At 46.7% G+C, this 56,909-nt stretch carries 60 protein-coding genes (2 of these 60 running past the window's edge); 49 read left to right on the plus strand and 11 right to left on the minus strand.

The window, feature by feature from the left end; genetic code table 11:
* The 5 genes from SIC45_RS00945 to SIC45_RS00965 all read left to right on the plus strand — a co-directional run.
* Positions 1 to 749, plus strand: partial view of a DctP family TRAP transporter solute-binding subunit gene (locus tag SIC45_RS00945; protein ID WP_319630726.1) — the 3' portion only. 271 nt of this gene lie to the left of the window's left edge; only the last 749 of its 1,020 coding nucleotides appear in the window; the start codon falls outside the window, past its left edge; the stop codon is at positions 747 to 749.
* A gap of 20 nt (positions 750 to 769) precedes the next feature.
* Positions 770 to 1,372 carry a TRAP transporter small permease gene (locus SIC45_RS00950; RefSeq protein WP_319630727.1) on the plus strand — a complete coding sequence of 201 codons (603 nt, stop codon included), beginning with the start codon at positions 770 to 772 and terminating at the stop codon, positions 1,370 to 1,372.
* A complete protein-coding gene (locus tag SIC45_RS00955; protein WP_319630728.1) occupies positions 1,369 to 2,643 on the plus strand; it encodes a TRAP transporter large permease in 1,275 nt (424 codons plus the stop codon). Before SIC45_RS00950 ends, SIC45_RS00955 begins: the two co-directional genes overlap by 4 nt.
* A gap of 12 nt (positions 2,644 to 2,655) precedes the next feature.
* Entirely contained in the window at positions 2,656 to 2,901 is a 246-nt protein-coding gene (locus SIC45_RS00960) for an HPr family phosphocarrier protein (protein ID WP_319630729.1), read from the plus strand.
* A 114-nt stretch (positions 2,902 to 3,015) separates the two neighbouring features.
* Positions 3,016 to 4,047 carry a LacI family DNA-binding transcriptional regulator gene (locus SIC45_RS00965; RefSeq protein ID WP_413645492.1) on the plus strand — a complete coding sequence of 344 codons (1,032 nt, stop codon included), beginning with the start codon at positions 3,016 to 3,018 and terminating at the stop codon, positions 4,045 to 4,047.
* Positions 4,048 to 4,074: 27 nt separating this feature from the next.
* On the opposite strand, the gene SIC45_RS00970 is transcribed toward SIC45_RS00965, so the two are convergent.
* Positions 4,075 to 4,617 (minus strand): shikimate kinase, encoded by a 543-nt coding sequence (locus tag SIC45_RS00970; RefSeq protein WP_319630731.1) that lies wholly within the window; start codon positions 4,615 to 4,617, stop codon positions 4,075 to 4,077.
* An 85-nt stretch (positions 4,618 to 4,702) separates the two neighbouring features.
* Entirely contained in the window at positions 4,703 to 6,052 is a 1,350-nt protein-coding gene (locus SIC45_RS00975) for a hypothetical protein (protein ID WP_319630732.1), read from the minus strand.
* Between the two features lie 166 nt (positions 6,053 to 6,218).
* Here SIC45_RS00975 and SIC45_RS00980 point away from each other — a divergent pair, with 166 nt between their 5' ends.
* From SIC45_RS00980 to SIC45_RS01035, 12 genes are all read left to right on the plus strand, one after another.
* Positions 6,219 to 7,658 (plus strand): aldehyde dehydrogenase family protein, encoded by a 1,440-nt coding sequence (locus SIC45_RS00980; protein ID WP_319630733.1) that lies wholly within the window; start codon positions 6,219 to 6,221, stop codon positions 7,656 to 7,658.
* Positions 7,659 to 7,684: 26 nt separating this feature from the next.
* Entirely contained in the window at positions 7,685 to 8,677 is a 993-nt protein-coding gene (locus SIC45_RS00985) for a zinc-dependent alcohol dehydrogenase (RefSeq protein WP_319630734.1), read from the plus strand.
* A gap of 1 nt (position 8,678) precedes the next feature.
* The gene (locus SIC45_RS00990; protein WP_319630735.1) at positions 8,679 to 10,436 is read left to right on the plus strand and encodes a thiamine pyrophosphate-binding protein; all 1,758 of its coding nucleotides are present in this window, start codon (positions 8,679 to 8,681) and stop codon (positions 10,434 to 10,436) included.
* A 42-nt stretch (positions 10,437 to 10,478) separates the two neighbouring features.
* The gene (locus SIC45_RS00995) at positions 10,479 to 11,306 is read left to right on the plus strand and encodes a sugar phosphate isomerase/epimerase family protein (RefSeq protein WP_319630736.1); all 828 of its coding nucleotides are present in this window, start codon (positions 10,479 to 10,481) and stop codon (positions 11,304 to 11,306) included.
* A gap of 153 nt (positions 11,307 to 11,459) precedes the next feature.
* Positions 11,460 to 12,221, plus strand: a complete 762-nt coding sequence (gene aroD / locus SIC45_RS01000) for a type I 3-dehydroquinate dehydratase (RefSeq protein WP_319630737.1) — start codon at positions 11,460 to 11,462, stop codon at positions 12,219 to 12,221.
* Positions 12,222 to 12,359: 138 nt separating this feature from the next.
* Positions 12,360 to 12,986 (plus strand): FadR/GntR family transcriptional regulator, encoded by a 627-nt coding sequence (locus SIC45_RS01005; protein ID WP_319630738.1) that lies wholly within the window; start codon positions 12,360 to 12,362, stop codon positions 12,984 to 12,986.
* Between the two features lie 48 nt (positions 12,987 to 13,034).
* Positions 13,035 to 14,234 (plus strand): CoA transferase, encoded by a 1,200-nt coding sequence (locus SIC45_RS01010; protein WP_319630739.1) that lies wholly within the window; start codon positions 13,035 to 13,037, stop codon positions 14,232 to 14,234.
* On the plus strand, positions 14,235 to 15,182 hold the full coding sequence (locus SIC45_RS01015) for a hydroxymethylglutaryl-CoA lyase (protein WP_319630740.1): 948 nt from the start codon (positions 14,235 to 14,237) through the stop codon (positions 15,180 to 15,182). It abuts the gene before it with no gap.
* Between the two features lie 109 nt (positions 15,183 to 15,291).
* Positions 15,292 to 15,636, plus strand: a complete 345-nt coding sequence (locus SIC45_RS01020; RefSeq protein WP_319630741.1) for a DUF4440 domain-containing protein — start codon at positions 15,292 to 15,294, stop codon at positions 15,634 to 15,636.
* A gap of 70 nt (positions 15,637 to 15,706) precedes the next feature.
* The gene (locus SIC45_RS01025; protein ID WP_319630742.1) at positions 15,707 to 16,312 is read left to right on the plus strand and encodes a hypothetical protein; all 606 of its coding nucleotides are present in this window, start codon (positions 15,707 to 15,709) and stop codon (positions 16,310 to 16,312) included.
* Between the two features lie 111 nt (positions 16,313 to 16,423).
* The gene (locus SIC45_RS01030) at positions 16,424 to 16,786 is read left to right on the plus strand and encodes a hypothetical protein (protein ID WP_319630743.1); all 363 of its coding nucleotides are present in this window, start codon (positions 16,424 to 16,426) and stop codon (positions 16,784 to 16,786) included.
* 13 nt (positions 16,787 to 16,799) lie between these two features.
* Positions 16,800 to 17,240 carry a PH domain-containing protein gene (locus tag SIC45_RS01035; protein WP_319630744.1) on the plus strand — a complete coding sequence of 147 codons (441 nt, stop codon included), beginning with the start codon at positions 16,800 to 16,802 and terminating at the stop codon, positions 17,238 to 17,240.
* 267 nt (positions 17,241 to 17,507) lie between these two features.
* Here SIC45_RS01035 and SIC45_RS01040 read toward each other — a convergent pair whose 3' ends face one another.
* A complete protein-coding gene (locus tag SIC45_RS01040; RefSeq protein WP_091613972.1) occupies positions 17,508 to 17,777 on the minus strand; it encodes a glutaredoxin family protein in 270 nt (89 codons plus the stop codon).
* 219 nt (positions 17,778 to 17,996) lie between these two features.
* Here SIC45_RS01040 and dinB point away from each other — a divergent pair, with 219 nt between their 5' ends.
* Positions 17,997 to 19,115 (plus strand): DNA polymerase IV, encoded by a 1,119-nt coding sequence (dinB, locus tag SIC45_RS01045; protein ID WP_319630745.1) that lies wholly within the window; start codon positions 17,997 to 17,999, stop codon positions 19,113 to 19,115.
* A gap of 21 nt (positions 19,116 to 19,136) precedes the next feature.
* Here the strand turns inward: dinB and SIC45_RS01050 are convergent, their stop codons facing one another.
* Positions 19,137 to 19,763, minus strand: coding sequence for a YIP1 family protein (locus tag SIC45_RS01050; protein WP_319630746.1), 627 nt, complete (start codon positions 19,761 to 19,763; stop codon positions 19,137 to 19,139).
* Positions 19,764 to 20,000: 237 nt separating this feature from the next.
* On the opposite strand from SIC45_RS01050, the gene SIC45_RS01055 reads away from it, so the two are divergent.
* From SIC45_RS01055 to SIC45_RS01065, 3 genes are all read left to right on the plus strand, one after another.
* Positions 20,001 to 20,777 (plus strand): alpha/beta fold hydrolase, encoded by a 777-nt coding sequence (locus tag SIC45_RS01055; protein ID WP_319630747.1) that lies wholly within the window; start codon positions 20,001 to 20,003, stop codon positions 20,775 to 20,777.
* 272 nt (positions 20,778 to 21,049) lie between these two features.
* Entirely contained in the window at positions 21,050 to 22,513 is a 1,464-nt protein-coding gene (locus tag SIC45_RS01060) for a catalase (protein ID WP_298784789.1), read from the plus strand.
* Positions 22,514 to 22,711: 198 nt separating this feature from the next.
* Positions 22,712 to 23,656: an IS30 family transposase gene (locus SIC45_RS01065; RefSeq protein ID WP_319630748.1), complete on the plus strand. Its 945-nt coding sequence runs from the start codon at positions 22,712 to 22,714 to the stop codon at positions 23,654 to 23,656.
* Between the two features lie 154 nt (positions 23,657 to 23,810).
* On the opposite strand, the gene SIC45_RS01070 is transcribed toward SIC45_RS01065, so the two are convergent.
* The gene (locus SIC45_RS01070) at positions 23,811 to 24,671 is read right to left on the minus strand and encodes a Cof-type HAD-IIB family hydrolase (protein WP_319630749.1); all 861 of its coding nucleotides are present in this window, start codon (positions 24,669 to 24,671) and stop codon (positions 23,811 to 23,813) included.
* Between the two features lie 265 nt (positions 24,672 to 24,936).
* Between SIC45_RS01070 and SIC45_RS01075 the strand changes: the two genes are divergently transcribed.
* From SIC45_RS01075 to SIC45_RS01100, 6 genes are all read left to right on the plus strand, one after another.
* Complete coding sequence (locus SIC45_RS01075; RefSeq protein ID WP_319630750.1) at positions 24,937 to 25,398, plus strand: GNAT family N-acetyltransferase; 462 nt, start codon at positions 24,937 to 24,939, stop codon at positions 25,396 to 25,398.
* 19 nt (positions 25,399 to 25,417) lie between these two features.
* On the plus strand, positions 25,418 to 27,118 hold the full coding sequence (locus SIC45_RS01080; protein ID WP_319630751.1) for an FAD-dependent oxidoreductase: 1,701 nt from the start codon (positions 25,418 to 25,420) through the stop codon (positions 27,116 to 27,118).
* A gap of 165 nt (positions 27,119 to 27,283) precedes the next feature.
* Positions 27,284 to 28,210, plus strand: coding sequence for an ABC transporter ATP-binding protein (locus SIC45_RS01085; RefSeq protein ID WP_319630752.1), 927 nt, complete (start codon positions 27,284 to 27,286; stop codon positions 28,208 to 28,210).
* Positions 28,207 to 29,169 carry an ABC transporter permease gene (locus SIC45_RS01090; RefSeq protein ID WP_319630753.1) on the plus strand — a complete coding sequence of 321 codons (963 nt, stop codon included), beginning with the start codon at positions 28,207 to 28,209 and terminating at the stop codon, positions 29,167 to 29,169. Before SIC45_RS01085 ends, SIC45_RS01090 begins: the two co-directional genes overlap by 4 nt.
* Positions 29,170 to 29,241: 72 nt before the next feature.
* Positions 29,242 to 29,685, plus strand: a complete 444-nt coding sequence (locus SIC45_RS01095) for a DUF4064 domain-containing protein (RefSeq protein WP_319630754.1) — start codon at positions 29,242 to 29,244, stop codon at positions 29,683 to 29,685.
* Positions 29,686 to 29,738: 53 nt separating this feature from the next.
* Positions 29,739 to 30,239, plus strand: coding sequence for a metallophosphoesterase family protein (locus SIC45_RS01100; protein ID WP_319630755.1), 501 nt, complete (start codon positions 29,739 to 29,741; stop codon positions 30,237 to 30,239).
* Here SIC45_RS01100 and SIC45_RS01105 read toward each other — a convergent pair.
* The gene (locus tag SIC45_RS01105; RefSeq protein ID WP_319630756.1) at positions 30,236 to 31,564 is read right to left on the minus strand and encodes an NAD(P)/FAD-dependent oxidoreductase; all 1,329 of its coding nucleotides are present in this window, start codon (positions 31,562 to 31,564) and stop codon (positions 30,236 to 30,238) included. The two genes, SIC45_RS01100 and SIC45_RS01105, sit on opposite strands and share 4 nt — an antisense overlap.
* A 101-nt stretch (positions 31,565 to 31,665) precedes the next feature.
* Here SIC45_RS01105 and SIC45_RS01110 point away from each other — a divergent pair, with 101 nt between their 5' ends.
* The 5 genes from SIC45_RS01110 to SIC45_RS01130 all read left to right on the plus strand — a co-directional run bounded on the left by SIC45_RS01110 (position 31,666) and on the right by SIC45_RS01130 (position 36,219).
* On the plus strand, positions 31,666 to 32,844 hold the full coding sequence (locus SIC45_RS01110; RefSeq protein WP_319630757.1) for an MFS transporter: 1,179 nt from the start codon (positions 31,666 to 31,668) through the stop codon (positions 32,842 to 32,844).
* A gap of 256 nt (positions 32,845 to 33,100) precedes the next feature.
* Complete coding sequence (locus SIC45_RS01115; protein ID WP_319630758.1) at positions 33,101 to 33,943, plus strand: arylamine N-acetyltransferase; 843 nt, start codon at positions 33,101 to 33,103, stop codon at positions 33,941 to 33,943.
* Between the two features lie 107 nt (positions 33,944 to 34,050).
* Positions 34,051 to 34,599, plus strand: a complete 549-nt coding sequence (locus SIC45_RS01120) for a GNAT family protein (protein WP_319630759.1) — start codon at positions 34,051 to 34,053, stop codon at positions 34,597 to 34,599.
* Positions 34,600 to 34,732: 133 nt separating this feature from the next.
* On the plus strand, positions 34,733 to 35,389 hold the full coding sequence (locus SIC45_RS01125; protein WP_319630760.1) for a futalosine hydrolase: 657 nt from the start codon (positions 34,733 to 34,735) through the stop codon (positions 35,387 to 35,389).
* Positions 35,386 to 36,219: a 1,4-dihydroxy-6-naphthoate synthase gene (locus SIC45_RS01130; protein WP_319630761.1), complete on the plus strand. Its 834-nt coding sequence runs from the start codon at positions 35,386 to 35,388 to the stop codon at positions 36,217 to 36,219. Before SIC45_RS01125 ends, SIC45_RS01130 begins: the two co-directional genes overlap by 4 nt.
* Positions 36,220 to 36,254: 35 nt before the next feature.
* On the opposite strand, the gene SIC45_RS01135 is transcribed toward SIC45_RS01130, so the two are convergent.
* Positions 36,255 to 37,199, minus strand: coding sequence for a multidrug resistance efflux transporter family protein (locus SIC45_RS01135; protein ID WP_319630762.1), 945 nt, complete (start codon positions 37,197 to 37,199; stop codon positions 36,255 to 36,257).
* A 133-nt stretch (positions 37,200 to 37,332) separates the two neighbouring features.
* Between SIC45_RS01135 and SIC45_RS01140 the strand changes: the two genes are divergently transcribed.
* Together SIC45_RS01140 and SIC45_RS01145 are read left to right on the plus strand one after the other, a co-directional pair.
* Entirely contained in the window at positions 37,333 to 38,343 is a 1,011-nt protein-coding gene (locus tag SIC45_RS01140; RefSeq protein WP_319630763.1) for an LD-carboxypeptidase, read from the plus strand.
* A gap of 14 nt (positions 38,344 to 38,357) precedes the next feature.
* Positions 38,358 to 38,894 (plus strand): GNAT family N-acetyltransferase, encoded by a 537-nt coding sequence (locus tag SIC45_RS01145; protein WP_319630764.1) that lies wholly within the window; start codon positions 38,358 to 38,360, stop codon positions 38,892 to 38,894.
* Between the two features lie 33 nt (positions 38,895 to 38,927).
* Here SIC45_RS01145 and SIC45_RS01150 read toward each other — a convergent pair whose 3' ends face one another.
* Complete coding sequence (locus SIC45_RS01150) at positions 38,928 to 39,290, minus strand: VOC family protein (protein WP_298784813.1); 363 nt, start codon at positions 39,288 to 39,290, stop codon at positions 38,928 to 38,930.
* Positions 39,291 to 39,433: 143 nt separating this feature from the next.
* Between SIC45_RS01150 and SIC45_RS01155 the strand changes: the two genes are divergently transcribed.
* Positions 39,434 to 40,051, plus strand: a complete 618-nt coding sequence (locus SIC45_RS01155) for a flavin reductase family protein (protein ID WP_319630765.1) — start codon at positions 39,434 to 39,436, stop codon at positions 40,049 to 40,051.
* 47 nt (positions 40,052 to 40,098) lie between these two features.
* Here the strand turns inward: SIC45_RS01155 and SIC45_RS01160 are convergent, their stop codons facing one another.
* Positions 40,099 to 41,130 carry an LLM class flavin-dependent oxidoreductase gene (locus tag SIC45_RS01160; RefSeq protein ID WP_298784817.1) on the minus strand — a complete coding sequence of 344 codons (1,032 nt, stop codon included), beginning with the start codon at positions 41,128 to 41,130 and terminating at the stop codon, positions 40,099 to 40,101.
* Between the two features lie 182 nt (positions 41,131 to 41,312).
* Here SIC45_RS01160 and SIC45_RS01165 point away from each other — a divergent pair, with 182 nt between their 5' ends.
* The 4 genes from SIC45_RS01165 to SIC45_RS01180 all read left to right on the plus strand — a co-directional run bounded on the left by SIC45_RS01165 (position 41,313) and on the right by SIC45_RS01180 (position 45,642).
* On the plus strand, positions 41,313 to 42,332 hold the full coding sequence (locus SIC45_RS01165) for a hypothetical protein (RefSeq protein WP_319630766.1): 1,020 nt from the start codon (positions 41,313 to 41,315) through the stop codon (positions 42,330 to 42,332).
* Between the two features lie 225 nt (positions 42,333 to 42,557).
* Positions 42,558 to 43,625 carry a tartrate dehydrogenase gene (locus SIC45_RS01170; protein WP_319630767.1) on the plus strand — a complete coding sequence of 356 codons (1,068 nt, stop codon included), beginning with the start codon at positions 42,558 to 42,560 and terminating at the stop codon, positions 43,623 to 43,625.
* A 316-nt stretch (positions 43,626 to 43,941) separates the two neighbouring features.
* Positions 43,942 to 45,177 (plus strand): peptidoglycan-binding protein, encoded by a 1,236-nt coding sequence (locus tag SIC45_RS01175; RefSeq protein WP_319630768.1) that lies wholly within the window; start codon positions 43,942 to 43,944, stop codon positions 45,175 to 45,177.
* A 186-nt stretch (positions 45,178 to 45,363) separates the two neighbouring features.
* Positions 45,364 to 45,642, plus strand: a complete 279-nt coding sequence (locus tag SIC45_RS01180; RefSeq protein WP_319630769.1) for a peptidoglycan-binding domain-containing protein — start codon at positions 45,364 to 45,366, stop codon at positions 45,640 to 45,642.
* Between the two features lie 46 nt (positions 45,643 to 45,688).
* On the opposite strand, the gene SIC45_RS01185 is transcribed toward SIC45_RS01180, so the two are convergent.
* Complete coding sequence (locus tag SIC45_RS01185; protein ID WP_319632905.1) at positions 45,689 to 46,624, minus strand: aldo/keto reductase; 936 nt, start codon at positions 46,622 to 46,624, stop codon at positions 45,689 to 45,691.
* A 196-nt stretch (positions 46,625 to 46,820) separates the two neighbouring features.
* Between SIC45_RS01185 and SIC45_RS01190 the strand changes: the two genes are divergently transcribed.
* The 10 genes from SIC45_RS01190 (at position 46,821) to SIC45_RS01235 (ending at position 56,841) form a co-directional block, all read left to right on the plus strand.
* Positions 46,821 to 47,402, plus strand: a complete 582-nt coding sequence (locus SIC45_RS01190) for a hypothetical protein (RefSeq protein ID WP_298784829.1) — start codon at positions 46,821 to 46,823, stop codon at positions 47,400 to 47,402.
* Positions 47,403 to 47,554: 152 nt separating this feature from the next.
* Positions 47,555 to 47,944: a tautomerase family protein gene (locus SIC45_RS01195; RefSeq protein WP_298784831.1), complete on the plus strand. Its 390-nt coding sequence runs from the start codon at positions 47,555 to 47,557 to the stop codon at positions 47,942 to 47,944.
* 120 nt (positions 47,945 to 48,064) lie between these two features.
* Entirely contained in the window at positions 48,065 to 49,468 is a 1,404-nt protein-coding gene (locus SIC45_RS01200; RefSeq protein ID WP_319630770.1) for an FAD-binding oxidoreductase, read from the plus strand.
* Positions 49,461 to 50,768, plus strand: a complete 1,308-nt coding sequence (locus SIC45_RS01205) for a (Fe-S)-binding protein (protein ID WP_319630771.1) — start codon at positions 49,461 to 49,463, stop codon at positions 50,766 to 50,768. Before SIC45_RS01200 ends, SIC45_RS01205 begins: the two co-directional genes overlap by 8 nt.
* A gap of 105 nt (positions 50,769 to 50,873) precedes the next feature.
* Positions 50,874 to 51,434 carry an isoprenylcysteine carboxylmethyltransferase family protein gene (locus SIC45_RS01210; RefSeq protein ID WP_319630772.1) on the plus strand — a complete coding sequence of 187 codons (561 nt, stop codon included), beginning with the start codon at positions 50,874 to 50,876 and terminating at the stop codon, positions 51,432 to 51,434.
* A gap of 18 nt (positions 51,435 to 51,452) precedes the next feature.
* Positions 51,453 to 52,955 (plus strand): phytoene desaturase family protein, encoded by a 1,503-nt coding sequence (locus tag SIC45_RS01215; protein WP_319630773.1) that lies wholly within the window; start codon positions 51,453 to 51,455, stop codon positions 52,953 to 52,955.
* Positions 52,956 to 53,128: 173 nt separating this feature from the next.
* A complete protein-coding gene (locus SIC45_RS01220; protein ID WP_319630774.1) occupies positions 53,129 to 54,115 on the plus strand; it encodes a ketoacyl-ACP synthase III in 987 nt (328 codons plus the stop codon).
* Positions 54,116 to 54,236: 121 nt separating this feature from the next.
* Positions 54,237 to 54,977, plus strand: a complete 741-nt coding sequence (locus SIC45_RS01225; protein WP_319630775.1) for an SDR family oxidoreductase — start codon at positions 54,237 to 54,239, stop codon at positions 54,975 to 54,977.
* A 120-nt stretch (positions 54,978 to 55,097) separates the two neighbouring features.
* On the plus strand, positions 55,098 to 55,997 hold the full coding sequence (locus SIC45_RS01230; RefSeq protein ID WP_319630776.1) for an alpha/beta hydrolase: 900 nt from the start codon (positions 55,098 to 55,100) through the stop codon (positions 55,995 to 55,997).
* The gene (locus SIC45_RS01235) at positions 55,978 to 56,841 is read left to right on the plus strand and encodes an alpha/beta hydrolase (protein WP_319630777.1); all 864 of its coding nucleotides are present in this window, start codon (positions 55,978 to 55,980) and stop codon (positions 56,839 to 56,841) included. The genes SIC45_RS01230 and SIC45_RS01235 overlap by 20 nt, the downstream gene beginning before the upstream one ends.
* Positions 56,842 to 56,850: 9 nt before the next feature.
* On the opposite strand, the gene SIC45_RS01240 is transcribed toward SIC45_RS01235, so the two are convergent.
* Positions 56,851 to 56,909 carry the 3' end of an ABC transporter permease gene (locus tag SIC45_RS01240; RefSeq protein WP_298784848.1) on the minus strand. Its footprint extends 766 nt past the window's final position, so 59 of the gene's 825 nt are visible here — the last part of the coding sequence; its start codon lies off the right edge, out of view — the gene reads right to left on this strand; the stop codon is at positions 56,851 to 56,853.

Here is a 56,909-nt window from a genome sequence, read left to right on the forward strand (position 1 = left end):
TACAGGGGACTACGGTATCTACAGGGCCGGTAGCTCAATTTGCACCGGTTTTTAACCTTTTTGATCTTCCTTATTTATTCGAAGATCGTGAGACGGCCCATGAAACGCTCGATAGTTCTATTGGCGAAGAGCTGTTGGAAGAATTACCGGAGCAAAACCTAGTTGGGCTTAACTACTGGGAAAACGGCTTCAGGCAGTTAACAAACAGCCAACGCGAAATCGATTCTTTGGAAGATGTGCAAGGGCTTGATATTCGGACCTTGGAAAATGATCTGCATTTGCAGCTTTGGAATGAACTGGGAGCGAATCCGACACCAATGAGTTATACAGAGCTTTACGTGGGGCTCGAGCAGGGAACGGTTGACGGACAGGAAAATCCTGTTGGGAATGTAGTGAATGATAACTTTTATGAAGTACAGCCTTATTTAACAGAAACTGATCATGTTTACAATGCCAGCTTATTCGTGCTTAGTAAACCTTTTTGGGACTCATTGTCTGATAACGAAAAAACAATAGTAGAAGACGCGGCGGAAAAAGCTAAAGAATATCAAAGAGGTTTGAATGAAGAAGAAAGTGAAGAAGGAATTGAGTTTCTAAAAGAACAGGGAGTTACGGTGACAGAGCTCTCGGAAAGTGAAAAAGAAGAGTTTGAAGAAGCAGCTCAGCCTGTATATGACACCTTTACAGAAGAACATGGGAGTGAAGAACTGGACCGTATTAGAAGCCGGGCTGAAGAAGCAGGAAATTAAATGAGAAGGAGGTGGACTTCATGGTAATCGCCAGATGGATGGACCGTCATATTGAAGAGGTATTGTTAATAGTTTTAAGTACAGTAATGCTTGGGATAATTGGCGTCCAAATTTTTATGAGATTTATATTGGGTAGTTCACTTGGCTGGTCTGAAGAATTGGCACGGTATTGCTTCATATGGCTGGTTTTTATAGGAGTAAGCTATGGAGTAAAGAAACAACGCCATATTAAAGTAGATGTTGTGTTGCTTTTGCTAAAAGAAAAAGGAAAAGTCGTGCTTAATATGGTCTCAAATATCATCTTTTTGCTTTTTGCGGTAAGTATTGCAGTATACGGTTTAGGCATTTCCTTTCAAATATTTGGTTGGGGCCAGCTTTCGCCTTCTTTGGGGGCTCCAATGGGAGCAGTATATTTGGCGGCTCCTGTAGGCATGTTGCTCACAGCTATTCGTATTACACAGCAACTCATTAAACAAATAAAGTATTTGAAGGGGCACAGTGTAGACGAAAGAGAAATTATAAGTGATCGTATGACGGATAATTACGATATGGATGATGAACAAGTAGTACCAAATCAACAAGCAGTATCAGGTCAGTATAAAAAGAAAGGAGAGGGAGTATGACAGCTACAGTACTTTTTGGAAGCTTTGCAGTTCTGCTGGCGTTAAGTGTTCCTATAGGAATAGCATTAGCTATTGCTTCGCTAATTGTGTTAATAAGCACCCAGGTACTGCCACCAGAATTTCTTGCTCAATCATTAATAACCTCTGTGGATTCCTTTGCTATTATGGCGGTCCCGTTCTTTATACTGGCAGGAGAGGTCATGAGTAAAGGCGGGGTATCTACGCGTTTGTTTCATGTAGCCGAAACACTTGTGGGTAATAGAACTGGTGGATTTGCCATGGCTACGATTATTACTTGTATGTTTTTTGCAGCCATTTCCGGTTCTGGTCCTGCCACTGTTGCTGCTATTGGTGGAATTATGATCCCATCGATGGTACGAATGGGTTATGATAAAAAATTTGCTACTGCTTTAGTAGCGGCAGCTGGTTCTTTAGGGGTGATAATTCCTCCAAGCATTCCTATGGTTATGTATGGCGTTACTGGAGGGGCTTCAGTGGGAGATCTGTTTATTGGGGGAATCATTCCAGGTGTCGCGGTAGCTATTGGATTGATGGTTTATGCTTTTTACTATTCTAAAAAACAAGGCTACGTTGGAAACGGTGTTCCATTCGATATAAGAGAATTTGGGAGAGCGGTTTGGGAGGCAAAGTGGGCCCTGTTGATTCCTATCATTATATTGGGTGGAATATACGGTGGTATTTTCACTCCAACAGAAGCTGCCGCGGTAGCTGCTATTTATGGGATTATTGCAGGAATGTTTTTATATAAAGAATTGAAAATTAAAGATATGCCTAAAGTAATGGCGGATGCAGCCCTTACTACAGCTACAGTGTTGATTATCGTGGGGGCAGCTACAGCTTTTGGGCAATTGATGACTATTGCACAAATACCTGGGCAGATCGCTGATTCTTTATTAAGTATATCTAATAACCCGATAGTCATTATTTTACTTATCACAGTAATTTTATTAATTATTGGCTGTTTCATGGATACTCTTGCCGCTATCATTATACTGACACCGTTATTGCTTCCCATTGCGACTGAAATTGGTTACGACCCAGTGCATTTTGGAATCATTATGGTGGTTAACTTGGCAATTGGTTTCATTACGCCTCCTTTGGGAGTTAACTTGTTTGTAGGTTCAGGAATATCGGGGCTTTCAATACATTCGTTATCCAAAGCGGTTTTGCCCTTTTTCATTGCTATGCTTGCCACGTTGATGATTATTATCTTCATCCCACAATTGACCACTGTATTTCTTGGGGAGTAAAGGAGTAAAATGATGAGAGAATTAATTGTAAACATTGACAGCAGACAAACTATTGTGGAATTAAGTAATTTACTGCAGCCTTTTAAAGCTGAGGTTTATTTAAGAAAAGCATCAGAAGGTAATGTACAGGAAATTAATTTGAAAAGTTTTTTAGGGCTTGTATCGACCCGGCTGGAAAATGGAGAAAGAGTTTATCTTTTAGCAGAAGGAGAAGATAAAGAAAAAGCCTTGGACGCCGTAGTAGATTATTTATCTTAAGAAGAGAAGGCAGGTTTTCCTGTTTTCTTTACTAATAAAGCAGGAACTGAATTGACAGGTATTCAGCTCCTGCTTCATTATTATAAATAGATTGTTAATGATAGGTGTAAGAAGGTGAATGCGTTGAATAAAAAAAGAGTGACATTAAAGCAGGTCGCTGAACATGCTGGAGTATCGCGGGCTACGGCTTCGTTGATTGTCCGGAACAGTCCAAGTATATCTAAGCCAACAAGAGAAAAGGTTCTTCAATCGATGGAAGAGTTAGGTTATGTATACGACCGGGTAGCAGCTAATTTACGAGAGCAGCGCTCGACTACTATTGGCTTAATTATTACTGACATTTCAAATCCATTTTATTCGGAGCTTTTAGTGGGGGTGCATGAAACGCTTGAGAAAGAAGGATATACGATCCTTCTTGGGACGACATTTGATTCTGAAGAAAAACAGCGGAAACTGCTTTCTACAATGATGGAAAATCGTGTGGGGGGCGTTATATTATGCCCGGTTTCGGATACTTCCATGACTGATATAGAGTCTCTGAATAAATGGCAGCTTCCGTTAGTTTTGGCAGTCCGGGAAATTGATGGATTGGTAAGTGACTATGTAGGGGTGAATTATGAGCGCGGAGCTTATCTGGCTACAAAGCATTTGCTTGAAGAAGGACATACAAGCATTGCCTTTGTAGGGGGAGGGTCAGAATCACTGGCCTGGAAAGATCGAGAAAATGGATATATGAAAGCATATAAAGAGTGGGGGAAAGAGCTTGATACCTCTCTAATCGAAGCAGGAACAACAGATCGAAATGGCGGGGTCCAGGCCATTAAAAGTATATTCAATAAGGATAAAAAACCCACGGCGGTTTTTTGCTTTAATGACACAGTAGCTTTTGGTGTGCTCGAGGAACTTAGGAACCAGGGAAAGATCCCAGGCGAAGATGTAGCGGTAGTAGGTTTCGATGACGTTCCAGAAGCGGAAGCTCTTTCTTATCCTGCTTTAACTACAGTTTCTTCGTATCCAAAAGAGATAGGAGCCCGGGCTGCTGCCTTATTGAAAGAACAGCTTGGAAACGATGAGAGAGATAGAAAACGGATTATTCTGGAACCAGAACTAGTAGTGAGGAAATCAACGTTTCCCCTTACAAAATAAAAAACGGCTTCTCGTGGAGAAGTCGTTTTAATCGTACATATCCCAGGCCATTTTTAATGAGTCTGTTAAATAATCGGCTACATCCTCGGCAGGGAGCTGGTCGATAGTGATTTTAGAATTATGATCTGAATAAGTGCCCTGCCGCTTATAAAATAATTCTTCTATTTCCTCCATGCTTTTCCCCTGGAGAACAGGCCGGTTGCCCATGATAAGGTGCAGTCGTTCCTTCCAGGAATCCCAGGACATATCTAAATAAAAAACAGTGCAGTTGTTCAGGCAGAGCTCGCGGATTTCTTCCTGCATGAAAGCACCGCCGCCTAAAGAAATTATCTTTAAGCTTTGCATGGAATATTTGCGGACCAATTCTTTTTCCTTCTCACGAAAGGCGGGTTCTCCAATTAATTTAAATACTTCAGGAACAGGCATGCCATATTCCTTCTCTATTTCCTCGTCGATATCGACAAAGCTTCTGTAAAGCTTTTTGGCCACTAATCTTCCGACAGTAGTTTTACCCACTCCCATAAAGCCAATAAATACTATGCTTTTTTCTCGTAAAGATCGCTCTGTCATAATATCTGCACTCTTTCATTTGTTTTGAATTCTTTTTGAAATGTATCGCGATTATAATACATCTTTGCTATCACTTACAACTATATCATATAAACAGTTGTAAGCAGTAAGCAATGACGATAGTAAAGAGAATATAACCTGAAGCAAATGGCAGGTTCCAAAGGCCTAATCGGTAAGGGTTCACATTTAAATAGTTACCCACAAGAGAAACGGAAATATTAAAAGGACTGTACATAACCGGGCTTAAACTGGTTACTATCAATACTAAAGCCAGGGGCACAGGGCTTAACTCCGGCAGGGAGGGAGCAATAATTTCTGATAGAAGAATTACCGAAACCAATGGATGAAAGCCTATAAAGCTTGAAACAATAAAGTAGATTCCTATTGCTGCATAAAAATAAAACACTCGATCATGCAGAGCGGTGAAAGCATACTGCAGTGTATCAAAAATAGGAGTTTCTGCGAGCATCTGTACAAACAAACCAGCACTTAAAAACATAAAAAAGAAGTTAGCCATGCCCTTGCTGCGGTTCTTCCACTGTCTTACAGCAAAAATAGTATATCTTCGCAGCCGTTGGATTACTATTGACCAAAAAAAGGATACAGGAGCAATGAATAAAACTAAAGTAAACAAATAATCATACCCAGTCCAGCCGCTTGTAATACTGACACAGGATACCAACAAGCCCAAAAGAAGCATTAATCCGAAAATTTTTCTTCGAACAAGGGAAGTGGAAGAGGAAGTCCCTTGGTACTGAGGAAAGGTAACAGAAGGAAATTTAAGAGAGGAAGCCGCAATATCAAATACGATTACTACAAGCACAACAGAGGCGATTATTGGAAATACGTGAAGGTAGTCCTGCCCTGTGATGTTTAGAGCTGTTATCACCATAATTTCAAGCGGGCTCCAGGCAAGGCACAGAGCGTAAGCACGCAGTAAGTTTTGAGTGTAGAATTTGCTTTTTACACGTTTGGAAGTGTTTTTAAAAGTTTCGTCAAGCGTGCGCATCAGCACAGAAAAAGTAGCTATGTTTAAAAACAAACCAAGCACATGGCAAACAAAAAAGCTTCGCTTATATAAATGCTGTATATTTTTACTGCCCTGTTCAATAAATTTCCGGAGGTTTCTGTCATATTTGCCCACCTGTATTAAGGAATTCAAAAAAGGAAGCATGTAAAAAAATGCGAGAATACTCATCATCGTCGTAAAAGAAGAAAAATAAGCATTTAAGGAAAGATTATTTAATATAAAAAGCAGAGTACCCATGGAGTAGAAGATAAGTCCGGAATAAAAAAATAAGCCACGGGCATAAAAAAATGAAAGCAAAATAACAATATTGGCAAGAACGCCTAAAATAATATTTTCGCCTGGCATATCAATGAATTGAAATGCAATATAAAGAAAGACTAATAGTGAGTAAATAGCGAGGCGCATGAGTAGTTCTCCTTTTAAGCTTAAAAAATGGTTGATGTTTTAATATATATATCGTATCATAATGATAACGTTTACAAATTATAATTTTAGATAGATCTATACTAACAGCGAAAGCTGTTTTTAAATAACTATTTATTAGATCGATCTAATATAAGAGGTGAAAGGGATGCAGGAACTATTAGCTCAGCCTTTTGTTGAAAACCGTTGGTTGAAGGATGAGAAGACAAAAGAAACGATTTATAACCCTTACAATGGAAAAAGTATTGGCAATCAATATACTGCAAGTCTCGAGGATGTTGAAAAAGCTCTACAGGCAGCCTATAAAGACAAAAAAGAAATTGGATCTATCCCTTCTGGTAAGCGGGCGAAAATTTTAAAAGCAGCCGCATTACTGCTTGAAGAAGAGAAGGAAACGTTCGCCAAACTAATTGCTGAAGAACTGGGCAAGCCTCTTAAAAATACTAGAGATGAAGTTTCCCGCTCGATTGAAACACTGGAACTTTCCGGGGAAGAAGCGAAACGGCTGCACGGGGAGACTATCCCGGGGGATGCCTCTGAACGTGGAACCATGGCCATGGCATCCACGTACCGGGTTCCGGTAGGAGTCATCGCCGCTATTACGCCATTTAACGCTCCGCTCAACCTCGTCTGTCATAAAATTGGACCAGCGTTCGCCGGGGGAAATGTCACTATTTTAAAGCCCGCTCCCCAGACAGCGTTGATCGCTACAGCGTTGTTAGATTTGATGCTGCGGGCGGGGCTTCCAGAAAGCGCGGTTCATATGCTTTTAGGCGGCGTCGAAATTGGTCAGAAAATTGTGCAGGATGATCGGGTAAATGTTATTTCCTTCACGGGAGGGACCAAAGCGAGTAAAAATATTTGCGATACAGCGGGAATGAAAAAGGTTCTGCTCGAACTTGGAGGCAATGCTGCTACGATAGTCCATCATGACGCTGACATTCAAGAAGCCGCAAAAATGAGTGCTAAAACCGGTAATAGTAACTCGGGTCAAAGCTGTATTTCAGTGCAGCGTATTTATGTGCACCGTTCGGCAATGAATGAATTTTCAGAAGCACTAAAAACAAACGTTGAACAGCTTCAATTAGGGGATCCTTTGGACGCTGCCACTGATATAGGTTCTCTTGTAGATGAAAATGCAGCAAATCGGGTGAAATCATGGATAGATGAAGCTGTAGATGGAGGGGCTGAACTTTTAACAGGGGGAGTGCAGTACGGGGCTACGATCACTCCAACTGTGCTGTTGAATCCTAAGCACGAAGATAAAGTGGTATGTGAAGAGGTTTTTGGGCCGCTTATAAGCGTTATCCCTTATGACGATATCGATGAAGCAATAACGTGGGCGAATGACTCTGAATTTGGTCTCCAAACAGGAATATTCACCAAAAATATCGATCTTGCCTACAAAGTGGCCAATCAAATTGAAGCTGGAGGCATCATCATTAATGGAACCTCGAATTTCCGGCTGGATCACTGGCCATACGGTGGCGTGAAAAATAGTGGTATTGGAAGAGAAGGCCCGAGATTTGCAATAGAAGAAATGACTGAAATGAAGATGGTGGTTCTGCGTCTGCCGGCCAATGAATAAAGAAGATATGGAGTGGAGGTGCAAATATGAATGGTTTAACGCTGGAAAATCCTTCCCGGTTAAAATTAGTAGAAAATGATCAAGAGATCTTAAATGAAAATGATGTGCGCCTCAAAATTATTTATGGAGGCATCTGTGGTTCGGATCTCAGTGTGTATAGCGGTAAATTGCCGCATGCTGATTATCCGGTTCGTCCAGGGCACGAAATTTTAGGAATTATTAAAGAAGCCGGAGTGAAAAGTCATTATTCGACAGGAGAGCGGGTAATTGTACAGCCCAATACTTATTGTGGTGAGTGTGAATACTGCCTGCAGGGGAAGACCAATATCTGCCCATACAAAAAATCACTTGGGATCAACGCAGACGGTGGATTTGCGGAAGAAGTAGTTATCGACAGTAAATATGTACTGCCTGTAGCCACCGGGATTACTGATGAACGGGCGATACTTATTGAACCGCTGGCAGTAATTGTGCATGCTCTAAAAAAAGTAAAAGTGAATGAAAAGAAAAAGGTAGCTGTCATAGGCTGCGGAACAGAAGGAATGCTCGCAATTGCATTAGCTGATTATTTGGGTGGGAATGTCAGCGCTGTTGATATTAATGAAGACAAGCTTCGCAAAGTAAAGAATAATTACGAAGCGGTAAAAGTGAACTATCCCGAAGAGGCCAAAAACAGTTATTTTGATATTGTTATTGAAGCGGCAGGTACAAAATCGTCGTTTGAACAAAGTATAGATATTGTTAAGCCGGGAGGAGAGATAGTATGTGTAGGTATGACTCCAAGCGCTGAACTATCCGTAACAACACTTGTACGTAAAGAAATAACCTTATACGGCTCTATTATTTATAATGTGCCCGGCGATTTTACTCAAACAATGGAATATCTCAAAGCTTCAGCCTTGAATGTAGAACCAGTGATCTCCAAAATATTTCCTTTTCATGACTATCAACAGGCTTATGATGAAGCTCTTTCAGGAAAATACGGGAAAATAATTATTCAATTCGGGGAGGAACAATAAAATGAAAAAATTGGTTTCGAATCTGTTAGCTAATTATCTGGAAACCCGCGGAGTTGAACATGTATTTGGCTTATGTGGACATACAAATATTGCAGTATTGGCTGAATTGGAAAAAACCTCGGTGAAATTCGTGAATGTTCGCCATGAGCAAATTGCCGCTCATATGGCAGACGGATACGCCAGAGCAAAAAATGAAACTTCTGTTTTATTAAGCCATGTAGGACCGGGCCTTACCAATGCGTCTACTGGAGTGGCAAACGCTGCTTTGGATTCAATTCCCATGGTTGTTATCGCGGGAGACGTGCCTTCTCATTATTATGGAAAGCATCCTCACCAAGAAATGAATATGCACGCCGATGCTTCTCAATATGAAGTGTACCGTCCATTTGTCAAACGAGCGTGGAGAGTTGACCGTCCGGATCTATTTCCAGAAATTTTGGAAAAAGCTTTTCAATTAGCAGAAAGTGGAAATCCAGGCCCGGTTTTAGTATCCGTGCCGATGGATATGTTTTCTAAAGAAATTGAGGAGTCTTTATTTGAACAGCAAAAACGCCATACGAAAAAACTCCAGAAGCCATCTTTGGATGAAAATACAGCAAAAGAAATCGTGCAGAAGCTTATCCATGCAAAACAGCCGTTGCTGCACGTCGGTGGCGGCATTATGCTCGCCGATGCCTCAGAGGAAATTCGGGAATTTGCCAATCATTTAGGCCTGCCGGTCTCCCATTCCCTGATGGGTAAAGGTGCTATGTCAGACGATGATGACTTAACACTTGGTATGACCGGGTTCTGGGGCACACAATTTATTAACGATAAAACGAGAAATGCGGATTGGATAATGGCTCTTGGTACAAGGTTTGCTGAAGCTGACAGCAGCTCTTGGGAAGGAGAGTACACGTTTCAAATTCCCCCAACTAAACTAATACACATTGATATCGATTCTTCAGAAATCGGACGCAACTATCCAGTAGAAATTGGTGCTGTAGCAGACTTGAAACAAGCTTTAAAAGCCTTGATTAAAGCAGCGAAAGAAGAACTGCCGGAAGGCAAAGAAAACAGCGAACTTAAAAAAGAAATTAGAGAATATAAGCAAGCATTTAACGAAGCGAATCAAAAACTCGTGGAGGACAATAGTTTCCCAATGGTTCCCCAGCGGATTTTAGCTGAAGTGAGAAATGTTGTCCCTAAAGATGCTTATATTACAACAGACGTCGGCTGGAACAAGAACGGCATGGGTCAGCAATTCCCCATTTATGAAGCAGGCTCGGTATTAACTCCGGGAGGCTACGCTACGATGGGTTTTGGCGCTCCAGCAGCGTTAGGGGCGAAAGTGGCAGCTCCGGACAAAAAAGTTATCTCTCTTGTAGGGGACGGAGGCTTCGGTCAAAACCCCGCACTCATGGCAACAGCGGTAGAAGAGAATATTCCGGTAGTGTGGGTCGTGATGAATAATTCTTCCTACGGAACGATAGCAGGGTTGGAAAAAGCGCATTTTGGTACGACCTACGGCACCGTTTTCGAGCGTAACGGAGAGAGCTACACGCCGGATTATGCAGTAATTGCCCGGGGATATGGAGTAGAAGGAATTAAAATTGAAAAAGCAGAAGAGTTCAAGCCAGCTTTAGAAGAAGCCCTGGCCAGCGAAAAGCCTGTAGTTATTGATGTCGCTATGATCAATGAGCCGGTGCCGACAGACGGACACTGGAACATCATGGACATCTACTCGCCTGGAAAAAAAGTTCACCATGCAGGTGTTTGAACTATAAATTAGATCGATCTAATTTAATATAGGAGGCATAAGATGGAGCCAAAGTTCTCTTTAGCACATTTAACAGCTTTAGAATTTAGTCCACCGGAACTGACATATTTAGCCGCAAAGACCGGTTTTGATTATGTTAGTATGCGTCCTATCTATATGGGGCTTCCTGGTGAAAAAAATTACGATTTAGCCAACAATCGGGAAATGTATAAAAAGACTAAAAAAGCTTTACAGGAAACTGGCCTCGAGCTGTTAGATATTGAATTGGCAAAAGTGGATAAAGGTATTGATTATAAAAATTATGAACCCGCATTTGAGGTAGCAGCTGAACTTGGTGGTAAGCATGTATTAAGCAGTATATGGATAGATGATGAGGACTTTGCATTAGAGCAATTTTCAAATATATGTGACCTTGCAGAGCAATATAATTTAACTGTAGATTTAGAATATGTTCCGATAGCCAGCATAACCAACCTTTCAGAAACGGTAGAGATATTAAAAAAAGCAGATAAGAAAAATTCCGGTCTGATGATTGATGCCCATCACTTTTATAGAGCAGGGGATAACGTGGAAGAATTAACCAAGCTGCCAATGGAATGGTTTCATTACATGCATTTATGTGATGTTCCAGGAGCCGAGCCTTCTTCCCGACAGGAGATGACTAGAATTCTTCGGGAAGAAAGGCTTTATGTTGGGGAGGGTAATGCTGATATTGCCGGACTTCTCCAACATACTCCAAACGTGCCATACTCCCTGGAGATTCCGCATCATCGGCGCTCGAAGGAAATGGGCTTCGAAAAACATGTGAAACAATGCTTACAAACTGCTAAACAATACGTCAACAATACTGTGTTTAGCGGCGAAAGTTAATACCCAGGGAAATAGTACAGAGTTATTCCCGAAGTAATAATCCAGCCGGAATGTAGCGAGCAGACATTCCGGCTTGTTTCAATTGTGCGAATAGTAATAGTATTGAAAATTACAATCGGCTACAATGGACAATAGAAGAAGGAGGTTTCTATATTGAAAGAATTAAAAGTGAGAAATACATTGTTAACAAACGAACGGCCATGTGTATGTGTACCGCTTATAGGTAAAAGTAAAAACGAGCTGCTTGACGAAACAAAGCACATTATTCAAAAAGAACCGGATCTTATCGAATGGCGCGCAGATTTTTTTGAAGATCTTGTAGAATTCGAAACAGTATTAGACGCGCTTGAACAGGTTAGAAAAGAAATTGGAGATATTCCTTTATTGTTCACTATTCGTTCTATACACGAGGGTGGGCAAAAAGTTGAGTTGAATGCAAACGAAAAAATTGAGTTGATAAAAAAAGTCTGTGCTACCCGTCACATAGATTTTATAGATTATGAATTAGAAAATAATCAAGAGCACATTGAAGAGGTCCAAAAAAATGCGGAGAAAAACAATGTAAAATTAATATTATCTTTTCACGATTTTCATCAAACACCTGACGAAGAGGAAATGTTGGCTAAGTTTCATAAAGCAAGTAATAGGAAGGCAGATATAGCTAAGCTGGCAGTAATGCCTAAAAATATGAAAGACGTTTTGGCCGTCTTGCAGGTAACAGAGAAAACAAATGATGAACTGGCTATTCCGGTCGTTACTATGGCAATGGGAGCAGATGGCGCAATAACTAGACTCGCCGGGTGGAAAACAGGCTCTTTATTTACCTTCGGCATTGGGAAAGGAAGTTCAGCTCCGGGCCAAGTTCCAATTGAATTGATTAAAAGTATGGAGGCTCCTTTGAAGTCTAATAAATAAATGAACCGGTGAAAGCCGGTTCTTATTGACTAATAAAAAGATAGCGTTTACAATTGAATAAATTGGTTAGCCCAATATTATGTTTTATAGGGAGAATGAATTGGAATCGAAAATCAAACTATAAAAAGAAAGTATGAGTTGATTGAAGAAGAGTTACTGCGGCTGATAGAAAAAGGAACTATGCTTCCGGGCGACAAACTCCCGGCTGAAAGGATGCTTGCCGATAGGCTGCGTTGTAGCAGAACTTCTCTAAGAGAAGCTTTCCGGGTTCTTGAGTCAAAAGGAATTATCGTGTCCCGAATAGGAGGAGGTCGATATTTACAAAATGTATACCAGCAGCAGTATTTCAATTATGATCCTGTAAAAGCAATGGAACAAACAGCTATTCTGCATTTTATTGAGGCAAGAAAAACACTTGAACCCAATATTGCCCGGTTAGCCAGTGAAAGAGCGACATTGGAACAGCTTGAAGAGATAGAGAAAAATATGAAATCAATTCAAATAGATACTGATGCAGATAAAAGTTTTCATCTTTCGGTAGCCGAAGCCTCTGGAAATTTTGTTTTCGTAACAATGATGAAATCGAATTTAGAAATGATTTATAAGATGCGCAGTAAAATGCTGGAAGATAAAGAAAGATATAAACAAGCTCAACGAGAACACGAAGAAATATTCCGGCATATAAAAAATAGACAAGGGAAAAACGCTGAGAAAGCAATGCTCAATCATTTGCAGCACCTAAAAATAAATATTAGTGAAAATTAAATTATATTTTTTAAAACTTATTAGATCGATCTAATGGAGGAATTAAAGATGAATATTGGGCCTTTAAAAGAAATTAAAATTTTAGACTTATCAACGATGATTGCGGCACCTTTTGGTGCTACGCTGCTGGCTGATTTTGGAGCAGAAGTAACAAAGGTTGAAATACCTGGGAAAGGGGACACCCTGCGTACGGTTGGACCCTGGAAAGACGAGGAACCTCTGCGCTGGCCTGGGCTCGCAAGAAACAAAAAGTCTCTTACTCTTGATATCCGCACGGAGAAGGGAAAAGAAGTATTAAAGAAATTAATTGCTAAATCAGATGTAGTTATAGAAAATTTTCGTCCTGGGACGTTGGAAAAATGGGGAATCGGCTACGAAGAGATGAAAAAGCATAACCCTGAAATTATCTTATCCCGGGTCTCGGGCTACGGCCAGACCGGTCCCTATAGTTCAAAGGCTGGTTTTGGAACACCAGGAACGGCCTTCAGTGGACATACAGGCATTTCTGGTTTCCCAGACCGTCCGCCGGTAAGTCCCGCATATTCCCTGCTTGATTACATTACTGGGATTTATATTGCTCTGGCAACTGTAAGCGCTCTCTACCACCGTGATGTTAATGAAGACGGAGAAGGACAGTCGATTGATATGGGCTTATACGAGTCAATGTTTCGTATGCTGGAATTTCTGGTAGCTGAGTATGATCAAAACAATAAGGTGCGCGAGCGCAGCCCGGGGCTGTCCGGTCATTCCAGCCCAGCAGGGACGTATGGTACCAAAGACGATAAATTTGTCGTATTGGTATGCAGTACAGATTCTACGTTCGACCGGCTTGCAGAAGCGATGGACAGAAAAGATATGCTGGAGGATGATCGTTATTATACTAACGCAGTGCGTCTTGAGCATGACGATGAGGTACAAAAAATTGTTTCGGGCTGGATAAAAATTCATACGCAAAAAGAGTTAATGGATAAGTTGGATGAATATGGTGTGCCAGTCAGTCCTATTTATACAATAGAAGACATTTTCAACGACCCCCACTATCAAGCCCGGGAAAATATTGTGGAGATTGAACATCCGCGCCTCGGCAGCGTTAAGATTCCAGGAGTAGTACCGAAATTTTCGAAAACGCCCGGCAGTATTCGTCACCGGGCCCCGGATTTAGGAGAGCACAATGAAGAAATTCTGGGAGAAGGTCTTGGGTTGTCTGAAGAGGATATTCAAAGCTTAAAAGAAGAAGGAGTGATTTAAATGTCAGAGAACAGGTATCCTGAATCAATCGAACTGTGTGAAGTTGCTCCCCGAGACGGTTTTCAGGCCGAAGACGAATGGATTCCGACAGAGAAAAAAATAGAGATCATCCGTAAATTGGCCGATACGGGGGTTTCTTCGATGGAAGTAACTTCTTTTGTGCACCCTAAAGCGATTCCTCAATTGAAAGATGCTGAAGAAGTAGTACAGGCTGTCCAGGACATATCCACGATGAAAATGAGGGCTTTGGTGCCTAATGTAAAAGGGGCGGAAAGAGCCATCGGCGCAGGCATTAAAAAGTTGAAGCTGATGCTGTCAGCGACAGATTCCCACAGCTTATCGAATGCAAATGCTACGGTGGAAGAAGCCCAAAAAAAATTGGAACCGATCGCGGATCTGGCAGAAAAAGAGAACGTAACCATTGGCGGATCGATTTCAGTAGCTTTTGGCTGTCCGTATGAAGGAAGAGTAACCGAAAAACAATTATATCCAATCCTCAAGAGGTATCAACAAATGAATATTCAGGAAGTATCCCTGGCAGATACCACCGGTATGGCAAATCCGAAACAGGTGCACCTCATGCTGCAGCATTTGCAGGCTGCTTTTCCCGATATAACATTTTCAATGCACTTACACAACACGAGAGGGCTTGCGTTAGCTAACATGGCTGCGGGCATGGAGCAGGGAATACGCCGCTTTGATAGCTCAACAGCAGGTCTGGGTGGATGTCCCTATGCGCCGGGAGCTACTGGCAATGTCCCTACAGAAGACGTAGTGCACATGATGGAGGAAATGGGTATAGCAACTGATATTAACCTTGAAAAAATTATTGATACTGCCAAAGAAGTGAAAAATATAATAGGTCATGATGGGGGCAGTTATATGCTTCAGGCTGGCCCTAATTCCCAATTGCATGATAAGGTAGGCTCTCAAAAAAAAGTAAATTAGAAAACTAATGAATAAAAGTTGAAATGTCTGTAGAAAAACCCGTATCATTTGATGTAGATGCGGGTTTTTACGTATGGTTAGGTCGCATACATAAGGAGGGTGGAGACTGATGGAAGACATTCGCCAGCTTGAGGAGGATTTATTAAAGCCGAGTATCCGGCGGTCGGCTGTGGAAGTGAGCCGGCTGCTGGCAGAGGATTTTCAGGAAATCGGAGCCTCCGGCCGTATTTTTACCCGGGAGGATGTGATTTTTGGTCTGGAGGAGGAGCGCCCTGTCCATAGAACGGTGGCTGATTATAAAACAAAACCGCTTTCGGAGCATTTATATTTAGCAACCTATACCGTGACGAGCGAGCTGGGAACTTCACTGCGGAGTTCCATATGGCGGAAGACGGATTCCAGCTGGGAGCTTGTTTTTCATCAGGGGACGCCCAAAAAAGCAAATCAACCGTAGAAGCAGGACACAGGAGCTGTTTTCAGCACGAGTGCAGCGAGCTTGCAGAAGGGCAGTAGAGGTGAACAATATGGAATTATTCCATTACCATTTTTGGACGACAGAGGTAGAAAAAACAGAAGCTTTTTACAGCAGTCACGGCTTTGAAGTGGTGGGACGCTTTGCCCTGGAAAATTATCGCATTAAGCGGTACGATCCGCCGCTTGAGTGGGATGATTTCCGCGATAAAGGGTTAACGTTCCGGATGATAGAAATGAGTCTCGGTCAGGTGCGGGTTACCTTTGGCGCAGGGAGAATGAATACGTTCGGCTACTTTGGCTATCGTGTAAACCAGAAAGAGCATACCGGTATTCTCCGGCGCGCAAAGGAGCACGGATGGGGTATTAATAAAAAAGAACGGAGAACCTTTCTTCAGCCGTCCACCGGACCGAAGATTCAGCTTGATTGGGCTGAGGAACTTCCTATCGGCGGAAAAGAAGAGCTGCAGTCTGTCCTTATTACGAGTCCGGAGCCGTATGATTCGAATGACTGGCTGACCGTTCTGGGCGAAGAAGCATTAGTGCCTGTCTGGCAGGAAAAGCGTGCATTTGAACTTGAAAAAATAGTTATTCAGGGAGCGGAAAGGATGGAGACGGTACAGGATCCAAACGGTGTCCATCTGGAATTCCGTACTTAACGGAAGGAAGCAGAGCATAATGAAATACGTAATTGGAACGGTTCTGGGATTTGCTTTGTTTGCAGTAAAGCCCAGAACGGCAAAAAGCAGGGAATAGGGAGCGAATACATCGTGGAGTCGTCATTTCGTCAATTAATTATTGTTATTTTAGCTATACTGTCGGCTGTGCGCCTGGTCTTCTTTTTTGTGCTGGATCAGCCGCTTATCGATGCAATGATGCCGCTTGCGTTCATGGTGTACTGGATGCTCATTTTATCGATAGCGGACAGCAGGCAGTTATGGAGCGCAAAACGCGAGCTGATTACCATTCTGGTGGCGACAGCTCCAGTATTGATTGTTTCCTTTATCGGGGTCGTAATGGAAGCTCACGAAATCTTTCTTCCATTGTTTACGAATTCGATGCTTTTAATGGTTCTTATGCCTATTGTTTATAAGTATGGGTTGAAACCAGACGATCCTGATAAAAAAAATTAGAGGAGACCGGGTAATGGTGTTTCGAGCGAAAGGAAGCAGACTGCTGTCCGCATTTGCGATCATAGCTATCGTACTGCTGGGATATTCTATTTTTCAGGCTCTGTTTATGTATAACGGAGGGCCGGGGACTATTCTGCGGGCTGTGATCGATGCGGTTATTATCATTTTAGTAACACAGATTGTATTTTTCACAAAATATGAATTGCACGAAGAGCATCTGGCGGTTCATGCCTCTCTTTTGATCCGGCTGCGTATTCCTTATGAGTCCATCCAGCGGGTGGAGGAGGTCCCTGGATGGATCAAGGGTGCGACACCGGAAAGACTGAAGGTGATTTACCAGGAAGGAAATCGTCATCAGCATATTACACCGAAGAATGAAGCATTGTTTCTCGAGAAGCTGTCTGAGAAAAACAAAAATATTGAGATGCCAAAGGAAGGACGATTCACGCGGTGAACCGTCCTTTTTTATAGTTTATCGTAAAATTTACGAAGGAAATAAAACCCGATAGAAGCTAAAACCGTTCCGGCAATAATTATCGTTATGATAAAAAGCACTGTAGGCACGACTCTTCCTCCCTCCGCTGCAGATTCCCGCTGTTATAAGTATTTACCCGGGGAGACTTAACCGCAAGCGTCTTTATTTGAACAACAGCTCCTGAAAGCAGCTATTGATAAAATATAAAAAGCACTGGCGAGAAAACCAGTGCTGAAGTCATGAACGTTAATTGCTTTGGCCGGATATTCCGACTGTAGTAACAAGCGTTTTTATCTTTTTGAGATTTGGGCCGACGACCTGGTATCTTTTGTCGTCTGTGATAATAATAGTAATCGGAACGAATTTTTCATTTAATGCACCGAATTCCTGATTGGCCTGTGGGTCATTTACGATATCCTTTTCAATAAAAGAAATACGGTTTTCCTGAAACCAGCCTTTTACTTTAGCACAGGAGGAGCAGTTTGGCTGAGTGAAAATCTGAACTTCATAATTCATAAATATTCCTCCAATCAGGCGTGAGTTTACCGTAACACCTTCATATTTTTATGATTATGATAGTATACTAAAGTGCAGGAGAACGCAATGAAGACGGCAAAGGCCCCGGATGTAAAAAATAAAGGATTATCGCTGCATAAGAACATACGTTTGTGAAAAAAGGCGGTGTCCGCTATAATAGAAGGAACAGAGAACTGCGCGTATAAGGGGGCGTAGGAAATGAAGCAGGATGAACAGAATCTCCGGAAAATTATTCATATTGATATGGATGCTTTTTTTGCGTCTATTGAACAGCGCGACCAGCCTCGTTTGCGGAACAAGCCTCTGGTAGTCGGAGGTTCGCCCTGGTCAAGGGGTGTAGTGGCTACGTGCTCTTATGAAGCGAGGCCCTACGGTATTCATTCAGCTATGTCTTCCTATGAAGCCTATCGAAGGTGTCCGGAGGCTATATTTATTAAAGGGAATATGGAAAAATACCGGGAGGTCTCGCGTGAAATAATGGCCATCTTCCATGACTGCACAGATTTGGTGGAGCCTCTGTCTCTGGATGAGGCTTATCTTGATGTGACAGAAAATCACTGGAACATGCCGTCCGCTACGCTCACAGCTAAAGAGATACGAAGAAGAATCTATCAAAAGACCGGTCTTACTGCCTCTGCAGGTGTTTCCTATAATAAATTTCTTGCAAAAACGGCTTCAGATTATGATAAACCGGATGGACTGACGGTTATTACCCCGGACCGGGCGGACGCTTTTGTGAAAGCTCTTTCCATTGGGGATTTTCGCGGAGTTGGAAAGGTGACTAAGCGGAAATTTGATTCACTAGGCATCGAAACCGGAGAAGACTTGCAGCAGCTGGGTGAAGCAAGGCTTGTGGAATTGTTTCATAAGCAGGGCCACGTATTTTACCGTCAGGCCCGGGGAATCGATGAACGTCCGGTAAATCCGGAAAGAGAGCGAAAGTCGCTTGGAAAAGAGACGACGCTTTCGCAGGACCTTCTGCTTGTACAGGACATGCTCCCGGTCATTGAAGAGCTGCTTGACCAGGTGCTTACGAGGTTGAAAAAAGACGGCATCAGGGCTAAATGTATTGTGCTGAAAATAAAATTTGCCGATTTTCAGCAGATAACCCGCCGGTCTACGCTCGAACACCCGAGCAATGACCGTGCGGAGCTGCTCGAAGCTCTGCGCCTTCTACTCGAAGAAGGGGCCTCCGGGGGAGACCCTGTCCGGCTTCTCGGAGTCACAGCTTCGGAATTTTACGGTCCGGGAGAAGTAACGGGAGGCAGAGGCAAGGTTTATAAAACGGTAAACTATGAACAGCTGCGTCTTTTTTAAAAACACAGCTGCTTTGCCAGCTTAATTGGAAAAGGCGCCGGCGATGAAAATCACAATTAGGGCCAGAAGCAGAACGAGAATAAAAATGAGAAGAGCCAATAATAAAGCGAACACTACAAACACCCCGAAGGATTTGCCGCCGGAGAACCCGGAGGCAGCGGAGATTAAGTTTACCTGCATGACAATACCCCAGATAGAAGCTGCAGCTATAATAGCCGAGGCGATAGCGGTAAGAAGTGCCGCTGTGCTGCTCCCGCCTGCGAGCTTGCCGATAAACAGTAAAAAAATAAATGGGAAAAGAAACGCCTGCGGATAAAGAGACAGCCCATAAACCGTTCGGGCTTCGCGGGCTTTTATACGTCCCTGAAACATTAGAATAACGAGCTTTAGAATCAGTCCATTCAAATAAAACGTGACAATTTGAAATAGAAGGAAGGCAGCGATAATTCCAACAGCTGTAAGGAAGGTGGAGAGAGCAGACCCGGTCTCAATTGGGGACATATCACTTGTGTTTTGGGCAAGGGACTGGGAGAGACCGGCAATGATAACAATCCATAGAGCTGTGAAATGAAGCCCCGGGTTATCGCTTATCTGCCTGTACGTTTTCCTGGGTGCAGTAAATAAAGGTAACAATCGAATAGGATTCATCATCATTCCCCGCTTTCATCAATACATCTTTTTCCAACTGCCATCAGTGTACAATATTTTGAAGAAAGAAGACAGAATACATAAAAAAAACGGAAGCAGAAGCCTTTCTGCATCAGCAGAAAAAATGTTAATTAACTTTACCAATGAGAGTGGGATAGAAAAGCGCTTCAAATTACCACCGAGGAAATGTCTTATGGTACAATTTTCCCAATGTGATATTTAGAAGGGATGAAAGAGATGGCGACGATGAGCAGTGCAGACAAAGTCACTCTGTATTATAAAGAAGCCGGACAAGGATATCCTGTTATATTTCTGCACGGACTGACTGGAGACCATACGATGTTTGAGCGTGAAATGGATCGGTTGAAGGATCAGTTCCGCGTTATAGCCCTTGATATGAGAGGACACGGCAGGTCGGACAAGCCTGAAGCATATACATTGGAGGATCATATACAGGATATACTGCACATGATGAATAAGCTTGACATTGAATCAGCTCACCTGGTGGGTGTTTCAATGGGAAGCTATATCGCTCAGGGTGTAGCTGTTGAAGCTCCCAAAAGAGTATCGAAGCTTGTGTTAACAGCACCGAAGGCACATGGGAAAACGTCTTCCACTGCCCGCTTATTTGCTGAGCATGAAGCCGAGTTGAGCGGCCTTTCTCATCGTGAAAAATTAAATAAAGCCTCGATGTATATCTATCATGATATCGGCAGGGTACAGGCCTGGTCAAAGCAGATTGAAAACCGGGCCGTGGAGCTCAGTGCCAAAGAAGAACAGGCAGCTTCTGATGCTTTAAAGGGGTTTGATTTCCGTGATCAGCTTCCTTTCGTAGAGGCAGAGTCGCTTGTGATCAGCGGGAAATACGATGGCCTGAACCCGCCGGAATACGGCCGGGAAATAGCTGACCTTATTCCTTCATGCCGGTTTGTGGAATACGGGCACTCGGGTCACGGAATAAACGTTGAAGAGCATGAACGGTTCGTAGAAGAAATCAGAGAATTTTTGAAATAAAGCCAATAAAAATAGCAGGAGCATGATGATTAAACGAATAAGTCTGCTCTTTCGCTCAGAGCCCCGGAGAGCTGCTGTGATTTTCAATTAAGCAGGAAGATATTCAATTGAGTCGATAAAAACAATGATTTTTAAAGACCTTAAGCTGTTTTTAAAGTGTGAAACGGTTAAAAAGCGAAGTCCCAGATTAAAATTGTTATAAAATAATATTGATTTTTATGTGGGTTATGTTATCATATGGGATATGAAAATAATTAAGAGGTGATTAAAGCATGGCTGATCGTAAAAATGTACAAACAACCGGTTCAGGTGCTCCGGTAGGAGATAACCAGAACTCGTTGACAGCAGGAAACAGAGGCCCTACTCTTATTCAGGACGTACACCTTTTAGAAAAACTTGCTCACTTTAACCGCGAGCGTATTCCTGAGCGTGTTGTTCACGCCAAAGGCGGCGGAGCTCACGGGGTTTTTGAAGTGACAAACGATGAAATTTCTAAATATACCAAAGCCGATTTCTTAAGCGAAAAAGGAAAAGAAACGCCGATGTTCATCCGTTTTTCCACAGTGGCGGGCGAATCCGGTTCAGCGGACACAGTACGTGACCCGCGCGGTTTCTCCGTAAAATTCTATACAGAAGAAGGTAACTACGACCTCGTAGGTAACAACACACCGATCTTCTTTATTCGTGACGCTATCAAGTTCCCGGATTTCATCCACACACAAAAACGTGATCCGCAGACGCACTTGAAGGATCCGGATATGGCATTTGACTTCTGGTCCCTTTCTCCAGAATCGCTGCACCAGATCACGTATCTGCACGGTGACCGTGGTATTCCGGCAACGTGGCGCCACATGAATGGCTACGGCAGCCACACGTTTAAGTGGGTTAACGACCAGGGAGAAGCATTCTGGGTAAAATACCACTTTATCAGTGATCAGGGCGTTAAAAACCTTGACGAGCCAACAGCAAATCAAATAGCTGGGGAAAACCCAGACTATCATACAGAAGATCTGTTCAACGCTATTGAAGAAGGAGATTATCCTTCCTGGACACTGTATGTACAGATTATGCCTTATGAAGAAGCACTCACGTACAAATGGGATCCGTTTGATGTAACTAAAATCTGGTCGAAGGAAGACTACCCACGTATTGAAGTCGGCCGTATGACATTAAACAAAAATCCTGAAAACTACTTCGCAGAAGTAGAGCAGGCTGCTTTTTCCCCGGGACACTTTGTGCCTGGTATTGAAGCTTCCCCGGATAAAATGCTGCAGGGACGTCTGTTCTCTTACTCTGACGCTCACCGCTACCGCGTAGGCGCCAACCATGAGCAGATTCCGGTTAACAAGCCAGTAAGCGGCACAAATAACTATCAGCGCGACGGCTTTATGCGTACGGACGACAATGGCGGCGGTTCGAAGAACTATGAACCAAACAGCTATGGCGGACCGACCGAAGACGCAGCAGCAGAAATCAGCCCGTTTGATGTAGAAGGTAAGGTTGCAAGCACGCCTTATCCTGACGACGATCACTACACGCAGGCTGGCGACTTGTACCGCATGATGAGCGAGGACGAAAAGCAGCGTCTCGTAGACGCATTCGTGGGCCACATGAAACCAGTCCGCAAGGATGAAATTATCAAACGTCAACTGGAAATCTTCTACAAAGCGGATCCGGATTACGGACGCCGTATTGCAGAAGGACTTGGCTATAAAGTACCACAAGAAGAAGCGTAAGCATTACCATCGTTTGCGCAATCACCAACTTTAATTTTATGCATCATCCACTCACAACTTGCACCCGTGCCTTTTTAGGCACGGGATTTTTTTATCTTGAATTGTAATATTAAGTGCAACACGTAAAAAAATAAAAAACACCCATGGTATCCCAGTGTAAAATGAAAGTACCACCAAACACTCACACGGAGGGATACCATGAGCTACTCTCATCTTACCATGATCGAACGAGGACAACTAGAGGCTCTGACGAGCCTCCACTGGTCGATCCGGCGAATTGCGGCTTTTCTGGGCCGGCATCCATCGACCATTTCCCGGGAACGCCGGCGCCAGGCATCCTCCGATACGTATCAGGCCGCTCAGGCGCAGAAAGCCTATCATCAACGGCGGAAGGCCTGCGGGCGAAAAGGCAAAGCGACGCCCGAGCTGCTTCAAGCCATTACCCATCATCTCCATGCCACCTGGTCGCCCGAACAAATTGCCCGGTACGCCCCGGGGGTTACGGTGGGATGCGGGACGATCTATCGATGGCTGTACCAGGGGTTATTGGCGAAGGGAGACCTGCGCTGCCTTCGCCAGAAGGGCAAACGGAAGAAAGTGCGGGAAAGCCGTGGCCGTTTCACGGTCGGCCGGCGCATCGAGGAACGCCCTGCCGTGGTCGAGACCCGACAAACCTTTGGCCACTGGGAAATGGATACCATTGTTTCATCGCGTGGAAAAAGCAAGGGCTGCCTGGTGACGCTCACCGAACGCAAAAGCCGGTACCTGTTAGCTGTTCCCATGCCGGACCGGCGGTCCGGAACCGTAGCCACTGCCGTGGAAACACTGATGGACCAGTATCCTCGTGGTGTCTTTGAAAGCATAACGGTGGACCGGGGCAAAGAATTCGCCTGCTTTCCCGCCCTCGAAGCCCGGAGCGTGCCCGTCTATTTCGCCGACCCCTATGCCGCCTGGCAGCGGGGAACCAATGAAAATACCAACGGCCTTCTCCGGGAATTTTTCCCGAAGGGCATGGATTTAGCTCGCCTCAGCCAGCAGGAAGTGGACTACGTCATCGGACTGATTCATCGCCGCCCCAGAAATTGTCTACATGGGAATACCACGGAAAATGTGTTTCATGAAGAAGTGTTGCGCTTAAATTGACAATCTAAGTTATGAAAAAAAGCCGGATTCCAAAGAAATTCTTCGGAGCCCGGCCCATGCATCAAGACGTCAGTGCCTCAGTTTATATTTCGAAAAGGCAGACGAAAATGTGTCAGCACGTGGTATGATAAAGACAGAAGGAAAAATGCATCGGTTAAGAATTCATCATGTATGTAAGGGCTTCCGCGACACCGTATTCATCGTTTGTGCCAACAATATGGTCGCTCATGGTTTTGACTTCATCCACAGCGTTTCCGATAGCGACGGCATAGCCGGCTGTTTCAAGCATACTGATATCATTGTAATTGTCACCGATGGCAGCGGTATCTTTTAACGGTACAGCAAGCTCTGTAGCAAGTCTTTCAAGCGCAAGCCCTTTCGAGGCACCTGTATGTTCGACCTCAAAATTATGATCACCTGAGGTGACGAGGGTTAAATCTTCCCGGTATTTAAAGTGGTCAATGCCTGCCTGGCGCTTTTCTTCGATAAAAGATACGGCCAAAATATTATACAGGGAAATGTTCATATCATGCAGATCGAGATAGCTTTCAATAAAAGAAAATCCGGTTTGGCTGTACTGTCGTTCCGCTGCCTTCTGCATGGAGGCTGTATCTGCATGCGGGTTGGCACTTTTGATCCGGTCCTGCTCGATTTGAAGCAGTTTCCGGCTGTTGTGGGGGGTGTAAATAGCCTTTTCTGTAAACGCTTCATAATAAAATTCCTGCTGATGAAGCCACGAAAGCACTTCCATGCCTGTATCTTTTGGGAGAGGCACGGAGATATACAGCTCACGGTCCGGGGAGTGAATAGCGGCGCCGTTCGCAGAAATCACCCATGGATAAAGAGAAGTATTTTCAAGAATGCTCCATACGTCAAAGTGGGCTCTGCCTGTAGCAATGACGATATCGATGCCGTTTTCGACGGCTGTTTCAAGTGCTTGTATCGTTTTGTCATCCAATTGATTTTCGCTGTTCAAAAGAGTTCCGTCCAAGTCAATTGCGACCATTGAAAACATTTTTATCCTCCCATCAGTAGACGAGGCTAAAAGCATAAACCTTTTATACTTTAACATAAAATATCGTAAGCAACGAAATTACGCGCAAAAATTTGTATAATAATGGTAAAATACTTGTACAGCTTTATTCGGAGGATGTATAAAAGAACTGCAGTGGGCATAGCCCCGGAACTCTTTTTATTGGCCGGAGAAGGATATGGAAAAGTACGGAAAGAAGGTAGTGAAGGAAAAAGAATTTGAAGGATACTGAATAGGGGGCGTGGTTATGTATATTAAAAGAACAGAAGATCCGGTGCTGCTCAGCCGGTTAAATCAGTCGCTGCACGAATGGCACGTAAACCTTCATCCTGAACTTTTCTTTCCTTACGATCAGCCGTCGGCTCAATCGTATTTTGAACAAAAGCTTTCTGACGACTCCCACATGTTTTTTATCGCTGTCGAAGACGAAGAGCCGCTGGGGTACGTCTGGCTGGAGCTCCGTAAAGAGAAGGGTAACGATTTTAAACGTCCTTCGCGCTACGGCTACATTTACCAGATTGTTGTGAAGGATCAACATCAGGGCCAGGGCGTTGGGGCTTTTTTGATGAAGGAGGCGGAGTATGCTGCACGGGATTATGGAGCAGACAGGCTTGAGCTGGACTATTTGGCACAAAATTATATAGCAGAAGCGTTCTACAAAAAAATCGGATATGAACCAAGGCGGGTTACAGTGCATAAAGAGCTTTAAGAGGATGGGGGCTGGAGAGATGATTACGAGTCATACAAATATTATTATCGCCGGTACAAGCGTCGAAGGGCTTGTGCTGGCACGGGCTTTGGAGCGCTATGATGTAAACGTCCGGCTGCTTGAAGCCAAGAAGTCTCCTGCCCACGAACCGAAAGCACTGCTTTTATACGCACGGTCGCTTGAAGTGCTCGAAAGCGTTAAACTGGCAAAACCACTGCTGGAGGCAGGAATACCTTATAATTCGCTGGAGTTCAATTACGAAGGAAAACAGATTTTTACTCCTTCCTTCGATTTCTTGAAAAATGAATCTCCCTATCCATTTGTATTGTCGCTGGCTAACTGTGATGTGCAGCATATACTGCAGCGCTCGCTGGTGAAAACCTCTGTGGAATGGGGTACACGCATTACCCAGCTGAAGCAGAATGGTTTAAAAACAGAAGTGTTAATCGAAAAAAATAACATGGAAGAGCGGATCATTGCAGATTATGTCGTGGGGGCTGACGGGATTGACAGTGTGGTCCGGGAGCTTGCTTCTATTAAATGCAAAATGGAGGGCGGCTCGGAACTAATGATGGCGGATGTTAAAACAGAGAAGCGGCTGACAAATAATGTGCCGTCCATGATGTTTAATAAAAAAGGCATTATGTTTGCCGCAGACCTCCCGGGCCGCCAGACGAGGATTATGATGGTCGACCGGGATAAGCCAGGCGTCCGCCTTGAAAATACAGAAGCGTCCCTCCGGGGGCTCTACCAGAAAATCACGGGCCGCCCGTTGTTCATGCAGGCGACGGTGACGGTACAGTCAAAGCAGGCTGTGTTTCATCAGGCAAAAGAATTTCGGTCGGGGGACATCTTTTTAGTTGGTGAAGCAGCACATGCCCATCACCCGATGACAAGCCAGAGTGTAAACCTGGGCATCCAGGATAGCATCAATTTAAGCTGGAAGCTGGGCATGGTGTGTGCGAGGGCCTGTCCGGAAACACTGCTTAAATCATACGAGGCTGAGAGGCTTCCGGTCGCAAGAAAGGTTAACCGGACGACAGATTGGACGGTTCGAAGCCTGACTGTGCAAAAGCCTATTGCTGTGCAGGCGAGAAATCGCACGCTGAAAATGGTGGAAATGATTGAACAGCTTCCGGAGGCCTTCATCCGGAGACTGTCGCATTTGTCTGTGAGATACCGGGCATCGGCACCACCTTTGAAAGAGGAGCTAAGGCGCGAAGGGGTACTGCACCCGGGAGACCGGGTGCCTGACGCAGCATTAACAGATTTTGAAAATTGTAAGACCAGGTTGTATGAGCATTTGCAGGAAGGGAAATTTTTATTTTTGATACGCACAAGTGGCAGCCGGATTGATAAGGAGTACGCATTTATTAAGCGCTGGATCCGTAAGTCCGCTCCGTATTTTGGCAGCATGGTACAGCCGGCATTAGTGGCGCCGACACCGACAATGGGACAGCCTGATGACATTTTGTGCTGGAGTGAAAGACATTTAAGCAGAGAGTTCCGGCAGTTAATCAGGCCAGGGGAATCTATGCTCGTACGGCCGGATGGTTATTTGCTTTTTCATAGTGATGCTGCAGACTGGAGCAGCTGGAAGGAGGCAGTGGAGCTGTTTCTTACAGCAGGGGCTGAATGGAATCTGGAGGAGCGGGAAGCCCGGAAATGGTACCAAAACATCAAATTGATCAGCCGCAGATGGACAAAAGCTGATATTTAGTAAATAAGAAAATCTCCCTTAAAGCCGGTACTGTATCCAACAGGTGCCGGCTTTTTGAAACGCATGGACATATGTTACGTAAAAACGAAAGAAAACATTGACATCTGCATTCCAAAAATAGGAAAATGTACGAGTTGAACGTCTAATAAGTAAGGAGAGGAAACCATGTCATCGATTTTAGAAGTGAATGATGTACATAAGCGTATTCGCGGTAAAGAAATCATTCAGGATCTGAATTTCTCTGTCGAACCGGGAGAGGTTTTTGGCTTTCTTGGACCGAACGGTGCGGGAAAAACGACGACGATCCGTATGATGGTCGGACTCGCCCCTATTTCGTCCGGAGATATTCTTATCGACGGATACAGCATCCAGAAATCGTATGCGAGGGCGATTAAACAGGTCGGAGCCATTGTGGAAAATCCGGAAATGTACAACCATTTAACGGCAGAAAAGAACCTGATCCACTTTGCCCGGATGAACGGGAAGGTAGATCAGGATCGCATTGACGAGCTGCTCGACCTCGTGAAGCTTGGGCACGTGAAAAAGAAAAAGGTGCGCACCTTTTCTTTAGGAATGAAGCAGCGCCTCGGTATTGCCCAGGCGCTTTTGCACCGGCCGAAGCTGTTGATTTTAGACGAGCCGACCAACGGCCTGGATCCGGAAGGTATCCGGATGGTACGGGCTTACCTGCGCCGGTTGGCCGAGGAGGAAGGGCTGGCGGTGCTTGTTTCGAGCCATTTGCTTTCAGAAATGGAGCTGATGTGTGATCGTTTTGCGATTATCCAGGACGGTAAACTGATCAGCATTGAAGATCAGCGCATCTCAGAAGGAGAAGGACGCCCGGCGCCGTACCAGATTGATGTAGGTCCGCAGAAGCTGGAGGCTGCGATGCGGATGGTGAAAGAAGCCTATCCGGATCTGCAAATAGAAGAAGCAGACCAGCGGTTGACGATATACATAGAAAAAGAGAACGTCCCTGCCCTTCTGCGCTATGTCATGGAAGCCGGATTTGATATCTATGAAGCAAAAGAAGATAAACAAACGCTTGAAGACCGGTTTCTTCAAGCAACGTCGAAGGAGGGGTCCCCATGATCCGCCTGATTCAAAACGAATGGATGAAGCTGTTCTGGCGTATCAGTACATGGATAATGACAGCGATTCTGCTCCTCGGGGTGGTGGGTGTTCTTATTTATTCCATCACCAATCAGCCTTCAGCGGAGGAACTGCCGTCGGAAGCGCAGTGGAAAGCAGAGACTCAGCAGCAGATTGAACAAGATCAACAGGCGATCGAGGACAGCGGGGGCGCTACCGCGGAGTATTACGAACAGGAGATTGCGATAAATGAATACCGCATCCAGAACGATCTGCCCCCGCAGGGCGCGACTGGAGAAAGCGTCTGGTCATTCATGAGCACGAATGCAGGGCTCCTCGATCTGCTGAGTATTTTTGTCATTATCGTAGCGGCGACGATTATTTCCTCTGAATTTAAAACCGGCACCATTAAGCTGCTGCTGGTCCGCCCGCCGTCCCGGATCAAAATACTGATGTCCAAGTACCTTACGGTCATCCTTTATGCTGTTGCAATGCTCGCTCTGCTTTTCGGGGCATCGTTTATTCTGGGAGCTCTTTTCTTTGGATTCGGTGAGCCTTCCACACAGTTAATCTATACGGACGGAGAGGTCGAACAACGGCCGCAGGTGCTCGCGCTTGCGATCGATTATCTGACCGGATCGGTGAATTTTGTCATGCTTGCGACACTGGCCTTTGCCATTTCAGCCATTTTCCGGAGTGAAGCGATGGCGATTGCCATCAGTGTTCTGTTATACGTAGTGGGCGCTGGTGTAACAAGTACTCTGGCTCTTGCCTACGACTGGCCGAAGTACCTTCTGTTTGCAAACACGAATCTGAATCAATACTTTACAAGCGGAGGGCCGCCGGTGGAAAGTATGACGCTTAGTTTTTCCGTTGTCGTGCTGATTGTGTACTGGCTGATTTTTATGGGTTTTGCCATATGGATGTTCAAAAAGAGAGAAATCAGCGTAACTGGTTAAGGAAAGTTGTTTGAATCCAGGTGTAGATAGGGAACAAAATAATTGAGAGTAATTGAAGAGGAGTGTGCGCCTATGGTGAAACGTACGGCAGAAAAAGTACTTGGAATTATTGCTGCTGTTTTAAGCGGTATTGGTATCGTTTTAGGAATTGTTCTGACGTTTGTAGATGCTTCGACGTTCGAGCAAATAAATCAAACCGTCCAGCAGCAGGGTGGAGAAACGATAAATACTCAGGAGGCGGCTGCTCAGGCCTCTGCTTATGGCATCAGTCTGATTATCTTTTCAGCGATTGCCACGATTCTTGCAGTAGTAGGCGTCTTTATGCTGAAGCGTAATAAACGCTCTGTCGCTTCCGGCATTTTGTTTTTTGCGGCCGCGGTCGCTGGCTTTATAGCAATCAACATTCTTGCCATTGTCCATTTGATTCTGCTCGTGGTGGCAGGCATTATGGCTCTTGTCCGCAAGCCGGACACGCCAGCCGATAATTCCGCAGATGTTCAGGAATATCCGGAATAACAGAAACGGGGGGCTCCGAGAAATTCGGAGCTCTTTTTTATGAGGAGGATGAAATGAGGGTACTGGTGATTGCGGACACCCATATGCCAAAAAAAGCAAAAGAGTGGCCGGAGGAGCTTTATAAAGCATTTGCAGAAGCTGATTATATCATTCATGCCGGAGACTGGCAGAGCCTAGACGTGTGGCAAGACCTGAAAAGATATGCCCCGCTTACCGGTGTATATGGAAATGTGGATGGGGACGACATAAAAGCTGCCGTGAACGAGAAAGAGGAAATCGTTCTCGAAGGGTGGCGTATCGGTATTGTGCACGGTCACGGAGAGAAAGGGACGACTGAAAAAAGGGCCGGAGAAGCATTTTTCTCCGGCCAGAAGGATATTATCATTTTCGGGCATTCTCATATTCCCTACCTGCGGTATGCGGGGAAAACGTTGATGTTTAACCCGGGTTCGCCGACGGATAAGCGAAAGGCGGCGATGTTTTCCTATGGGCTGCTCGACCTCAGTCATGACCATTTTGAAGCCCGGCATGTGTTTTTTCCCCGAAAAAGCTAAACGAAATACTGAAGGTCCGAAGCGTTGGTCGGATATGCAAACATTGTCCTGGATAAGGAGCTCGCCGGGATCTCGTGCTGAATCACGAGCGTCATGTAGTTAATGAACGAGGCTGCATCACTGTTTAACGCGTGAGCGCCGACAACGGTGTCTTTCTCCTTATCGATAATTAATTTTACAAAGGCCGTGGTTTCGTTTTTGTGCTTGTACGTAAACCACGAGCTTACATCTTCGGTAACCACAGAAAGTCCTCGGGCAGAAGCCGCATCACCTGTCAGGCCTACCGCTGTTAACCCGGGTACGGTGAATGCTGCAGAAGCGATTGGCCCGTAGTGAACGGGAGTGCTGTTGTTTTCAAGCAGGTTGGCGGACACGTAACCTGCCTCAAATCCGGCTAACGGAGTTAATGGGCTGCCGGCTGTATCTGCGCAGTCGCCAGCGGCATAAATATTTTCATTGGTGGTGTTTTGCAGATAGTCATTTACAGTAATGCCCCGTTTTTTATCATAGGCAGCTTCAGCCTTTTCCAGGTCCAGCGTTTGTACATTCGGTGTACGGCCGCTGCCGTGAACGACAATATCGCCGTAAAAGAAGTCTTCTGTTTTTGTATAAACCTGGTAGCCTTGTCCTTCCGGACGTATTTCAGCTGCTTCAGTATGCAGGTGTACATGTACACCGATCGATTCAGAGTAATCAATGAGCTGCTGGACAAGCTCAGTATCAAATCCTTTCAATGCATGGTCTCCGCGCTGTAGAATATGAACATCGGCTCCAGCCCGTTTAGCGAGGTGGGCAAACTCAAAGGAAATGTAGCCCCCGCCGATAAAAACAATGCTTGATGGCAGCTGATCAAGTTCAAGAAAATCATCGCTGCTGAGCATATGTTCAGCTCCTTCAATTGGAAGACTGGCAGGGCTTGCGCCGGTGGCGAGTACGAATTTTTTACTCTTAATGGGGTGTCCATCCACTTCTATAGTTTCACGGTCGGTAAAACGGGCACGTCCGTGCAGGGTGTCGATGCCGCTGTCTTTTAAGCTTTGTTCGATAGAGTCCGGGACCCCTTCGACAAAGGTGCGTTTGAAGTTCATTAAATTCTCCCACCGGATGGATAAACTGCCTTCAAGACCAAGGCCCTTCAGGCGCTGGGCCTGCTCGAGTACTTCTGAAGCATGGATGAGCACCTTCTTCGGATCGCATCCGCGCAGGGCGCAGGTGCCGCCGTAAGGACGTTCATCCACTATTGCCGTGTTCCATCCGGCCTCGTTTAAGTTTCCGGCGGCGGTCATCCCCGCTGAACCGCTTCCGATTACGATCACATCATACATAATATTTACCTCCTTTAATCTCTTCGTTCCTATTCCTTTTGCTGGAAGAAATGAAACGAAGCTCGAAATGGAAAACTATTACTTGAAAGAAGGAACAGCACATGCAGTATGAAACAGGTGAATTCCACTCAGAACGACTGACGACCGGGCTTTTGTTCTGGTCAGGGCTGATTGTTATGTCGAGCTTGTACATGACGATACCGCTCATACCAACTTTTTCGGAAGCTTTTCATATTTCTGCCGGAGAAGCCGCCTGGGCGGGGAGTATTTTTTCAATCTTTTTTGCAGCCGGCTGCCTGCTGTATGGCCCTTTATCGGAACGGGTGGGGAGAAAACGCACGATTGTAGCGGGTTTGTTGGTGCTTGCTGCCGTCACTCTTCTGCTCGGGATGGCGTCGACCTTTTCTGCTCTGCTGATCGGCCGCGCTCTTCAGGGGCTTGCGGCGGCATCATTTTCACCGGTAGCGCTTGCCTACATTGGCGATATGTTTACACCAGCTAAGAGAGGCTCGGTTATCGGGTTTATCAGCGCCGGATTTTTAATCGCGGGGATTTTCGGCCAGACGTGGAGCAGTGCCGCCGTGCAGGCAGCCAACTGGCACTGGGCCTTTTTGCTGCTTGGAATCATTTATGTGCTCACCTTTGTTTTAATGTGGCGCCTGCTTCCTGTGGATCCATCGAAAGGAAAAACGGGCGGTAAGCCTTCGTTTGTCTCCCAGCTGCAGACAGTGGCCAGAAATAAAAGCCTGATGCTTTGTTTTATCGTTACTCTTTCAGTGCTGATGGTTTTTGTGGGGATGTATTCTTCGCTTGGACAGTATCTGCAGGGAGCATTTCAGCTAAGCCAGGGCGACATTTTATACGTTCGCGCTGCGGGCCTCCTCGGCATTAGTGTTGCTTTTTTTACGGGAAAATGGAGCCGGCGTGTCGGCAGTCCGTTTATCCTTCGTCTCGGTCTCGGTATTGGAGCGCTCTCACTTTTGCTGATGCTCGTTACGGACAGCCTATGGCTGCTGGTGGCATGGAGCGTGCTGTTTACAGCTGGAGCTGGTTTAATCGTTCCTGCGATTATTGCGCTCATCAATCAGGTGGGAGCTGAAGTGAGAGGCGTTGCAACGTCGCTGTACACATTTATTTTATTTATCGGAGCCAGTATCGGTCCGGTGCTCAGTACCGCAGTGAGCCAGGCTGTGTCTGTCGAATGGGCCTTCGGCGTTCTCGCTTTGATTTACGCCGCCAGTTTTGTCACAGCTTTAGGAATACGTGTGCCAAAGCAGTAAAGAAGTCGTTGAACGGCTTCTTTACTGCTTTGTGTGAATTTATTTAACATATTTTTTCTTCTGTATAGGTTTTATCGGGAAAAAATGCTGGAAAAGCAAAAATAAGAGGAATTAATGAAAGAAAATATAACAAAGTAATTTCTATAATGTCATCTAATTACTCGAAATTTTCAGAAAACAATGATACGATAGAAATCCAATCGGATGAATAGTAAAGAATATATTTAGATAATTCAGATAAAAAGGAGTGGTGAACATGGTTAAAAGCAGCACGAAGCGGTATTTGAAAGCCTTAAATTTGACGGTGGAGGAACCTTCTTTTTCTTATCTGGCAAAAATTATGAACGCTCACTTGTTCACCTTTCCGTTTGAAAATGTGAGCAAATTAATATATCACCAGGAAAATACCTGGGAAAATTATACGCCGGACGCCCAGAGCTTCGTTGATAACTTTGAAAAGCACCAGTTCGGCGGTACGTGCTTTACCGTTAATCAAAAGGTGGCGGCTATACTTCATGATTTAGGCTTTGATGCTTACAACATTAATATGGGACCGGAGCATATCGCTACTGTCGTCCGGCTGCAGGGTGAGCATGTCCTCGTGGATTGTGCCGTTTCAGCACCGATTTTTTCTCCGGTGCGCCTGGAGAGGTCTGACCGGAACATTTATATGTATCACGACGAAAAGATTGTCATCAGTCCGGTGGATAAAGAAAGCCACCTGTATGAATTCAAACGCTATATAAAGGGGAAGCTGACAAAAGACCAGTGGGTGTTTGACGCAGGGCTTTCGAGAAACAGAAAATACCTTGATAATATGGTGAATCATTCTCACCGGGAAGACGCTATGTTTATGTCCCTGCTGAGACTGCAGATGTGGCAGCCGACGCGGAATATTACGCTGAAAAATAATCGGATGCGCATCTATCATCCGGACGGCACTACGGAAAAAAGAGAGCTTCAGTCGATTGAAGAGATCGAAGAGGTGGTCCAGCATGAATTCGGACTCGGAAAACTGCCTGTGCGAAAAGCGGTCGAATACCTTGAGGCTAAAGGCATCGACGTATTTGCCTCTTTAAATAAAGAAGAAGCATCTTAAGTAAAACCGGCGCAGGCAGCGCCGGTTTTTTGTTTGCAGACGGTTGCGGCCGGTTATCGGTATCGCATATGATAGACAGATAATATTAACACAGGCAGGTGTTTGGATTGAATAACGAGATTGCTGAAGTAAAGCTGGTGTCCTTTAAGCGGGAGCATTATGACAGGTTGATCGAGTGGGTGCCGTCAGCCGATTTTTTAAAGCAGTGGAGCGGAGAAGCGTTTACATACCCGCTGAATAAAGAACAGCTCGATGATTACCGTATGCAGCAGGAGGGTGATAATCCCAAACGGCTCGTCTATACTGCTCTGCACCAGACAACGGGAGTCCCGGTCGGTCATATATCACTTGGGGCTATTAATTACCGCGATCGTTCCGGACGGATAGGCAAGGTGCTCGTTGGAGATGAATCGATGCGCGGCAGAGGTCTCGGACAGTGGATGGTACGGGAGGTATGCCGGGTCGCCTTTGACGAATTGCAGCTGCATCGGGTAGCGCTCGGAGTTTTTGATTTTAACGCTTCCGCTCTGCGCTGCTATGAGCGTGCCGGCTTTCAGCGCGAGGGGGTAAAACGGGATCTTCGTCTCGTAGGAAACACCTATTGGTCCCTTGTAGAGATGAGCATGCTCGAAGAGGAGTGGGAAAAGCTGCGCTAATTATCGCAGCTGTTACCGCATTTCTGGAAATTTTCTCAGGAAGGGTTCATAATAAAAAGACAGGAGCCCTCTGCGCTCGTGTCTTTTTTATAGGCGGAAAGCAGAGGCTTGATTACGGCTTGGAGGGAAGCGCATGGAGAAAAAACCATCTGTACTGGTAATGGTTTCTGTAGAGGCAGAAAACGAAGCGCTGCAGGCAGCAGCTGAGGCAGAGGATGCATGGGTGGTGCAGGTAGGCGGTGTCGGAGCGGCACAGATGAGTGTCCGGACATCGCTGCTGCTTGCTGAACATGACTATGATCTAGTTATAAACGCCGGGATTGCAGGTGCCTTTCCAGATAAAGCCTGGCTGGGAGATATTGTGGCAGCCAGCGAAATCGTCGCCGCGGATATGGGGGCAGAAACTGAGGAAGGATTCGCTCCGCTCGAAAAGCTTGGGCTTGGGCCGACACGTTTTCCGGCAGAAAAACAGTACACGCCTGAATTAGTCCGGCGTCTTTCGGAGCAGGGAATTTCGGCTGTTGAAGCTCCGGTGCTTTCTGTGTCGACTGTGACTGGTACACAGGCAACGGTGAACCAGCGGGCGTTTTTATATGAAGATGCTGCGGCAGAAGCAATGGAAGGCTACGGTGTGGCCGCGGCCGCCAGCCACTTCGGGGTCCCGGTAATGGAAATACGCGCCATATCAAACGAAGTCGGGCCGAGGGACAGGGACGCCTGGGACATCCCGGGAGCACTGGATTCTCTGCGGTCGGCTATACTTATATTGCAGGAGGTTACATCATCATGAAAATAGCTTTTTCCCCGTGTCCCAACGACACGTTTGTCTTCCATGCCTGGACGCATGGGCTGCTAAAAGATACAGAAGCTCCGGAAGTCACATTTGCAGATATTGATATCACTAACCATTGGGCCGCAAATAAAGAAGGGCCGGAGGTAATGAAAATTTCCTACGCGGCCCTTCCGTGGGTGCTTGAAGATTATGCCCTTCTTCCGAGCGGCGGTGCCCTCGGTTACGGCTGCGGCCCTTTAGTATTAACAAAAGGCGAAAAAACGCCTGAACATTTGATCGGAAAAACGGTAGCGGTTCCGAGTGAACGGTCCACGGCTTATCTGCTGTTCCGCTTATGGGCATCCAAAGTGATTCCTGAAGGTGTCGGAGAAATTAAGGTAATGCCCTTCGATGATATTATGCCGGCGGTCCGGGACGGCGAAATAGATGCTGGTCTCGTCATCCATGAAGCCAGATTTACGTATCATAATTACGGCCTGTCGCTTGTAGAGGACATGGGCAGCTGGTGGGAAAGGGACACAGGCTTCCCGATTCCGCTTGGAGCGATTATTGCCCGCCGCCATTTAGATACGCAGGAACTCGCTGATAATGCCCGGCGCTCCGTGGAATACGCCTGGGAGCATCCGGAGGCATCAAGCGATTTTGTTATGGAAAATGCTCAGGAGATGTCACCGGAGGTGGCCCAGTCTCACATCGAGCTGTATGTTAACGAATTCACCCGCAGGCTTGGTGAAGACGGGTACGCCGCTGTGGAAACCTTGCTCGGACGGGCGATGGAAGAAGAATTAATCCCTTCCTTTGATTTGAAAAAAATCAGGCTGTACTAAACAAAGAAGCTTCACCTGGAAACAGGCGGAGCTTCTTAAATATCTGCAGTTTTTATTTTCCTCGCTGCCAAAGCGGCGCGGAGGCTGTGAAGAATCATGCCTGTGAGCACGAGCGCAATGCCGGAGAACGTCAATGCCGAAGGTGCAGCCGTGTGAAGCAGAAGCATTTCGCCGATAAGGGCAAATAGTACTTCACCTGACTGAGTGGCTTCGACGCCGGCTAATTTAGAAGCATCGTTTTTCACCAGCTCTGTGGCATAAAAAAACAGGACAGTAGCGATAATGCCGGAGGAAACAGCAACGATAAAGGACTGGGAAACCTGAGATCTTCCGGGAAGTCCGTGTACGGAGGCTCCATACAATGCTAAAATAATCCAAAAGGGCATGCTCGCAATTGTCATGCCGAGCACACGCTGAAAAGTGGTTAGCTCATTTCCGGCCACGTGCATCATTTTCCGATTGCCAAGCGGGTAGGCGAAGGCAGCTAAAAGCAGCGGCAGCACGCAGAGCCAGACATTCAAAAGAGGAACTGCTGAAGCGTGTTCAGCCTGCATAATAAATACACCCGCCAGGATCACTAAAGAGATCAGTATACTCTGGAGCGGAATGCGCTGCCGGGGCCCGGTTGTTTTATGTAAAAAAGGCACAAGCAGCGACCCGGCAATGATGGTGATCTGAAAAGTGGCGGCGACGAGCCAGCCGGGACCGTATACGGTGGAAAAGGCGATGGGCGCGTAAAAGAGCCCAAATCCAACTGTGCTCCAAAGAAGCCACTCTGAAGGACGGGCGCGGAGATGATGAAAGACAGGTCGCAGCTGTTTTTGTGCTCCAACGATTAAAATAAGCATGGGCAGCATAAAAAAATAACGAAGCGACGCACTCCAGGCCCAATGCCCGCCGGAAAGCTCCATCGAACGGTTCAAAACAAACGTGACAGAAAAGAAGAGGGCTGCTGTAAGCCCCAGCAAAATAGCTTTCATTTACGAGGACCACCTTCGATACAATATTTGGTTATTGTATCACAGCTAAAAATTTTTCCCAATATTCTGTTGAATGAAAACGGCCGAACAGTGTGCTTGTACGAAAATATCATGTAAAGAAAGCAGGTGGAGCATGAAGTACCCTGAAGCTCTAAAAAAGGGAGATACAATTTATGTAACAGCGCCATCGAGCGGAGTACCTGCGTCTTTACACGGGGTGCTTCAGCAGGCAGTGAAAAAAGTCGAAACGAGAGGCTTTCATGTCCGGGTCGGAGAAACGGCCTGGAGGCAGCAGAAGGCAGCAAGTGCCGACCGTTTTCAAAGAGCCGAGGAGCTGATGATGGCACTGGCAGACCCGGAAGTTCAAGTAGTGATGCCTCCGTGGGGAGGAGAAAGAATCGTGGATATTTTACCGCTTTTGGAATGGGAATGGCTGCGTGAGCTTCCGCCCACCTGGATTCTCGGTTATTCTGATACGAGTACACTTGCCTTTGCCTACACAATGATGACTGGAGCGGCTTCAGCTCATGGCACGAATCTGTTTGACCTGGCCGCGCCGATCTGGGATGACGTGACAAAAAAATGGGAGCAGGCTTTAAAGGCTCCGGAGGGAGAAGCTGTTTACCAGCATTCAAGCTCTTATTATCAATCATCCTGGGACAAGGCGTTTGAGCAGCCCGGCTCAGGGTTTGTGCTGGATGCGCGGACGTCCTGGAAGCATCTTGAAGGGGCAAACACGGATGAATTGAGCGGGCGTCTGCTCGGAGGATGTTTGAATACACTGCCGCGTCTTATCGGCACTCCTCTGGACCGGGTACAGGAGTGGCGTTCAGAAAAGGTCATTTGGTATCTGGAATCCACAGGCATGGAAGCAGCAGAGATTCACCGTTCCCTGTGGCAGCTGCAGCAGGCCGGCTGGCTGGATAACGCTGCCGGATTACTTATAGGCCGGCCCGAGGGATACAATGACACAGAAGGCTTTACCATGAAGGACAGCCTGATGGAATTGTTCGGGGGACACCTTCCTGTCTGGTACGATGCTGATATTGGCCACATGCCGCCGCAGTGGACATTTATTAACGGAGCATTTGCCAATATCCGTTTCGATCGCGGCCAGGCTGAGATGACAATGAGAAAATTATAGAAGGAGGATCTATCATGCAGCTAGAAAGCAGCCGGCTGCTTTTAAGGCCTTTTTCGGAAAAGGACATAAATGTATTGGCAGACCTTGCAAATAACTACCGTATTGCAAAAACAACCCTGGAGCTCCCATACCCTTATACCGAGGAGGATGCACGGTGGTGGATCGGGCGTCATTCAGGCTGGATGGAAGAAGGGTCCCGTTTTCCATTTGCTGTCACTAAAAAGGATGAAGACAAATTAATGGGAAATATCACGGTGCGCATGCGGCCTGAACACCGGCGCGGCGAGCTTGGGTACTGGCTGGGGGCGGATTACTGGGGGAACGGTTATATGAGTGAAGCAGCAGCGCTGGTCCGGGACTTCAGCTTTCGCACGTTGAAGGCAAACCGGCTGACGGCTCCTGTGATGAGTAAAAACCAGGCTTCCGCGAGAGTGTTAAAGCGAATCGGAATGCGCTATGAAGGCACGCTGCGCGAAGACATCTGGAAATGGAGCCGATACGAGGATGTGGATGTGTACGGCATGACTGCCGGTGACTGGACGAAGGCATAAATAAAACAAGCGCTGCCGTATTGGCAGCGCTTATCAGCTTTTTAACAGAAACACATTATCGTCTTCATCGCGAAAGCTGGCGTAAGTAATACCGTTCATCTCTGTTGGTTCTTCGTCAAAAACAATATTCTGGGCTTTCATCCACTGGTAGGAGGCGTGCACGTTGTCGCACTCAAAAACAATCGATGGCTTCAGCTCCTGCCAGTTCAAAACGTATGACTTAGGATAGATGGCAAGCGTTGTTTCAGCTCCTGGAGCTGCGACCTCCAGCCGGTAGGCGTTTGGACCAAGCGGATCTTCGCTCCGGACTTCAAAACCTATCTTTTCTGTCCAGAATTCTTTTGCCCGCTGCTGATCTTCTACATAAACAGCTGTAGAGGCAATTTTTCCTATCATTTTTATACTCTCCTTTAGACGCACTGTTTTATTATATCAACTGCACACAAAATTCCAAGTGAAATTATTTTTCGGTCGTTCTTTTGAAATGAAGCCTGACAGGGAATACGAATAAAATAATCGAAAAAAGGAGACTGTATACTATGCATGAACTGCATCCAGATGATCTGCCGGTAAAAGAAGTGTATAAGCTGCTGACAGGGTCGGTCATCCCACGTCCGATAGCCTTCGTTACTACAATGGCAGAAGATAAAACATTAAACGCAGCACCGTTCAGCTTTTTTAATGCGGTAAGCCCCGACCCGCCAGTATTAATGATCTCTATCACGAGAAAAGACGGGGAACCAAAGGACAGTGCAAAAAATATTTTAGATCGCGAAGAACTGGTGATACACATAAGCGATGAAGGTATTGTAGAGGATTTAAACATTACAGCAGCAACGCTTCCCCCAGAGGAAAATGAACTGGAGCATACTGTCTTACATACGGTACCGAGTAAAATGGTGGAGGTGCCGGGGATAGAGGAAGCGAATATCCGCTTCGAATGCCGGCTGCACAAGCACGTACCGCTTCAAAATGCCGAAGGGAAAATCACTCAGGATGTCATATTCGCAGAAATTGTATGTATCTATGTTTCAGAGGGCGTGTATGAGAGTGAAAACAATTATATTTCGCCCGATAAGCTGAAGCCGGTTGCACGTCTTGCAGGAAATGATTATTCCAGGCTTGGGGAATTATTTACGCTTGAACGCCCGAAATAAAAAGGACCGCGCCTGTTGCCTTAAAGCAAACAGACGCGGTCTTTTTATTAGATGGAGGCTGTGGTGGCAGTTGATTGTTTTTGTACCTCTTTAATGAGCTCATAGGAACGAAGGCGTTTGGCCTGGTCATACACACTGCCGCTGATCATAATTTCATGAACCGGAACGTTCGAAGAAAAATCTTCAAGCTGTTGGCGCACAGATTCCGGTCCGCCCTGGATAGTGCCGGCATCCCAGCGTGCCATCATTGCTTTTTCCTGCGAGGTCCAAAGCGCGTCCATATCTTCTACCGGCGGCTGTATTTTGCCCGGGCGGTTTCGGATTAAGCTGAGAAACTGCTGTTTCATCGTAGTACCGAGGTAATCGGCTTCCTCGTCTGTTTCGCCTGCGATTACGTTGATGCCGGTCATAGCGTAAGGCTCATCGAGCACTTCAGACGGCTGGAAGGAATCCAGATACAGCTGCAGGGCTGCTTTCATATTCTCGGCTGCAAAGTGGCCAGCGAAGGCATATGGAAGTCCAAGCTGTCCGGCAAGCTGAGCACTGAATCCGCTGGAGCCAAGCAGCCAGATAGGAATATCCAGACCAGCGCCCGGTACGGCTTTTACCTGTGGAGGGACGGCCATATTGGCTGGGTCCTGAAAATATCTCTGCAGCTCTTCAAGGCGTGCTGGAAAGTCCTCGCCGCTGTTTACATGACGGCGAAGGGCTGCCGCTGTTGTTTGATCGGTGCCAGGCGCCCGGCCGAGTCCTAAATCAATGCGTCCCGGATACATGCTTTCGAGTGTACCGAACTGTTCGGCAATTGCGAGCGGGGCGTGGTTGGGAAGCATAATACCGCCCGAGCCAAGACGAATACTTGACGTCCCTCCGGCCAGATAGCTGAGTAATACAGAGGTGGCCGAGCTTGCGATCCCTTCCATGTTATGGTGCTCTGCGACCCATAAGCGGTTGTAGCCGAGTTTTTCGGCATGCTGAGTCAGCTCGAGGCTTTTTGCAAATGAATCTCCCGCTGTTTCCCCTTCGTTTACAGGGGATAAATTTAATACTGAAAGCGGCATATCTTTAAATGCTGGCATGAAAATCTCTCCTTTATATGACACGTCCTGCTGGTAATTGAGTCATAAAAAATTATACTCCTCCTGCGCACTGTTATTCAAAAAAGGTGCTCAATACTGAAAAATTCTCTAGTATAATAAACATGCCCTGCTGGTAAAAGCATGGGGACTGGGCTTTAAAGCCAGGGAAGGGATGGGAATATATGAATATCGTTTTATCCGGGTTCGGGGCTGTCGGACAGGCAGCAGCCCGTGTATTAATGAATAAAGAAAAAGAGTGGAAGCGCACGTACGGGGTGCATATAAAAATTACCGCTGTGCTCGACCGCAGTGGGGTTGCGGTGCACAGCGACGGTCTGGATCCTGAACAGCTGCTTCAGACAAAAGCGGAAACCGGCCGAGTGGATGACGGCTCGCTGCCGCCGAGGAATGTGGACCAGCTATGGGCGGACAGCCAGGCGGATATATTTATTGATGCGGCAGAGACAAATACATTAACCGGGGGCTCGGGGCTTGCGCTCATGCAGTCAGCGTTAAGGCACGGGGTGGACGTCGTCTGCGTCAGCAAGGGAGCGCTCGCCTTTGCCTGGGATGATCTGCACGAGCTTGCTGAAGCATCCGGAAGAAAAATAAAATACAGCGGAACGGCTGCTGCTGCCCTCCCGACTGTGGACACAGCCCTGTACAGCCTGGCCGGGGCGGAAATACATACAATCGAAGGGCTGCTGAACGGAACAGGCAACATGATCGCGACAAGAGTCGCCGCTGAACATATTACGCTGCAGGAGGCGTGGGAAACAGCAAAAAAAGAAGGGAAGGCCGAGGCAGACCCTTCTGAGGATATTGGGGGGAAGGATACGGCGCTGAAAATGTATTTTCTGACAAAAGCCTGCCTCACGCCGGAAATAAACTGGGAGAGTGTTACGATACGCGGCCTCGACGAGCTCTCCGATGCTGAATGGAAGCAGGCAGAACATGGGAAAACAAAGTGGAAGCTGGTCGGGAAAGCGCACAAAATGGCGCAGGGAACAGTGATCTCTGTCGAGCCCAGGCTTCTCACGGCAGAGCATCCTTTCTTCCACGTTGATGGGGCCGAGAAAGCAGTGCTTTTTTCTACAGACACGATGGGAAGCGTTCTCGTTTCCGGTGGAGCGTCATCGCCTACGGGGGCAGCTGCCGCGGCCTGGAAGGATGTCATTCACCTTGCGAGTGAAAGAGCCTGAGATAAGGCTCTTTTTTATGCTCAGATGGCTGAAAAGTCTTTTATAAGTAATGGAGGGAATATGCTTTCTGCATTGAGAAATAATTTATTTGAAGAAGAAGTTTATTTTTATCCAGAGAAGGGATTAACCAGTAAAAGCATGTGACGAAATCAATAAAGAAAAGATGACAAAAACAAAAAGAAATGGAAAAATGAAAGTGCATACACTAAAAGGGAGATGAAAAAAATGAATACATATACAGTTGCATCAATTGCGGGAGATGGCATAGGTAAAGAAGTAGTACCTGCTGCCTGGAGGGTGTTGAAAACGCTTGAGAGAGTGCAGGGAGACTTCGAGCTGCGTGTAACAGAGTTTCCCTGGAGCTGCGATTATTACCTTGAGCACGGCAGAATGATGCCGGAGGATGGTTTAGAGCAGCTTGAAGCCTTCGATGCCGTGTTTTTAGGTGCGGTTGGGCACCCGGACCTCGTGCCGGACCATATTTCGCTGTGGGGACTTTTAATTAATATACGCCGCGGCTTCGAGCAGCAGATCAACGTGCGGCCATCCCGCCAGTTTGAAGGGCTTGCTTCTCCGCTCGCAAATCCGAATCAGTTTAACCTGATGGTTGTCAGAGAGAACAGTGAGGGTGAGTACAGCGAAGTCGGCGGCCGGATGTACAGCGGAGAGAACGAAATTGCGATTCAAAACAACGTATTTTCTAAAAGAGCAGTAAAGGCAGCGATGGAGTATGCTTTTCAGCTGGCCAAAGACCGCAGCGGCCACGTGACCTCGGCAACAAAATCCAACGGAATCGTCTTTTCCATGCCTTTCTGGGATGAAGTGTTTACCGAGGTGAAGGAAAATTATCCTGGCATAGAGACCAGGGCAGAGCACATTGATGCTCTGGCGGCAGCCTTTGTTACCAAGCCGGAGACGATGGATGTTGTCGTCGGCAGCAATTTATTCGGAGATATTCTGACAGACATCGGAGCTGCTTTGATGGGCAGCATTGGCATTGCTCCGGCTGCCAATATTAATATAAACGGGAAATTTCCATCCATGTTTGAGCCGGTACACGGCTCGGCCCCGGATATTGAAGGAAAGGGACTGGCAAATCCGATCGGCCAGCTGTGGACAGCTCAAATGATGCTTGAGCATCTCGGAGAAAGCACGGCAGCCGAGACATTAATGAACGCTATTGAATATGTCATCAAACAGGGAACGCTCACTAAGGATCTTGGAGGCGATGCTTCTACCGAAGAAGTAGTGAAAGCAGTGGAAGGATATTTAACATCAGAAAAAACAAATTAGGATTTAACTAATAGGTATTTAATAATAATTTAAGCGGGAAGCTGTAGAATAATAATCGCGAAATTCCTTGATAACTAACGTTTTGTGATGCTAAATACACTGTTAATTTCCATTTTATGATTATTTCACTCAATGTTACAGTTTTGATACAAATGTATTGAGTATATTGTCTATACCCCCTGGCACTTATATACTACTTTATACACAACAGTAGAGTCAGACATCGCAGCACATGATCAAATAGGGGGTGGATTCGCTGGAGCTTTCGCATTGCGCTTAATCAGAGCAGCGATATAAAAGTTTATGGCGAACGTGTATGAAAAAATATGCATATCCAGCAGCGATTGTTGCTGCGGCAACAGTAGTTTTTGCAGCTCCAACGGCAGCAGATGCTGCCTTAGGTGATCAAACACTACGTCAGGGCTCGAAGGGTTCGGAAGTTAAAGAATTGCAGGACTGGCTAAAGGAGAACGGGTATCATAACGGGGCAGTGGATGGAATATATGGACCGGCGACTGCGGGGTCCGTGCAGGCCTTTCAGCGTTCAGCGGGTATTACCTCTGATGGTATAGCCGGGACGAATACGTTTTCCAAAATGAGCTTAAACGGAAAACAGGCTTCGACTGAAAAAAGCTCTAAAGCTTCTGACAGCTCCCGGGGCACGTCTTCAAGTGTATTAAAGGCGGGTGCTTCGGGAAGCGACGTCCGTGATCTACAGGCAAAATTGAAAAGCAAAGGGTTTCATACCGGAGCACTCGACGGAGAATTTGGACCGGTCACGAAGTCTTCAGTTATTGCGTTTCAAAAAGCAGCCGGAATTAGTGTTGATGGCGTGGCCGGCCCGAATACATTCAAAGCGTTAAGCAGCTTTAAATCCTCAGGTGGTGCGAATGAATCAGGTTCCGCCAAGCCGGATGCTTCTTCTTCGGAAACCGGAAGCAAAACGCTCCGGCAGGGAGATGCGGGCAGTAACGTGAAAAGCATGCAGCAGACGCTTAAAAGCAAAGGCTTTCTTTCTGGAGCAGTCGACGGCCAGTTCGGCCCGCAGACAGCCGGTGCAGTGAAGGCTCTGCAGCGGGCAGCTGGTTTGAGCGCTGACGGGATCGTCGGCGCCAACACATGGAAAGCGTTAAGCGATTCTTCTGTGAAGAATGGAACCAGCTCCTCTCCTGAAAAAGTCAGCTCAGGCTCTTCAGGCAGTGTATCAGGGCTGATAAATACAGCGAAAAAGTTCATAGGTGTTCCATACGTATGGGGAGGCACGACGACGAGAGGATTCGACTGCAGCGGCTTCACCCAGTATGTATACAGGCAAAATGGAACAAGCCTTCCACGTACGGTGGCCCAGCAGTATGCTGTGAGTAAAAAGGTATCGAGCCCGCAGGTAGGGGATATGGTGTTTTTTACTACCTATAAAGCAGGAGCATCGCATAATGGAATATATATTGGAAACAACCAGTTCATTCACGCAGGATCCTCGACAGGAGTGACTATAAGCAGCATGAGTAATTCATACTGGGCTCCGCGCTACATAGGGGCCGGAAGCTTCTGAGTTATACTTAGGGCACATCGTTCAGCAGAAACGGTGTGCTTTTATATGCCTGCAGGAAAAGTGTATAAAATTACACGTATGAACAGGGAGTTACGTGTTGTTTACAACTCTGTAATAACCATTGTTCTGCTCATGCCCCGTGCTTACAATAAAAGAGCATCAGACGATAGAAAGCGTGGGATTGCAATGAAAAGAAGAATGTCAGCGTTTATGCTCGCTGTTTTATTATTATTTGTGCCTGCTCAGGCTGAAGCCGCTCTGGGCGATGATACACTGCGTCCGGGAGACCGCGGAGAAGATGTGGAAGAACTGCAGGAAGCTCTGCAGCAGGAAGGATTTCACAGCGGGAAAACGGACGGGGTTTACGGTTCAGTCACGACTTCATCAGTAAAGGCTTTCCAAAAGTATGAAGGTTTAACGACAGATGGAATTGCTGGAGAGGCGACCCTCGAAAGACTTTCCTGACAAAAAAGAAGCTGAAGCCGAGTTGGCTTCAGCTTCTTTTTTGTTTTTAGGAAAAAATGCTGCTGATTTGTTCTACTTCTTCTTTCGTCAATTCTACATCAGAGGTTTTCAGGTTATTGACTACTTGATCGGAGCTTTTGGCCCCTGGAATCAAAACGTCTACTGACGGCTGATGCAGATACCAGGCGAGAACGACGTGAGCTGTTTCTTCACCTTTACGTTCAGCGATTTTTTTGACTTCATTTACTTTGCGGAGATTTTCTTTGAATGCTTCTCCCTGAAAATTAGGCTTTTGGGCACGGAGATCATTAAACGTAGTGTTTTCATCGTATTTTCCGGCCAACAGGCCAGATTCAAGCGGAAAATAAGGAACGAAGGTAATGTTGTTTTCTGCGGTATATGGAAGAATGTCTTTTTCCACTTCGCGGTTCAACAAATTATATTCGGACTGTACTACGTCCACATGCCCATCCTTGTTTGCTTCCTTCAGCTGCTCCAGGGTGAAATTCGATACGCCGATGGAGCGGATTTTTCCGGATTCCTTCATTTCCTGCAGGGCGCCGACTGCTTCATCCTTCGGCGTGTCTTCATCCGGGAAATGAATATAGAATAAATCAATATAGTCTGTTTGCAGGCGGTGGAGCGCATCATCTACGGACTGTTTTAAAAATTCTGGAGAGTTGTCCATAACAGTATCGCCGTTATCGAGAAATTTGTGGGCTGCTTTTGTAGCAATAACCACCTGTTCACGGGCATTTTTTTCTTTTACTACTTCACCGACGAGTTCTTCGGAACGGCGCGGTCCGTAAATAAACGCTGTGTCCAACAGGTCCACGCCGTTATCGATGGCAGTGGCGGTTAACGCTTTTCCCTGCTCTTCATCAAGCATATCGGGATAAATATTATGTCCGCCCACTGCGTTGGTTCCCAGTCCAAGAGGGTTTACAGTGACTTCAGATTTTCCAAGTGTTACACGATTCATTGCCATATAAACGTCACTCCTTTGTTATTTCAGCACACTTATTCGTATTTCACCTGTAACCAAAAGCTAAACATTTTTCTGTTCACATGAATAAGTGCACGATTTCGTAGAAATTCACGTTTACTGAAGAAAAGATAAAGGTAAGGAGTAGATAGGTTCTATTACGAAGGATACTGAGAATAAAGGGGAGAAACATATGCCAGAACAGCAAAACAGTAAATTACCTATTATTATAGCCTCTGTAATTATTGCAGGGATCGGGGCAGTATTTTTAAACCGTTCAGCCCGTGATACGGTGAAGGAAAAGTCGTCCGAAGCAAAAGAAACAGCCAGCCAGTACAAGGAAAATGCCAAAAACAGCGATGCAGTGAATAAAGATGACTTTATGGCACGTATCCAGAACGCTACAGAGCTGGCAAAAACCATCGGTACGCAGCTTCAGGATGTATACAATAATTACGGAAAAGATCTGATCGCCCAGGTTCAAAAAGTGAAGGACGACTCAGAAGAAGTGGTATCAACGGCGAAGGAAGCCGGCGAAGAGTTGAAGGGTGTGGGTGACACGGCAAAGGATGCCGGAGAAGAACTAAAAGAAGCCGGCAGCCAGGTAAAAGAAGCTAAAGACGAGGTTGCAGGTTCTGACGATGATGATAATGATACTAAAACAAAAGAGTATCAAAGCGCTACCGATGCTTCCAAGTACAGCGACAGCGATCTGCCAACGATCGGCTCCACTGGAAACATGGACGAAGATATTAACAAATCGGCAAGAGAATAATGATTGGACTCCGAAGAAGCACTTCGGAGTCTTTTTATATACAGGAGGAAGTATTGAAACGCCAACTGAATATGCTTATAATTAAGTAAGCGCTTAACTAATTTTTTATCTGGTTTTGAAAATGAGATAAAATTCCCTGAAGGAGGGGTATGATGCCTTTAATACGAATTGATGTTATCGAGGGGCGCACGGAAGAGGAGTTAAAGCTGCTTGCAGATGCTATACATGACGCGGTAATTGAAAGCTTTGAAGTCCCGGAACGGGACCGCTATCAGACGATTAATCAGCATAAGCCGTATGAAATGTATATCGAAGACACCGGGCTCGGCCTTGAGAGGACGAATAATATTGTGGTTATTCAGGTGATCAGTAAAACACGTACAGCAGAACAGAAAAAGCGCCTGTATAAAAATGTTGCCGAATATTTGTATAGCCGTTGCCATATCGAATCGGAAGACGTGATGGTGTCGATCACTGACAACACAGAAGCGGATTGGAGCTTCGGGCTGGGAGAAGCCCAGTTTTTAAACGGGAAGCTGTGAAGGCTGGAGGCTGCCTGCGGGCAGCTCCGGCCTTCTTTTACCAGAATATTGCATTCATTCGGGCGGGGGAGTACGATAATGATAAGTTGTTAAAGAGAAGGGAGAAAGGAGCTGCTTTTATTGCACGAATGGGAAGAACAGCTGCGCGCTCTTTTAAGTAATAAAAGGGTATTTACAGAGCTTGCCGACCGATACAGCTACAGCTTTGATGCTTCTTTTGGCGAGCATCTGCCCGAAGTGGTTGTACAGCCTAAAACGACGGAGGAAGTACAAACAATCATGAAAATCGCCAATCAGTTCGGCTTGGCCGTAACGCCCAGAGGGCAGGGCACCTGTCTGAGCGGAGGTCCGCTGCCTGTCCATGGGGGGATCCTTTTGGATATGGCGCAGTGGCCGAAGGAAATTAACGTTTTCGCCGATGACTTAATTGCGGTCGTCACGCCTAGTGTGCTGACAGCTGATATTCATGCGGCCGCCGAAAATTACGGTTTAATGTATCCGCCTGATCCAAGCAGTGCCCACGTATCAACAATTGGTGGGAATCTGGCCGAAAATTCCGGGGGACCAAGAGGGCTGAAGTACGGCGTGACCAAGGATTTTGTGATCGGTCTTGAAATTGTTACCCCGGAGGGAGACGTTATGCATACAGGTGGGCGAACGATTAAAAATGTAACCGGTTACGATTTAACCAAGCTGCTCGTCGGCTCCGAAGGGACGCTTGGCGTGATTACAAAAGCGACGCTCAAGCTGGTGCCAAAGCCTCCGGCCGTACAAACGATGATGGCTGCCTTTACAGACATGGCCACAGCCGGGAAGGCCATCTCCAAAACGCTCACCTCGGGAGTGCTCCCGGCAAAAATGGAATTTATGGACCGGGCCTGTATTGAAGCCGTCGAGCGGTACCGCCCGTCAGGCCTGCCCACCGCCTCGGAAGCACTGCTTTTGATCGAACTCGACGGACACCCGGAGACAATTAAATTAGAAGCCGAACAGGTGAAACAAATTCTCGTGGAGCTACAGGCGGATCCAATCATTACAGCGGAAAGCGACGAAGAAGCACAGAAGCTGTGGAGTGCAAGAAAGCTTGTGTCGCCGGCAATTGCGACGATCAAGCCGACAAAAATTTCGGAAGATGCTACGGTGCCGAGAAGCCGGATTCCGGAAATGATGGATCGGCTGAAGCAAATCAAGGAGGAGTATCAGGTGGAGCTCGTCGTATTTGGGCATATCGGGGACGGCAACCTGCATCCGGATATTATGTGCGACCAGCGGGATGAAGAAGAAATGATACGCGCTGAAAAAGCGGTCGCAGAAATCTTCCGGGCGGCCCTGGAGCTTGGCGGTACGCTTTCCGGAGAACACGGTATTGGCACGATGAAAGCACCCTTTATGGAGCAGGAAATGGGAGAGGTGGGAGTATCGATGCTTAAGCGGATCAAAGAAGCCTGGGACCCCAACAATATTATGAATCCGGGAAAAATCTTCGCAGAAAAAGGGCAGAAGCTGGTGCTGCGTGATGGCTGATACACTTAAAGACATGCTCCGCTACGATTTGACCTTTGACTGTGTGCAGTGCGGCTACTGTCTTCCGGTCTGCCCGACATATGAAACGATGGAGCGGGAGACGCACTCCCCGCGTGGGCGTATTAATTTAATCAAAATGGTCGCAGAAGGAAAAGCTTCAGTGGAGGATTTAAAACAGCCGATCGACAAATGTCTGGGATGCATGGCATGTACGACCGTGTGCCCGACAGATGTACAGTACGGACAGCTGTTTGAAAGTGCAAAGCATGTAATTGATGAATACGAAGAAAAAACGTTCGTCCAGCAAAAAACCGAGCATTTTTTATTTCACTCATTTTTTCCGTCAACAGCTTGGATGGATCAGCTTGGAAATGCCACATGGCTGTATCAGGTGAGCGGTCTGCAAAAAGCAGCGCGTGGACTGAATGTAATGTCTGCGGCACCGCTTCATCTAGGTAAATTCGAGCAGGTGCTGCCGCCGGCCCCTTCGCCGAAAGAGAGGCATGCGAGGAAAAATCGCCTGCACCCGGACGGGCCGCCGAAAGCAGTAGTTGCATTTTTTACCGGATGTGTGATGGATAGCGTATTTTTTAGGCAAAATGAAAAAACGCTGGAGCTTCTCCGGCTTTCCGGGGCAGAGGTGCAGCTGCCAAAAACACAGACCTGCTGCGGGGCACTGCATGCCCATGCAGGCAAAGAGCCTGAAGCTTTGACGCTTGCCAAGGAAAATATACAGGCGTTTGAGGAGAAGCCGGTGGACTATATCGTAAACAATGCCGGAGGATGCGGGGCCCAGCTCCATAAATACGGGGAGCTGTTTGCCGGTGACCCGGAGTGGGAACAGCGGGCGACAGCTTTCTCCGATAAGGTTAGAGACATTACAGAAGTACTCGTGGAGCTTGACGGTCTGGAGTTTACCGAAAGGGTCGAGGAAACCTATACGTATCAGCCTTCCTGTCACATGACGAATGTGCAGAAGGTAAAAGAGCCGCCGCTGCAGTTGATACGCTCAGTGCCGGGGGTAACGCTGAAAGAGCTCGACCGGCCTGACTTCTGCTGCGGTTCAGCGGGCATTTACAATATTACGCAGCACGAGGATGCGATGGATATTCTGGATGTGAAAATGAAAGACGTTAAGCGGCAGTGTCCAGAGGGGATTGTCACAACCAATCCGGGCTGTATGCTCCAGATGAAACTGGGCGTGCAGCGGGAAGGTCTCGAAGAAGAAATTGATACGGTGCATATTGTGGATCTTTTGATGAAAGCAAAGCCGGTAACTAAGCAGGCGGCGAAGGCGTAAAAGTAAATGAGCAGCAGGAAGGGCTTTTGGTTTAGCGGCGCCAAAGATGGGGGAAATGGTAACGAGTGTAAAAAGAAATGAGGCGAGAAGGGAGAAGGTGAAACCATGGTGTTGATTGATACAATATTTGTGGTCGTCACCTTCTTCTGGGCCGCCGAGTTTTTTTTATTCAGGCAGAAGGCTCCCTCAAAGGAACCGGAGCGCACCGAACGCCGCTCGTTCCGCTGGATACTTGCGGCCATCATCTTGTCGATAGGGACCGCAGTGGTATTTGGCGAGACTGGTTTTCTCAGCCTCTCCTCAGTTTGGCTGCAGGCCGCCGGTCTTTGTCTGTACGGAGCTGGCATCAGCCTGCGGTATTGGGGAATTCTTCATTTGCGGGACCAGTTCAGCAGAGACGTTTCTGTCAAAAACGGGGACAGCCTGGTAAGCAGCGGCCCGTACCGTCGCTTGCGCCATCCCCTGTATACCGCTTTATTTTTCATTGTACTTGGCTTTTGCTTATTCATGAATAGCCCCGGAGCAGCAGTCATAAGTACAGGAGTCATGGTGCCGGCACTTCTTCACCGCATCCGGATTGAAGAAGAAATGCTGCGCCAGACGCACGGCGATACGTATCGTTTATGGTGTCGGCAAAGAAACCGGTTAATTCCATTTTTGTACTAATTCACGGAGGTGTGCTATTTGAAGAAAAAAGCAATTGTCATCGGCGGAGGCCTTGGAGGCATGTCCGCAGCGATCCGGCTGCAGACGGATGGATATGAGGTAATGTTACTGGAGAAAAATGAAAATCTTGGCGGGAAATTAAACCGCCGCAGCGGGAAAGGGTTTACCTTTGACACCGGGCCCTCTATTCTGACGATGCCATGGGTGCTTGAACAGCTGTTCCACAGTGCAAACCGCTACCTTGATGATTACATACAGGTAGAAAGGGTGGAGCCGCAGTGGAAGACATTTTTCGAGGACGGAACATCACTGAACGTGACGAGCGATCTGCCCGGCATGATTGAAGAGGCAGCGAAAGTCACGGATCAGCCCAGCCGTAAAATTACGGAATTTTTATCCTATACCGAAGAAATGTATGAATTATGCATGAAAAGCTTTTATAAATACAGCATTGAGGATTTAAAGGATTTAAAAAGCCATCATACCTTGGGCGACTTAATGAAGATGGATCCGTTGAATACGGTGGCCAAAGCGACGCATAAACAGTTTGACAACAAATACCTCGAGCAGATGTTCAACTTTTTCATTATGTATGTCGGATCCAATCCGTACGCAGCGCCGGCCATTTTGAACCAGCTCGTCTACGTGCAGCTTGGTCTCGGTATCCACTATGTGAAGGGCGGCATGTATAAAATTGCCGAAGGCATGGAGCGCCTGATGCAGGAGCTGCGCGTTGATATTCATCTGAACAGTCCGGTCAGCCAGCTGCTGGTGGAAAATGACCGGGTGACCGGTGTGGAAACAGAGGATGGAGACACGTATGAGGCTGATGTTGTCGTTTCGAACCTTGAAGCAATTCCGGCCTATAATACGATTGCTCCTCCGGAAGCGAAGGCAAAAAAAGAATCCAAAAAACTCAGCAAAACGTTTATTCCCACTGTTTCCGGCGTCGTGCTGCTGCTAGGGGTGAATAAAAAATTCGACGGGCTGCACCACCACAATTTCTTTTTCTCCGAGGATCCTGAGCTTGAGTTTAAGCAGGTATTCGAAGAAAAGGTGCCGGCCGATGACCCGACAGTGTATATTGGCATCTCCGCCCGGTCGGACGAGACCCAGGCGCCGGCGGGAAAAGACAACCTGTTCGTGCTGACGCATGTACCTCCAATGGATGCCAAGCAGAAAAAATCCTTTGACTGGGACAAGTACCAGGAGACAATTTTGAATAAATTAGAACGAAATGGACTGGACGGCCTGCGGGAGTCGATCGAATTTGAATACCGCTTCACTCCGGAAGGCCTTGAGGAACTCTACGGCGCCAACGGAGGCTCGATTTACGGTGTAGCCTCTGATCAAAAAGTGAACGGCGGATTCAAAGTGCCGGCGAAAAGCAGAATTTATGACAACCTGTATTTTGCCGGAGGCTCCACGCATCCCGGCGGCGGTGTACCAATGGTTACGCTGTCCGGCCAGCTGACAGCGGATCTGATTCAAAAACACGAGCAGACAGAAGTGAAAAAATAACCTGAAAACCCTTCCTGAGCCGGGGAGGGTTTTTGTATGTTCCGCCATCGCGGTTCGAACAAAGCAAAGGAGGCATAAGCCTTAGTTTTGTGATAATATAAATTAAGTATGAGATTCAGCGAAAATCAAAGCGCATAGGCGGTAATTATACATAAAACGGGGGTTACATACCGATGGTACAATCAAAAGCTTCAATTACAGCAATAGGATCCTTTGTCCCGGAAAAACGACTGACAAATGATGACCTGGAAAAAATGGTGGAAACAAACGATGAGTGGATTACGTCCCGTACCGGCATCAAGGAACGCCGGATCACGGCAGAGGACGAATTCACGAGCACAATTTGCGTGAAAGCAGCGGAGGAGCTGCAGCAGGTAAGCGGGAAGGCACTTGACGATGTGGATTTAATTATTGTGTGTACGCTGACACCGGACCATAAAACGCCGAGTGTCGCTTCTCTGGTACAGGCGAGTCTCGGCATTTCCGGGGCAGGCGCCTTTGATTTAAACGCTGCCTGTGCCGGCTTCTCCTACGGGCTGCATATGGCCGATGGCATGGTCAGCTCCGGTCTTCACCGTAAAGTACTGGTGATCGGCGCTGAAACACTGTCCAAAATCACGGATTATACGGACCGGGCAACATGTATTTTGTTCGGGGACGGGGCCGGAGCGGCTCTTGTGGAAGCGGACGAAAGCAATCCATCCTTTTTGGCTGCTCTCACAGACTCGGATGGCAAAAAAGGGGAATACCTGTACTGCACGGATTTGTCCAATCAAATTGGCGGACATGAAGTGGATCCGGACGGCTATGTCGTCCAGAACGGACGGGAGGTTTACAAGTGGGCGGTCAAGACAGTTCCTCAGGGCATCGATAAGCTTCTGAACGATGCCGGAGCAGCGATTGAGGATATCGACTGGTTTGCCCCGCACAGCGCGAACATGAGAATGATCGAATCCATTTGCGAGCGTACCGGCATTCCGGTGGAAAAAACGCTGACGAGCCTGGAATACTACGGGAATACATCGTCTGCTACGATTCCCCTGTCTCTCCGGGAAGCGCAGAAGGACGGACGGCTGAAAAATGGCGACCTCGTGCTTATTTACGGATTTGGCGGCGGTCTGGCGCAGTCCGCGTTACTCGTCCGCTGGCATGCAGAATAATTGAACTGAAGGAGCTCCCGGGGCAGGGGGCTCTTTTTTGATGAGCAGCAAAGGTTATGATTATAGTGCGGCGGGTATAGAGAGTACGTAATCAATTCAGAACAGCATTGGAGGATATAACATGGCAGAAGTTGAAGGAAAAGTAGTTATACTGACTGGTGCTTCAAGTGGTATCGGTGAAGCAGCGGCTAGAGAATTAGCTGGCAAAGGAGCTAAAGTAGTGCTGGCTGCCCGCCGGGAGGAACGTCTGCAGCAGCTTCAAAAGGACATTGAACAGGACGGCGGCACCGTTGCCTATAAAGTAGTGGATGTCACCTCCCAGGAGCAGATGGACGAACTCGCCCAGTTTGCCAATGAAACGTACGGCCAAATTGACGTTATAGTAAACAATGCCGGGCTGATGCCGCTCTCAATGCTTCGGAACCGGCAGTTTGAAGACTGGAACCAGATGATCGATGTGAACATTAAAGGCGTGCTTTATGGTATTGGCGCCGTGCTTCCCTACATGAGGGAAAGAAAAGAAGGGCACATTATTAACGTTTCCTCGGTAGCGGGTCACCAGGTATCTCCGGGCGGCGCTGTCTACAGCGGCACGAAATTTGCGGTGCGTGCTATTTCGGAGGGACTTCGTAAAGAGGAATCCCCGGAAAATAATATCCGCTCCACCATTATTTCACCAGGGGCTGTGGAGTCGGAGCTTACCGAAACAATATCGGACAATCAGGTGAAAGAACGCGTGGACGAGCTGTATAAAAACGCGATCTCTTCAGAAAGCATTGCCCGCACCATTCGATACGCGATTGAAGAACCGGCGGAAGTATCCGTTAATGAAATTGTCGTACGCCCAACCGCGCAAATGTAAAAACAACGGCATCTGTCCTCATGGGCAGGTGCCGTTGTCATTTATAGCGCCCTATCGAATTTTACCATTGAATCAGGGCGTTTCCGGGTAAAGTAACTCATAGAGTGAAGGAGGTTTTTGATGGCAGAGCTATCATTTAAATATGTACATGTGAACGGTATTCGTCTTCATGTCGCTGCTGCGGGTCCAAAGGACGGAGAAATGGTCATCCTGCTGCACGGCTTCCCGGAATATTGGCGGGCGTGGGAAAAGCAGATGCACGCTCTGGCGGAGGAGGGCTATTTTGTAGTGGCCCCTGATCAGAGGGGCTATCATTTGAGCGCCAAGCCCTCCGGCACAGCATCCTACACGATGGACGCCCTCCGGGACGATATCATCGGGCTCATTTCTCATTTCAAAAGAGAAAAAGCTGTAATAGTTGGTCACGACTGGGGCGGGGCAGCAGGCTGGTATATGGCGCTTACCCGTCCGGAATACATTTCGCTGTTTATCCCTGTTAACATGCCGCATTTAATGGCTATGCCAAAGACAATGCTTACGCACCCAATGGATCTGATCAAAGGGTATTACATGGCAGCCTTCCAGATTCCCAGTCTTCCCGACAAAGGAGCTGCCATGTTCCAATACGCTGCATTGAAGGCTCACCTGACTGTGACGAGCTGCCCTGGAACATTTTCAAAGCAGGAGCTGGACGGGTATCAGTTTGCCTGGTCCCAGCCCGGCAGCGTAACGGCCATGTTCAATTGGTTTCGGGCAATTCCATCCGGGCCGGCAGAAGCGATGAGCACAGAAGCCATCAACGTGCCCGTGCGGATGATCTGGGGTATGCATGACTGGTTTTTGGGCACCGCTGCTGCTAAAGAAAGCCTGAAATACTGCAGCGATGGAAACGGAGTTTTTATTGAAGAAGCGACGCATTGGGTCCATCATGAACAGCCGGAGCTTGTCACGCAGTTCATTAAAAACTTTATTCAAAAAAACCAACTAGGGGGCAATACGTATGCAGAATATCAGCTTTGAGACAATAACAGTAAACGGTGTTTCGTTACACACGGCACTGGCTGGTCCCAAGGAGGGACCGCTTGTTGTGCTTCTGCATGGTTTTCCGGAATTCTGGTATGAGTGGAGACACTTAATCGGGCCGCTTGCAGCCCGCGGATATCGGGTGGCGGCGCCGGATCAGCGCGGCTATAATCAAAGCAGCAGGCCGCTGGAGATTGATGCTTACGCCCTGGACGAGCTGCGTAACGACGTGACGGAACTGATCAAAGCGCTGGGCCGGGAAAAAGCGGTGATCGTCGGCCACGACTGGGGCGGGGCGGTAGGCTGGTATACGGCAGCATCAAAGCCGGAATATGTAGAAAAATTTATTGCTATCAACATCCCGCACCTGCCGGCGATGCCGGCCAGTATGAAAAAAGATCCAACACAGCTTTTGAGAAGCTCGTACATGCTGTTTTTTCAGCTTCCCAGGCTGCCGGAAAAGCTGCTTGCCTATAATGACTTTGAAGAGTTTGCCAACGGTCTCGTGAAAACAAGCAGGCCGGGAAGCTTTACAGAAGAGGATCTGGAAAAATACAAAGAAGCATGGTCACAGCCAAATGCGGTCACGACCATGATCAATTGGTACAGAGGAATGAGAAAAGGGCCGAAGGATATCGTGGAATCAAGCCATGTGACTCCGCCGGTACGAATCATCTGGGGCGTGGGGGATGCCTTTTTATCGAAGGCCTCTGCCCGGACGAGCCTTGAATACTGCCGCGCCGGAGAATTGATTTTTGTATCCGATGCGACGCACTGGGTGGTTCATGAGCAGCCGGATATTGTAGAGCGGCTGGTGACAGAATTTATAGAACAGACGTAAAGCCAATGCTCAGGCATTGGCTCTGCGGAAGCTTATAGTGGCCAGCGCAATTAAAATAGAAGTGAATA

Origin of the sequence: Marinococcus sp. PL1-022 (assembly GCF_033845285.1) — a bacterium.
Lineage (GTDB): Bacteria > Bacillota > Bacilli > Bacillales > Marinococcaceae > Marinococcus.

Coding starts and splice junctions, on each gene's coding strand:
- SIC45_RS01075 (WP_319630750.1), top strand. CDS start 24,937: ATGTATATTAAAAGAACAGAAGATCCGGTGCTGCTCAGCCGGTTAAAT.
- SIC45_RS01055 (WP_319630747.1), top strand. CDS start 20,001: ATGGCGACGATGAGCAGTGCAGACAAAGTCACTCTGTATTATAAAGAA.
- SIC45_RS01020 (WP_319630741.1), top strand. CDS start 15,292: ATGGAAGACATTCGCCAGCTTGAGGAGGATTTATTAAAGCCGAGTATC.
- SIC45_RS01050 (WP_319630746.1), bottom strand. CDS start 19,763: ATGAATCCTATTCGATTGTTACCTTTATTTACTGCACCCAGGAAAACG.
- SIC45_RS01100 (WP_319630755.1), top strand. CDS start 29,739: ATGAGGGTACTGGTGATTGCGGACACCCATATGCCAAAAAAAGCAAAA.
- SIC45_RS00955 (WP_319630728.1), top strand. CDS start 1,369: ATGACAGCTACAGTACTTTTTGGAAGCTTTGCAGTTCTGCTGGCGTTA.
- SIC45_RS01185 (WP_319632905.1), bottom strand. CDS start 46,624: ATGAATCGTGTAACACTTGGAAAATCTGAAGTCACTGTAAACCCTCTT.
- SIC45_RS01125 (WP_319630760.1), top strand. CDS start 34,733: ATGGAGAAAAAACCATCTGTACTGGTAATGGTTTCTGTAGAGGCAGAA.
- SIC45_RS01235 (WP_319630777.1), top strand. CDS start 55,978: ATGCAGAATATCAGCTTTGAGACAATAACAGTAAACGGTGTTTCGTTA.
- SIC45_RS00980 (WP_319630733.1), top strand. CDS start 6,219: ATGCAGGAACTATTAGCTCAGCCTTTTGTTGAAAACCGTTGGTTGAAG.
- SIC45_RS01220 (WP_319630774.1), top strand. CDS start 53,129: ATGGTACAATCAAAAGCTTCAATTACAGCAATAGGATCCTTTGTCCCG.
- SIC45_RS01135 (WP_319630762.1), bottom strand. CDS start 37,199: ATGAAAGCTATTTTGCTGGGGCTTACAGCAGCCCTCTTCTTTTCTGTC.
- SIC45_RS01105 (WP_319630756.1), bottom strand. CDS start 31,564: ATGTATGATGTGATCGTAATCGGAAGCGGTTCAGCGGGGATGACCGCC.
- SIC45_RS01210 (WP_319630772.1), top strand. CDS start 50,874: ATGGTGTTGATTGATACAATATTTGTGGTCGTCACCTTCTTCTGGGCC.
- SIC45_RS01155 (WP_319630765.1), top strand. CDS start 39,434: ATGCATGAACTGCATCCAGATGATCTGCCGGTAAAAGAAGTGTATAAG.
- SIC45_RS01140 (WP_319630763.1), top strand. CDS start 37,333: ATGAAGTACCCTGAAGCTCTAAAAAAGGGAGATACAATTTATGTAACA.
- SIC45_RS01130 (WP_319630761.1), top strand. CDS start 35,386: ATGAAAATAGCTTTTTCCCCGTGTCCCAACGACACGTTTGTCTTCCAT.
- SIC45_RS01080 (WP_319630751.1), top strand. CDS start 25,418: ATGATTACGAGTCATACAAATATTATTATCGCCGGTACAAGCGTCGAA.
- SIC45_RS01095 (WP_319630754.1), top strand. CDS start 29,242: ATGGTGAAACGTACGGCAGAAAAAGTACTTGGAATTATTGCTGCTGTT.
- SIC45_RS00995 (WP_319630736.1), top strand. CDS start 10,479: ATGGAGCCAAAGTTCTCTTTAGCACATTTAACAGCTTTAGAATTTAGT.
- SIC45_RS01180 (WP_319630769.1), top strand. CDS start 45,364: ATGAAAAGAAGAATGTCAGCGTTTATGCTCGCTGTTTTATTATTATTT.
- SIC45_RS01160 (WP_298784817.1), bottom strand. CDS start 41,130: ATGCCAGCATTTAAAGATATGCCGCTTTCAGTATTAAATTTATCCCCT.
- SIC45_RS01145 (WP_319630764.1), top strand. CDS start 38,358: ATGCAGCTAGAAAGCAGCCGGCTGCTTTTAAGGCCTTTTTCGGAAAAG.
- SIC45_RS00950 (WP_319630727.1), top strand. CDS start 770: ATGGTAATCGCCAGATGGATGGACCGTCATATTGAAGAGGTATTGTTA.
- SIC45_RS01035 (WP_319630744.1), top strand. CDS start 16,800: ATGGTGTTTCGAGCGAAAGGAAGCAGACTGCTGTCCGCATTTGCGATC.
- SIC45_RS01110 (WP_319630757.1), top strand. CDS start 31,666: ATGCAGTATGAAACAGGTGAATTCCACTCAGAACGACTGACGACCGGG.
- SIC45_RS01150 (WP_298784813.1), bottom strand. CDS start 39,290: ATGATAGGAAAAATTGCCTCTACAGCTGTTTATGTAGAAGATCAGCAG.
- SIC45_RS00975 (WP_319630732.1), bottom strand. CDS start 6,052: ATGCGCCTCGCTATTTACTCACTATTAGTCTTTCTTTATATTGCATTT.
- SIC45_RS01060 (WP_298784789.1), top strand. CDS start 21,050: ATGGCTGATCGTAAAAATGTACAAACAACCGGTTCAGGTGCTCCGGTA.
- SIC45_RS00985 (WP_319630734.1), top strand. CDS start 7,685: ATGAATGGTTTAACGCTGGAAAATCCTTCCCGGTTAAAATTAGTAGAA.
- SIC45_RS00970 (WP_319630731.1), bottom strand. CDS start 4,617: ATGACAGAGCGATCTTTACGAGAAAAAAGCATAGTATTTATTGGCTTT.
- SIC45_RS01090 (WP_319630753.1), top strand. CDS start 28,207: ATGATCCGCCTGATTCAAAACGAATGGATGAAGCTGTTCTGGCGTATC.
- SIC45_RS01205 (WP_319630771.1), top strand. CDS start 49,461: ATGGCTGATACACTTAAAGACATGCTCCGCTACGATTTGACCTTTGAC.
- SIC45_RS01170 (WP_319630767.1), top strand. CDS start 42,558: ATGAATACATATACAGTTGCATCAATTGCGGGAGATGGCATAGGTAAA.
- SIC45_RS01070 (WP_319630749.1), bottom strand. CDS start 24,671: ATGTTTTCAATGGTCGCAATTGACTTGGACGGAACTCTTTTGAACAGC.
- SIC45_RS01010 (WP_319630739.1), top strand. CDS start 13,035: ATGAATATTGGGCCTTTAAAAGAAATTAAAATTTTAGACTTATCAACG.
- SIC45_RS01115 (WP_319630758.1), top strand. CDS start 33,101: ATGGTTAAAAGCAGCACGAAGCGGTATTTGAAAGCCTTAAATTTGACG.
- SIC45_RS01025 (WP_319630742.1), top strand. CDS start 15,707: ATGGAATTATTCCATTACCATTTTTGGACGACAGAGGTAGAAAAAACA.
- SIC45_RS00990 (WP_319630735.1), top strand. CDS start 8,679: ATGAAAAAATTGGTTTCGAATCTGTTAGCTAATTATCTGGAAACCCGC.
- dinB (WP_319630745.1), top strand. CDS start 17,997: ATGAAGCAGGATGAACAGAATCTCCGGAAAATTATTCATATTGATATG.
- SIC45_RS00960 (WP_319630729.1), top strand. CDS start 2,656: ATGAGAGAATTAATTGTAAACATTGACAGCAGACAAACTATTGTGGAA.
- SIC45_RS01230 (WP_319630776.1), top strand. CDS start 55,098: ATGGCAGAGCTATCATTTAAATATGTACATGTGAACGGTATTCGTCTT.
- SIC45_RS01015 (WP_319630740.1), top strand. CDS start 14,235: ATGTCAGAGAACAGGTATCCTGAATCAATCGAACTGTGTGAAGTTGCT.
- SIC45_RS01040 (WP_091613972.1), bottom strand. CDS start 17,777: ATGAATTATGAAGTTCAGATTTTCACTCAGCCAAACTGCTCCTCCTGT.
- SIC45_RS01195 (WP_298784831.1), top strand. CDS start 47,555: ATGCCTTTAATACGAATTGATGTTATCGAGGGGCGCACGGAAGAGGAG.
- SIC45_RS01165 (WP_319630766.1), top strand. CDS start 41,313: ATGAATATCGTTTTATCCGGGTTCGGGGCTGTCGGACAGGCAGCAGCC.
- SIC45_RS01175 (WP_319630768.1), top strand. CDS start 43,942: ATGAAAAAATATGCATATCCAGCAGCGATTGTTGCTGCGGCAACAGTA.
- SIC45_RS01190 (WP_298784829.1), top strand. CDS start 46,821: ATGCCAGAACAGCAAAACAGTAAATTACCTATTATTATAGCCTCTGTA.
- SIC45_RS01065 (WP_319630748.1), top strand. CDS start 22,712: ATGAGCTACTCTCATCTTACCATGATCGAACGAGGACAACTAGAGGCT.
- SIC45_RS01225 (WP_319630775.1), top strand. CDS start 54,237: ATGGCAGAAGTTGAAGGAAAAGTAGTTATACTGACTGGTGCTTCAAGT.
- SIC45_RS01085 (WP_319630752.1), top strand. CDS start 27,284: ATGTCATCGATTTTAGAAGTGAATGATGTACATAAGCGTATTCGCGGT.